Genomic DNA, 57,671 nt, shown 5'->3' with positions numbered 1-57,671 from the left:
GTAATGTAACAGGGTTGGCTGGACCCTTGTTGGCTGAGCTGTCGTCGGTTGGGCTTGGACTGGGTTTTCCGCAGCAAAAGAGGGCGTGCACACTGCAATTGTATCATCACCTTGCACATTGAACTCGAGCACGGTGTGCGCCTGAGGTTCTCTTTCTTGCGAAATCGGTTTAGCTTCGCTGTGTGTTGCTGCGCTAGTTGGTAACCAATACGATGTTTTAGCAAACGGGTAAGTGGGTAAACGCAGTAACTCAGGCAGTTGTTCGCCATACAACAAAGTCCAGTCGATGTTGGCACCCACCACCCAAAGTGCTAAAAGCTTATTCAGCGCGCCTTGCTCAATCCAGCGCGCAAAATCGCTGCTATCAAGCGCACTTAAAATCTCTTTGCCTTGCTTTACTTCACCTTGTTTATAGTTGCCGCGAGCGTCATTTAAAAATTGCCCCAGATGCTTCTGTACATCAGCCACTGAGCTGGCACACAAAGCCAGTCGGTGGTCCATTTCTTCACGGGCGCTTTGCAAGGTATAGGCTAATGCTGCGAGTTGCGTATCAACGAGTTGCTCGTGTTGTATCCAAGCTTGTAACTGCTTGGCTTTGTCTATCAACGCATCTTGGCTTTTTGCGCTGAGTGTGATGACCACGGGTGATGTGATCTGCGATAAATTTTGCGCTGGCTTTGCTTGATATTCTTCCAAAATCACATGGGCGTTTGTGCCGCTGAATCCGAACGAGCTGACTGCCGCACGGCGCTTTTGGTTGGTCTCAGCTTGCCATGGCACAGCGTTTTGATTAACAAAAAAGGGCGAGTCTTGCCAATCGATGTAGCTATTACCCTGTTCAAAATGCAGTGACGCAGGAATGGTTTGATGCTTCATTGCCAGCAGTGCTTTGATCACGCCAGCAACACCTGCGGCGGTGAGGCAATGACCAATGTTAGTTTTCACTGAGCCCAGTGCGCAAAACGAGCTTTTATTCGTATGCTCACGGAAGGTGCGTGTGAGGGCCTGAAATTCAATTGGATCGCCTAATCTGGTGCCTGTGCCGTGCGCTTCAATCATTTGAATTGAATCGGGTTTTATATCAAAACGGGCGTATATATCGCGGTGTAACTGTTCTTGCGATAGTGAGTTGGGGGCGGTGATCCCGCTGGTGGTACCGTCTTGATTGGTCGCAGAGCCTAGTATGACGCCATAGATGTGATCATTATCGCGCTCAGCATCGGCCAATCTTTTCAGTACCAATACACCCGCGCCTTCTCCGGGCACAAAACCATTGGCACGATCATCAAAGGTATAGCAAGTACCATCTGGGCTGAGCATGCCCGCTTTGCCCGCATAAATGGAAAATTTTGGCGTGCATAAGGTGGCTACACCGCCGACCAGCGCACTGGATATTTCATGGTTGTTCAGTGCCTGACAGGCGCTGTGAATGGCAACTAAAGAGGAAGAACAGGCGGTATCAATCGCAAGGGCTGGGCCTTTGAGGTTCAAAAAATAAGATACACGAGCTGGGATCACTGAGCCCGCGTTACCCCAAAACAGTTGTGCTGGTGCGTCACGGTCGGCCATGTCTGCATAATCGCTTTGCGCACAACCTAGATAAACCCCTACATTTTGCCCTGATACCTGAGTGATCATGTTGGCATCTTCGAGCGCCTTGTATGCCTGTTGCAAAAATAGTCGTTGCTGTGGGTCCATATACATGGCTTCTTGCGGTGTAATGGAGAAAAATGGCGCGTCAAATAAGCTGATGTCATTAATGAGACTTGCGTAACGACTCCAGCTTAGTTCTTTGTTATTTAACTTGCTGTTACTCCAACGAGTTTGCTCCTTCACCGAAGTTCTTTTCTCGACCAGCATCGACCAAAACTCATCGACGTTGTCGGCGTCGCCAAATTGGCCGCTCATGCCGACTATCGCTATTTTATCTTGAGTGCTCTGTGAGCTTGATGCTGTTACCTCTTGTTTTGAGGGGGCTGCATGTGCCGTGTGTTTTCGTAAACTGCGCGCATCGTTACTTGTCGATGCTTGAACATGCGCGTGCACTTGTTGAGTTTGAGTTGCCTGCGTTGGCATCAACGCAATCACGTTGTTTTTATGGGCTTGAATGATGTGAGTGGCCAAAGCCTCAATCGATGGATAATCAAACAACAAGGTGGCGGGTAAATTAAGCTCAAACTTAGCGTTAATATCATCCAGCATTTGAATAGCCAAAATGGAGTCTACGCCATAGTCGGCAAATGATTCGTCCGCATCTAATTCTGATGCAGGCATGCCTAGCGCTGTACTGGCAATGTCAAAAAGCGCATTTTGCACAAAGTCATGGATGGTACTTTCATCAACGTGTGTATTGTGAGTGTTTAATGTTTGCGCTTGTTCTGTCGCTTGCTGCTTGTTTGCCATATTTTGTGTGAGTTGTTTTGTGTTAACCGGTTTTGGAGATTTTGCAGCGCATTGCTGGGTAATTTGCCCATCGCTTAATGCGCAAAATATTTGCTGTGGGCATTGGCTATCGGCAGCCGTTTGCGTTGTAAATCCCAATTTGCTGAGCATGTGTTGCCAAGTCGCTATCGACAACATGGGCGAACCAGCTAAACGTAGGTGCTTGTCTTCGCTTAGCCACCACCCTTCGAGTAACCCAAAAGTAAGGTGCGTGAAGAGTGAGGTTTGCACCACTTCATTGATAAGCAATAAGCCCCCGGTTTTTAAACAGGCTTTGACGTTTTGTAGGGTATTTTCAATGTTGGCCGTAGCGTGCAACACATTGGTTGCAATCACCACATCGTAACTACCAATGTCGATGTGTTGAGCCGCTAGGGGCTTACTGATATCTAAATACTTGGTTTCAACAAACGGGTAGTCATTTTGATACTGAGCCTTTGCATGGTTGAAGAATGCTTTAGATAAGTCGGTATAGGCGTATTTTTCCACTTGCCATTGCGCAAGGGCTGGCAAAACCGAGCGGGTTGTACCACCGGTGCCTGCACCTACTTCGAGTACTCTGACAGATTTGAGCTGTTTTTGAGTGAGGTATGCCTGTAACTGGGTAATCAAAACCTGATTGGCATGATCCGCAATGGGGTTATTTTGATAAACAGCTTCAACTAAGGCCAAAGAAGCATTAGGGAAAACCGCATCGGTGGCTTTTATGTCGCCAGACAAAATAGCGGGGAGGTTTGCTAAACAGTTGCTTAGCAGATCAGTAGGCGTATTTTGTGGCTCGCACGCACTGGTATATTTATCGCTGAGTACACCGTTTTGAAGAAGGTGATTGGCCTCTAAATAGTGCTGAGTTTGCGCCCACCATTGTTGAAAATAGGCAGGTAACTTGCGAAGGGCTTGCGCTCGTGCATCGGGCTGTTGCCAGCGGGCTTTATGTAAAGCTGCACAAAGCGCAGCTAAATCAGGCTGGGCGTTGCTGTTTTCTATAGCGGGCAGCGGTAACGATGGTGCGCATGCAAAGTCACTTTGTGCGCCGCTGGCGCTGTAACTTTGCCGGTTAAACTCGCCTTTAAACTGGGCTGGCAGTATTTTAATTATCCCCGCTTGAGATAAGCTTGAGTCCATAAATTGTTGCAGCGCAGTCATGCCTTCGTCGGCTTCAATCGAGCCTATTCCAACTGCGCGCATTTTGTTTTGATAAAACGCATCCTGCACAACACCAACAGAGCCCCAATATCCCCAGTTCACGATTTTGATAGGGCAGCTGTTGCGATACTTGAGTGCAAGGCTGTCTAGATAAGTGCATCCCGCTGCGTAGTTACTTTGCCCAGGGGCAGGCGAGAACGACTGCATGGATGAAAAGAATAAAAAGAAATCGAGCTGAGCTTCACTGAATAGGTCAAGTACGACTTCACCGGTCTGTTGCTTTGCGCTGTAACTTTCAAGAAACTGCGCTTGGTTCATGTTTGCAAGCGTCTGATCTTCTAAATGCAAAATTGAATGCACCACACCGTTAAGCACGCCAACGTTGGCGCTAATGTTTTTTAGCACTTGCGCCATCGCCGTTTTGTCAGCGGCATCACATTGCATGTAAACGGGGGCTTTGCCTAGCTTTGCAAGGCGAGAAATAGCGGTGGTAATTTCGTCATTGGCCGCACGACGCCCAAGCCAGATAATTTGTGCATCATAGTGCTTAATCATCCACTCACTCCACACTTGGCCTAAACCGCCTGCACCTCCGAGCACCAAATAAGTCCCCTGTTGTTTATAGCGGGTGGTTGGTGTGTTGAGATAATGGTGGGTTGCCACACTAAAGTTGTACCACTGAGCATCTCTCAGGGCATAAAACCCAGGTGTTAATTGAGTGACCTCTGATGGAATATCAGCGTGCTGTGTGAGATCTATGATGCGAACCGTCGAGCGAGGATATTCTTGCGCCACACTTTGTAGCAGACCAATCAATCCTGCACCTTGGGCCTGAGCGTGTTCACCAAAAACCGATTGTGTTTGTATGGTAACTAACGTGATAGACAGCGAGTTTAAATCTAGACCTTGCGCAAGTAAGGACTTTAAGTGATTAAACAATGTGAGTGGTTGCGCATAGTCCTCTTGCGCAACCCACAGTAAATGTGTGCTGTTGAGCGGCACGTCAGTTTCGGGCGTTATCCAATCAGGTTGCAAATGCGTGGGGCCAAAGTATTGCCAGTGATTCGCCGTTTTAGTGCTGTGTGTTATTGGGTTGCATGCACTCCAACAAGGCTTCAACGTCAACAAGGTGTCTTGGCTTTGCGCTGTGGCCGTTGCCTCTTGAGTGGGCTGAATTTGGGCGGGTTGCGCCTGAATAGGTTGCGCCTGAATAGGCAGAGCGCGGGTTGAAAACCCTTCAATACGAACCAGTACAGTGCCGTTTGTGTCACACACGTCGAGATCAAACCGTTGTGTATTGTCAGTTGTTTTGCTCGTTTGGGTTACTTTTACCTTCACCTCATCAGGCGCCAATTCAGTCAGTTTTTTTGCGTTAAAATACGTGACGCGCTGCGTAGCAAATGGCAATGCAACTTGCTGATCCGGCGCAAATACAATCAATGACTGCAACGCGGCATCCAGCACAGCGGGCGACAAGGCAAACGATTGACAATAAGATGCCGCCACTTTGGCCTGCGCGATGGCGACATCACCATATTGTGCAGTTTGCTGTAAACCTTGAAAGCTTGGTCCGTAGTTGATGCCTACTTTGCTAAACGCCTCATAAATCGCTAAGTGGGAGAGTGTTTTGTTAGCATCATTATTTAATTCGAAGTTCAGGTCAAACGAGGTGTGAGGTGCACATAACTCATTGATAATCACCTCTCCAGTAACGCAGGTTTGTTGGCCATCAGGAAACTTTTGATAAACTTCAAACGCCAGCGCGTTATCCGTTTCTTTTATTGATAAGTAAAGCGTGGCTTGCTCGATGGAAGCGTTTTTCTTGATACCGATTGGCCGCAGCCACTTCACGTTTTCAATAAAAACGCTATGGCTATCATTTAAATCGTGAGACAGCGCAACCGCCGCACGGACCATTTCTAAGCTACAAACCCCAGGTAAAATTCGCTCATTTTGAACTTGGTGATCGGCTAAAAAGAACTCGTCTCCGGTAAACGTTGAGCTAAACAGCAATCCATCAAAGCACGGCAGGGCTTGATGAAGTAACGGATGTAACATGGCGGTCTTCGTTTGTGTGCTTGCTTGCTCAATCCAATAGCGCTTTGGCGCAAAAGGGTAACCGGGTAGACATAGCCTTTGAGGAAACCCAGCGTCGTAAAGTGATTGCCAGTTCACGTTGTGCCCGGCCAGCCACTGGGCAAGCAGGTCGTTGCTGCTTGTTTGCGATTCTGGTGGCGTGTTGTCTTTATCTACTTTGGTTTGCTGCCAAGTGCCTGTTTGGTTTTCACTAAACAACGAGAGCTGAGCAACGACATCTTGCATTGACTCGGCCATAAATCCCATGCGGTGGGCCATGTTTTCACGACCGACTTGCAAAGTATAAGCAAGGCTTGTTAATGTGCTTTCGCTTAATTTTTGTTCTGTAATAAATGTGTGTAATTGCTTGGCACGCGCAATAAGGCTCGTCGCATTTTTAGCCGATAATACGATGGTTACAGGGGAATTTAATTGTATTTGTTGAGTATTTTGCGTGGGAGGTGATTGCAAAATCACATGGGCATTAACGCCTGCAAAGCCAAACGAAGAGATACCCGCAATGCGAACCTTATCTTTGTTGCTCTGCCAAGGCACACATTCTGTGGCTAATTCAAATACCGATTTGTTCAAGGAGATTTTTGGGTTGAGCGTTTCAAAGTTTTGCAGCGGTGGGATCTGTTGGTACTTAAAACTTAACAGCACCTTGATAATACCCGCTACCCCAGCGGCTGACTCTAAATGACCAATGTTGGTTTTAACGGTGCTTAAGTAACAGGTATTACTTTGGCGTTTGTTCGATTTAGTCGCGCGAAACGCACGTTTAAGGCCTTGGATCTCAATGGGATCTCCCAAACGCGTGCCCGTGCCATGAAGCTCTACATACGACAAATCATCAGAGTGTATACCTGCGTTATCAATGGCTTCTTGAATAACGCGAGACTGAGAAAATGGGTTCGGAGACGTTAAGGTGTTGGTTTGGCCCGAATGACCCACACTGCTGCCTTTGATCACACCATAAATTGTTAAGTTTTCTGCCAGTGCGCGTTCCAGCGGTAAAAGTAATACCATACCCACGCCTTCGCCACGCACATATCCGTCAGCGTCTGCATCAAGCGTTTTACATCGCCCTTGTGGTGACAACACGCCAAGTTTACTAAACGACACATAACGACTTTTGGTGATCAGTAAATTGACGCCACCGACCAATGCTGCGTTTATTTCACCCGTTTTGAAATCATTGACCGCTTTATGAAGCGCTACGAGAGAAGAAGAGCAAGCTGTGTCGACGGTTTCGCTTGGTCCTTGTAAGTTAAAGTAGTGAGAAATACGATTAGCGAACACGCCTGTGGACATACCGGTCAGAAAATGTGGGTCAATGTTACCCGTTGCAAGTTCTTGGTAGTCGGTATTACTACAGCCTAAATACACACCCGTTTTTGTGTTTTTAAACGTACTTGGAGACAACCCCGCATCTTCAAAACATTGCCACGCTAACTCCATACTTAGGCGTTGCTGTGGGTCCATGCTTTGCGCTTCTTTTGGCGAAATGGCAAAAAAGCTGGCATCAAAACCATCCATGTTGTCGATGAATCCGCCCCATTTGCTGATAATTTTTTGCTCGTCTTTTTTAGGGGTAGGGTCGAAGTCATCTTGCCAGCGCCAACGTGACGCCGGAATTTCGCTGATACTGCTGACCTTATTCGTCAAATTATGCCAAAACGTCTCTTTGCTGTTCGCGCCGGGGAAGCGTAGCGATACACCAACGATTGCAATTTCTTTTGCTGTATTGCGTTGTTTTGGGGTCATCGTATCTTGTTTGTCTTTCATGGTTTATCTCAGTAAAACGGGTGTATAAAACAAATATTTTGACCGCCTACCTTGGCGGTCGCCCCAAACCTTAGTGGATTTGAGGCAGTAGGTCGTCCTAGTTTTTCTCATAAATGGTGTTGTTAATAACCAACACATCAATGCCAGACATCAAAAACACCGCCAGCATATCTTCTACTGAGTGCACTATGGGCTTACCCATAATGTTGAAGCTGGTGTTGAGTAACACGGGCACGCCGGTAATTTGTCGAAAGTTTTCAATCAGCTTGTAATAAGGTTCGTTCCACTCTTTTTTAACCGATTGCAAGCGCCCGGTATTATCTACATGCACAACAGCAGGTACTTTGTCTCGAACGGCTTCTTTAAATACCAAAGTGCGTTCCATGTAAGGCGACTCTTGATAGTTTTCAAAATATTCATCGCCGTATTCATGCAAAATGGAAGGGGCAAACGGTCTAAATTCTTCACGGAACTTAACACGGGCGTTGATGGTGTCTTTCATATCAACCAAGCATGGGTTTGCTAAAATTGAGCGGTTGCCTAAAGAGCGAGGACCGAACTCGGCTCTACCTTGCGCCCAGCCAATGATCTTGCCCTGAGCTAAAAATTCAGCGGTTTTCTTGTACACTTCATCGCCATAATCGGTGGCTTTTAGGTGACCGTATTGGGCGAGTTTTTGTAATGATTTTTCTTTCACGGTCGAGCCTGTGTATGGAGACTGTACCGTGTTGCTTGGCTTCCAGTTCGGGTTATCTTGTTGATAACTCAAAAATGCGGCACCAATAGCATTACCATTGTCGGCTGGTGCCGATGGCACAAAAATGTTTTCAAACTTAGAGCGTTCCAGCGCGGTGCCCATAAATGAAGAATTCAGTGCACAGCCACCTGAAATGGTGAGGTTTTTGGATGGCGCATAGTCATACGCGGCGTTGATCAAATCCATGAAAATTTCACCAAAAACCAACTGCCCTGTGTAAGCAAAGTCTTTAAAGCGTTCAACCGACTCGCCGGGCTCACGTGCCATGCCTTTGATCTCTTTCATAATGGCATTGAGGTTTTTAGGCACCGCAAAATTACCGTTTTTAACTTGCAATGAAGAACGCAGCAGTTCGTATACTCTCTCGTCTTTTTTGCCGTAAGGTGCAAGCCCCATGACTTTCCACTCTTCACCTTTGAGAGGATCAAAGCCGAGGTTTTCGCAGATGATGGTATAAAACAAACCTAAACTCTTAAACGAGCGTTTTACCTTGATAGGCGCGGGTTTTATTTGGCCGTTTTTGTAGGTGTAGTAAGCGATACTGCTTTTTTCTCCCATGCCATCTACCACAATACACGCGGCGTCTTCGTATGGGCTGTTAAAGCAAGCATTGGCAGCGTGAGTGAGATGATGGTCGTGGTAGCGGATATCAGTGGGCTTTTTGGTTCTGTAATTACCCACGATAAAGTTTCTGCATCCTGCTTCAAAGAATCGCGACAAGGTTCTGCCAGCGGCCGCTTGTGATGCTCTGGCAAAATAAAACTGATCTTTGATATCGCGAGTATTGACGTCAATATTGAACGAAAATGTTTCTAAAAGACTCAATGCGACGTTTTCAAGCACATTAGCACTTTTCTCGCGTCCTTTACTCCAGGTTTTGGCTATCACCAATTCCGTGCAGTCAGCACAATAGGTTTTGAGTACTTCTTCAATGTAATAAGGGTTATCGGGTAGGCAATATAAACCGCGCTTGTAGCCTAAGAAACGTTCGGCATCTTCAGCGAAGATCAGTTCGCCTTGTTCGTTAACGATTGCAACTGCGGGGTCGTGAAATGAGGTTGCTAAGCCAATATAGTATTTCATCGCTGTGATCCAAAAATATGATTGATATTCGTTTTTCCGGTTATTGGTTTTTCTATACCGGACTAATTTCGTCTAGATGGAAGTATCCGCTAAAATTGTGCAAATAAATTGCAGGGCGGTGACCAAATAACAAGGTGGCATGGGTTCGAGTTTTAAATTGAGACGTCATGCCCTTTACTTTGACTTGTGTGCCTATTGGATAGGCGTTGTTCCAACGTGTTACTTGTTGCTGTGGCGTTGTTGCCTGTGATGTTTGTGGTATTGACGGAGTATCACAAACATGTTGTTTGATATTGCTGACAAGCTTGGTCAGCACTTTTTTGGGGCCCAGCTCAATGAAGGTGGTGCCACCTTGAGCAAGCAACCACTGCACACTTTGAGTCCACTTCACGGGGTGCGTTATCTGTTCAACCAGCAGGTTCGATATATTCTCGTTCTCATAGGGCTTGGCGGTGACATTAGCGATCACTGGTGTGTGCGGGACGGTAAAGTCAAAACCTTTAATAAAGTTGGCAAACTCGCTTTGTGCCTGACTCATGTATCGAGAATGAAAAGCACCACTGGTATTGAGTTTAATAAAGTGTCCACCCAGCTGTTCGACGCCGTGCTGAGCTTGAATGATGTCGTCAGCAAGCCCAGATATAACAATTTGATTTGGTGCATTAAAGTTTGCAATATCAATGCCTTGCAATTGACTTGAGGCAAAATGCTCGACAAGCTTTGACGCTTCGATATTGAGCACCGCAGCCATCGCACCGGGTTGAGCTTGGGCCATTAACTCACCGCGTTTTTTAACCAGTTGTAGGCCAGTTTCAAAGCTCAAGGCCCCAGCCGCAAATAATGCGTTGTATTCACCCAAGCTGTGGCCCGCGAAGTAATCGGCCGAGGTTGTTTCTTGGCGTTGCTGTTGCAGATAAGACAGCGCACTGACCACAAACAAAGCGGGTTGGGTGAATTGAGTTTGATTGAGTTGCTTTTTATGGTCATCCAAACAGAGTGTTTTAATACAGTAGCCAAGCAAGTCGCTAGCTTGCTCTACGAGCTGGGGAAACTCAGACAATACTTGTTTACCCATACCGACGTATTGTGACCCTTGTCCCGGAAATATGTATATTTTCATATTGATTCTGTTTTTTAGCTGGTTGCTTGGTTTACAGCAAGTAATTGCTGAACTTTGCTGCTCAGTAACAAGGCGGTTTCTAACATCAGTTTGTGTGCGATCTGATCAACGTATCGGTTTTGCCAGTGTTCTAACTCGGAGCCTTTGACCCATTGGTTAAATGCACCCAGCGCAGGGCCCGTATGTACCTGAAAATTTGTACGGGTTTGTTCTTTACCTGCAAACGCTAGCTTCATTGAATGGGCAAAATACCAGCGAAAAATACGCGCCATTTTGTATTTTCCATCCGTTTCTGCCCGGGTGATATCTTGCGTGCGATTGGTACTAAGTAAGTGTTGTTTGGTTTGTTGCCAAACAGCCTCAAATGACATGCCGAAATACTTGTCTTGCAGCTGGTTTTTTATGTTCTCGGGGAGTGCATCAAGCGAATCATATTGTTGGTAAAGCTGGAAAAGCTTGTTGGCACGAGGTGCAAAAAGCACGCCTTTTTTTAGTACTTGTACCTTAGCGCCAGTTTCAAACATATCGCCTGCGGGGGCGTAGTCGGTGTCTTGCACATTAATGGTTTGCAGCATGGTTTTGACCAAGTCAGAAGTACCCGCTTCGACCGTGCATTGATTAATGGAACCCGTCAAAATGAAATCAGCACCCATCATAAATGCCGCGACAGCAGAGCTGGGGGTACCAATCCCACCACCGAGCCCAATTCGAGGCGTGGCATTGAAGTTGTATTGCGCTACTTTTTGGTCTCGCAGGTTTTGTATCGCTGGTAATAAAACCGCTGGTAAACCTCTATCTGTATGTCCACCTGAATCGGCCTCAACACAAATATCATCACACATAAATATGGCTTGGCTCATCAGCGCTTGCTCGGGCGTGATCTTCCCCTCGGCCAGAAGCTTTTGAACAATGCGCTCTGGCGCAGGACTCAAAAAATGGTCTGCCACTTCCGGTCGAGACAATTTGGCAATGATTTTATTGTTTGACTTGATAATGCCATTAGAGTCTTGATACAGACCTTTTAAACGATACAACACCAAAGCGGGTGTAATGCGAATGAACGCGGCCGCTTCAATACAGCGTACATTGTGTTGCAGATAGAGTTCAACTGTGGCTTGCTCAAGTTGAGGAGAGTCTAGATTTGCGACCAGATTGATGCCATAGGCTTGCTGTGGTGATAAAGTTTTTTGAATCTGGACAATATCTTGCTCAATATCTTTTAGTTTTCTGCCACCAGTGCCTAAAAAGCCCATGAAGCCAGCCTTGGCTAAAGCAATGACTAGCTCCTTCGATGCAATCCCTCGGTACATGCCTCCGGCTAGGTAGGCGTATGTTATGCCATAGTCTTTTTTAAACGCGGCACAACCTAAGCTTTGTGGACAAATAAGTTGAGCGTGTTTAGTTGTGGGTTTCATGCATGTCCTTTGGATAATTGCGATGTAATTACATTATCATGAAAAATAAAGGTTTTATTCAAAAACGAGCATACAAAGATGGTGTGACAGACACACCATTGGCAGCTATGGGTTAGGGTAATAGCTAATTATGCAAACAAAATGGAGAAGGAATAAAAAAGTCAATTAATCGTACGTTATGGCCAATTCACATCTTAACTCGAAAGCCAAGGGGCTTTTTTTAAGCTCTAGCTTTTAATGTGTGAGCGAATGCCGAGCGAACCACGAGCGAAGGCAATGAGTGTTCGCTCGATCTGCATTGTTGTTTTCGATTAGGGGGTTGAGGCGTTTACCGCTTGTGGCTCAACGTCAATATGATGGCTTAGCCATTTATTCATCACCACGCATGCAGTGAGGTCGCCCGTTACATTCAACACGGTTCGACACATGTCTAAAATGCGATCCACGCCTAAGATCAAGGCTATGCCAGCGGCTGGCACACCGAAACTCGTTAGAATTGAGGCCAAGATAACGATACCGACCCTCGGTGTACTGGGTGAACCAATTGAGGCGCCCACGGTGGTTAAGATCAGCAGCACAATTTGGCTATCGGTGAGTGTGATGCCAAAAACCTGAGTGAGAAAAATAGCGGCAACAACCTGATAAAGCGCGGTGCCATCCATATTAATGGTGGCGCCCAGCGGCACGATAAACTGGACGATGGGTTTTTTAACATTGAGTTCTTGCTCAGCCGTGCGCATGGAAAGTGGCATGACAGCCGCAGAACTTGACGTTGAAAAAGCCAATAACTGAGCACTTTTGATGGCAGATAAAAAATGCAGAGGATTAAGCTTACCAATGAATGTGGCGAGTAGAAGGTAAGCGATAAGTAATAACAACAGCCCAAGGATCACGGTACCAACATATGCCGACACCCCAACTAAGGCGTCAATACCAATTCGAATGGTAATGTCGCATAGCAGACCGAACACCGCGAAGGGGGCTAATAACATGGCCCAATTAACAACGCGTAATGACAGTGACTGTGCCGCTTCGGTTAAATCGAGTAACAAGACTTTTTGCTTAATACTTAGAGTTGTGAGCGCAATACCGATAAACCCAGCGTACATCACGACAGCAAACATATCCTTGTCTAAAGTCGATTGAGTAATATTCTCAGGAATGATAGAAACCATTCTTTCAGGGATACTTTTTGGTGTGATTTGTTGTGTTGTGACTGTGCTTGTTTGTGTATTTAAACTGGCGAGTAGTTCACTATCCACATAGTTGCCGGGCTTGATAGCTGTTGCCACCACAAGGCCGATGCACACAGCGATAAAGGTAGTGACCACAAAATAAGGAAAGATACGCAGTCCCACCTTCTTTAAAAACTCGGTGTCTTTATTACCTGCTACGCCTAAAATGATGGATGACATAACCAAAGGAATCACCACCATTTGAATTAACGCGAGGAACACCTTCCCCGGTAAGGCAACCCATTGCGCTACTTGGTTGGCGCTACTTTCACTGATTAACGCAGCGCCTTTAGGCGATAACAACAGTCCTATCGATACACCCAATATAAGCGCGATAACGATTTGCAGCCAGAGCATGTTTTTTTGCAATAATTGGTGAACGGGGCTTTGAAGGTTCATGATTTTATCCTTACGTGGGTTCGCACTAATTGTATCAATTACAAAATGTTAGTATCTTGACTAATATCAAAACTTCGGTGTCAGCGCCCTAGTCACTATCCTTAAATTTTCTTTTTGTACGTTACTCAAAAGTAATATTTGCGTTTACAGCTTATTAAATTAGAATTGTCTCGCGAAATTGTTCCTTAATTTATTACAAATAGGGAATAAAAAGGATCATGGATGATTTTGTACTTTAAACCTAAGCGTTACATACACTGTCATCCCGCCTTGCGTATACACAATTAAATCTCAAAAACACATATCAATTAACTTAACTTTTAGGAGAATTCTCATGAAGTTTTGGGAAAAGGATTTTTTCCGAACATTTATTATTAGCGTGTTCTTTACCACCTTATTGAGTGCTTGTGGTAGTGATAATAATCACACTGTATCAGTTGACCCTAAGCCTGCTGTGAAAAGCAAAGATGCCATCGTGGTTGGTGCAGGGCTATCTGGACTAACGGCGGCTTATGAGCTTGAACAACAAGGCTTTAAAGTCACCGTGCTTGAAGCACGAGACCGCATCGGTGGGCGTGTTGCAACCTATGAAATGGGCGAGCAAACCGGTGAAATTGGTGGAGAGTTTATTGATGGGCTCACTGTCCATAAAGAAATCCATCGTTATGCGAGTTTGTTTAATGTTGAACTTGCCGACACTGGATACTCAGGGGACATTGAATCGGGTGCATACTACGTCGACGGTCAATTGGTGAGCTACAGTGATTTTGACAACAATTTTAATCGAGAAATTGTGACCGACGTTAATCGATTTTATGATGAAATGAATCTATTGACTGCCGCTGTGCCAGATCCTGAGCACCCTGCCAATTCAGAGTTAGCCAAACAGTATGACCAAATGAACGTAAAAACTTGGTTAGATGGATTACAACTTCACCCTTCAGCTTATCAATTGGCCGAACAGTTTGTGCGTGGTGAGTTTGATGAACCAAGTCAGTTGTCATTACTGCACCTAGCACAGTATGCCAAGGTTTACGAAAATGTTTCGGATGATGATGTGGAGTCATTTCGCTTCTTGAAAGGCGGACGAGCAATGACCAAAGCGTTTGCAGACAACATTGAAGGCGAGATTGTTTTAAACCAAGCAGTTACTGATATTACCCAGCAAGGTGAAAAAATTACCGTTACAACAATCAGCAAGCAGCAATACACGTCTGATGTGATAGTGGTTACTGTACCGCTCAAAGTGCTCAATAAAATCAATTTTTCCCCAGTTTTACCTGAAGCAATGATGGATGCTGCCAATAAGATTAACTACGGCACGCATTCCAAAGTGCTTCTTCGCTACAGCAAACGTTTTTGGTTAGATCAAAATTTAGGCGGGGATACGGTCGTTGCAAGCTTACCTACGGGCTGGACATGGGAAACGACAGAACGTCAAGGTGGAGAGGGTGGCATATTAATCGCTTATACTTCAGGTGATTTCAGCTCGATGCAAAAGCATTGGACCGATCAGCAAATTATTGACACGCGTTTGGCTGAGATTGAGCTTATGTATCCTGGTTCGTCTGCCTACTTTGTCGAGGCAAAAGCGCAAAATTGGCTCAATGAAGAATGGACGAAAGGTGGCTTTTTGGCTTATGGCACAGGCCAAATGACAAAATATTGGGATTTGTTTAAGCAACCGACAGGTCGCATTTATTTTGCAGGTGAACATACTGACACGCTTTATTTAGGCTACATGGAAGGTGCCGTGAGAAGTGGTGTACGAGTTGCTCAGCAGATCAGCGAGCTTGGTCTGTAAACTTAATTTTGGTAGCGCTTTCATTATTTGGGAAGCGCTACCATTTGATAGATACTCAGATAAACTCAAATAAATGAACGAGAAGTAAACTTAATTTATGCGAAAAAGAAACCGCTTGCTTGGTGTGTTGCTCATCATTCTACTAGGGCTTACTGTCGGCCTAGTGCTCTATCACAATTCTCAAAAAGTATGTTGTAATGCCAAGACGCCTTTTAATAACCCTCACATGCATGTCGAGCCAAGTTCTGTGCTTGTAACAAACGAAATAGACCCTATTCCAGTAGCTCATAACGCGAGCGAGGTAAGCTGCCCAGAGCTGAAACACGTTGAGCTCTATCAGCAAAGATTGGAAGCAAGCTTTGTTCAAGCTAAAGCCATAGGGTGGTATTTTGAAGGCATGGATAAGTTTCAAATAGCCAGCACGTTGGCTGCACTATATGGATATAACAAAGCGATTGAATGGGTAGAACAGGTCAATAGCCTATCGCGTTATCACGAGTTGCATCATGAGCTTATCCAGCAATTGAATGCGCTGGAATATGATACCAAAAGGGAACCTGGGAAGATGTATTTACATAATCTTGCCACTTATACAGTCACAACGTACACACCCGACTTTGATGTGAATAGCCAACTTAATTTATACCCAGATATTGAACAGACACTTTGGCTAGGCGAGTTTGAGCAAGCGTTGCACAAAAGTGATGTTCAGCGAGCTATGTTTGCAATTAGCCGATTAAAAGCGCCAATCGACAATCCGATGTTTTTCCAACACCCACTTCGCAATTTGAACAATATGTTGTTAATTGGTGCACAGCCGCCAGCACAATCGGAGCAATTATTGACAGCTTTGTTTGAGTTAGCGCCTTTATATGTTGGGGATGAAATGCCGGTAAGCCCAATCGAGCGGTCTTTGAAAGGGTTGGTAGCGGATAAAAGTGCGCGTGAAGTAACACGAATCAATAAAACACAATTTAAGCCCAATGCGCAAATTCAAGCGCGAATTGACAGCTTAAAAGTCCAATATTTTGAAAAAAGTGACACGCCGCAGTTGAGTGATTATTGTGAAAATACAACGACTGATAATTCGATAGTCATTGAAAAGGTTAAATCATCTGAAGTGGATACCGCGCTCTCTGCACCATGGCTCGCTGTCAGTCGTTATTTATGTCCAGAGCGTGATTATATGTTTGCCCTGAACGCACTCAACAGTGCAATGAGCCGATACGGTGTCGAGTTGAGCGGCTTAGAAACTTATGACTCGATATTGCGCCAAAAAAAGGAGTTAGCACAGTTATTGCCTCACCTTGATGAGTATGAATCAACCATGCTTTATGAGCTGGTTTTTAGTCGCATTAAACCGACTGTTGAACAAATACTCGAGTTAAAAAGTCATGGGCTTATTCCTGAAAATAGTGACTTTTACTCACTCATTTACCACTTACCGTATGAGAAAAAAAAGCAGTTTTTGAGTAAATACTTGTATCAGTTAAAGAACACCAATGCGATGGGTTTTTCATTGATAGCGCAGGTTATGGATAAAAGTTTACGAAGTGATGGTTATGACGATGAAACGATCCCTTTTTTGATCTCACAAGGGCTTACGCTTAAAGGCCGCGATACGGATATTGACCCGCTTTGGTTTGCATTATATGTGATAAGTAATTATCGACAAGGCGATGCAATTCCAATCAACACTTTGAACAGTTTGATAGAGAATACGCAGCTCAGCGATTTGCACCGCAATATGTTATTTAAGATAAAACGTAATGATAAGGCATTGTATGACAAGTTAATCACACAGTTGCCCGCATTGGCGTTACCCGCGCCAAGTCAGCTTATCGAAATAGAATGTTTGCGATAAGCGACTGTTGACGGCTAGGGGCTATTTATACACGTCTTTTTCTTCAACTTTGTCTTTTGGTTGCTGGTCTTCTGCTTCATCTTCGCTTTCATCATTGAAAATATCGGTATTGATGATATGACCATCGACAATCAACATTTGCTCGTGCGCTGTTTTTTCTTCGATACGAGGGTCCAGCGTTGCCGCCAAAGGCGAATTAGTAATATCTGACGGGCTCGCAACGTAGTCACTAGGTTCTGGTTTTTCCGCTTTTTGTCGTGCATTGATATAGGTTAATAGTGAATACATGATGACAGTTAAAACCGCAAAAGAAGCATAAAGCGCGTGGTGGCCAAAAAAGGTCATCACTTGTGCTAAAAGCGCTGAACCGATACTTGCTCCTAAACCAAATGCAACGAGTAACGCCGACGACACGCCCACTCGATGTTCATCGTCAACTCGAGAATTAGCCAAGGCTGAAGACAGGGGATACAAGGTAAACGCGAACAGGCCAAATATAAACGTCAGCACATAACTGAGAGGTGCTTGAGTTGGCAAGAAAAACAACGCCAGCGATGTTAAACCAATGATCACAGCATTTGAGCGCAGTAAAATACTACGGCGAATTTTGTCGGAAATAATTCCCATCGGCCACTGTGCAAGAAGACCGGCAAATATTGTAACAGACATGTACATCGCAATTTCCGTCGCATCAAAGCCAGCTTTGCTAGCAAAGGTAGGCGCAAGACCGTAAAAACTGCCATTGATAATGCCTGCAAAGTGCACTGCAGTGAGAGATTGGGGCACTTTTTTCACAAACTCGAACATACTCACCTGAATTGGCTTAAGAGGTTTGGGGTGAATACGACGCGTTATAGAAATCGGCACAATACCAAAGGAGACAGCGATGCATATTAAGAATAGGGGGGCATAGCCAAGTTCAGGAAAGTGAGAAAGCGTGTATTGGCCTGCAACCATGCCCAGATACGAACTCAGCATATAAAATGAAAACACCCGACCACGCTGTTCAGGCGCCGCTTGCTCGTTTAGCCAGCTTTCAAGCACCATGTAATTACACATCATGCCAAGACCAACGATAAAGCGTAGCGCAAGCCATAAATACAAATTGTCACTGACCCCGTGCGTTGCAACACAGGCCGTTACTATTGCGGTACTTGCGCCGAAAGCGCGAATATGGCCAACCGATTTGATCAGGTAATAACCTAATTTAGAGCCGCATAACAGGCCTAAGTAATAACAAGAAGTGAGTAACCCAATCCAAAAGGTCGATACGCTATGTTGGCCTAAATACAGCGCCAAGTAGGTGGTTAGAAGACCAGTTCCACCGACAAGGAAAAGATTTGTAAAATATAGAGAAGGAAATGACTTCATAATGCTAGCTCATGACTATATTGGCTGATAATAGGTTGCTAAGTTACTAATAATAGTGATTAAAGCTAATAAAACCAAGCTAAATGAAGCGAACGGTTCGCGAATATGTACTATTACGGAAATTAGCCACGATTGAAAACAATTGCTGTGTTCGTTGATACCTCCACAAAGATTAATGTCACTTTACTCCATACAGAGAGTGCGGCTTTGGGGAGCTTAACTAGTCATATCAATTGAGCAAGCTTTTCGCACGGCGTCTAAAAGCTGCTCTTTCACAATTGGCTTACCAACTACATCATCCATTCCCGCATCAAAGCACTTTTGCGCGTCGTTTTTCATGACATTGGCGGTGAGCGCCACAATGGGAGTTTTGTTCCGCTGTTGCAGCACTTCAATCTTGCGAATTTCTCGTGTCGCGGTGTAACCATCCATTTTTGGCATTTGTACATCCATTAAGATAATGTCGTAATGGTTATTCTTAAACATGTCTACGGCTTCCTCGCCATCACGTGCTAAGGCAATGTGTTTCACGAAACCTTCTAACATGGAACGAGCGACGATTTGATTCACTGCGTTGTCTTCCACAAGCAGCAAGGATACGTTCAAGCTGATTATGTCATCTTCAGAAGAAGCAGTAAGTTCCTTTTCTGCTTTACTTTGTTCACTATAAATGTCTTTAAACTCTATGAAGTTACAGCTTTTTTGTCGTAGCAACAGTTCGATAAAATAATCTACTTTAAGGCTTTCGATTGGTTTTAATAAGAAACCACTGACTTTTGCGTCATGTAGTGTTTGCATTTCAACTTTTGCTGAAGAAAGCAAAATGATTGGCACTGCTGGGTTATGTTCTTTGATCTTTTTGCACAAAGATAAGCCATCATAGTCTGGCATCATGTAGTCGAGAATTACGACGTCAAAACTGTGCTTATCAAACTCTGCAAATGCTAAGGTTGGGTCACTCAATGCGGTAACTTGTGCGCCTCTTTTTTGCAGCAACTGGGTATATATTTGCAAGTTAATTTCATTGTCATCAACAAATAAAAGAGATGTGTTTGTTAAGTTAGGTAGCGAGTTTTCCTCGGATTCTTTTTGACTTTGCTCACAGACTTGGCTTTGTATATTAAAGGTAAATGTTGACCCTTCGCCTTTAATACTTTTGACACTAATATCGCCACCGAGCATATTGGCTAATTTTTTAGAAATCGCGAGGCCCAGACCTGTGCCACCAAATTTTCTTGTTATTGAGTTGTCCTCTTGTGAAAACTTGTCAAATATGGTTTCCAAAACGTCGGCTTCAATGCCTAGGCCTGTGTCAGATACCGATATCTCAATATTGACACGGCCTTCTTTCTGACTGATTAAAGACGCTTGAATGGTGATATTGCCTTGTTGGGTAAACTTGTAGGCATTGTTGGTCAGATTGCTAATGATTTGTCTAAGACGAACTGGGTCTGATTTAATGAAAGGGGGAATATCTGGGTCTATGCCCAGTATGACTTCAATCTTTTTATCACTGGCTTTTATGGAGAGAAGTTCGGCGATTTCCTCCAAAAGTGAGTATACATTGAAGCCAATTACCTCTAGTTCAAGTTTGTCAGCCTCAATTTTCGAGAAATCTAAGATGTCATTTAAAATAGTCAACAATGATTCCGAAGAACTTTTAATTATGTCACTGTAACGACTTTGCTCTGTACTTAACCCTGATTCAGACAAAAGTCGATTGACGCCCATGATCCCATTCATCGGGGTTCTTATTTCATGACTCATGTTGGCCAAAAATTCTGATTTCAACGCGTTGGCTTTCTCTGCTTGCGACTTGGCTTGCTCCAATTCGGTCGCATATTTGAGTAGTCTTGCCTCTTCTTCTTTTCTATCGGTAATATCATGAATAGTGCCAACAAATTGTATACCATTGGGGAGCAACATTTCACTGATACTTAGAATGATGGGTACTTCATGCCCATCCGCATGACATGCGGTTACTTCTCTAGACTTACCTACAATTTTGGCCTCGCGGGTTTTTAAGTATTGTTTGATATAACCATCATGCTTTTCTTTGTGTTCAATGCTCGCAAGTACGGAAATATTCTTGCCGATAAGCTCGACGGGGTTATGGCCCAGCACATGCAATACCGCTTCATTGGCGGACTGAATCGTGCCTTTGTCGTTGATCACTATCATAGGATCGATGGCGGCGGAGAAGATGGTTTTTAGCTCAATATCCGCTTTAAGTTGTTGTACTTCATCCTGCTTAATTTGCCGAATTAAAATAAAAGCGTACAGAATGGCGCCAAATATCATGAAGATCGCCAAAGTGGCTACGACAATTTCAAAGGCTTTGAGTCGCTGAGCGGTACTTAACTCAGATTCAAAATCAGCAACTTGTAGTGTTCTTATTTGTTCTGAGAGATTTGAAATATCTTTTGCAACAGCGGCGTAGTGTCTGTCCATTACCGACATATGCATGGCAGACTGTGTGGTATCACTTGAGTCAAACTTGGCAAAAATCTGCTGAACCTGCTCATCAAGTAATTCAAAATCTGCATATGCCGCATTCACAAAGCTTAACTGTTCGCTCGGGGTTTTAAGTAAATCACTCTGGCTAATGTGATGCTTAACTTTTTCTAAATGACTAATGAATTCAGATTTTGCTTTTATGTAGGCAACTTGTTCAGAGTGTACTTGGAATGAATCAAATATATTGTTGCCCGGCGCATTGGTGGCTAAAGCTTTTTCATTTAGCTGCGCAATCAGTGATTTTAGTTCGGCCCAGCGCTTGTTGGTTTTTACAGTGTCATGGTAAATGCTAATAATTTCTTTGTTGAGATATAAGCTGATTGACACAGTGACTATGCTGAACAATGCCAAGGCAAAGTAAGCATAAAACCATTTGGGTTTTGAGGTGTTAAAAAATGCTTTATTAGTCATTAGATTGGCAGCAGCATCCTAGCGAATGAGACAAATTTAAGTCTAATAGATCTTCACTAAAACGCTAGGTGGTGTGTTGATATGCGCTAGCTGAGCGCCAGCGCAGTCGCGTTGTTAGAAGTTAACTTGTCTCAAGTGAGTGTCTTTGACTTTAATATCCATAAACTGAGGTTGCTCGATGGTGAAACTCCCATCTAGAAGCGCCTCAATAATATCTGTGCGACTGAGTTTTGAATTGAATCCAAACTCCATATTCTGATATTCCCACTTATCTTGTGCTTTGAAAAACAACAGTATTTGTGCGTAATCAGCTTCTTCAATGATAAACAAGAATTCGAACACCTCGTCATCGTTTAAATGCACAGGAATTAAATAAACTCCTTTACTGGCCGCAATAGGTGCAGGGTTCGACTCCGAATAATCTTGTAACGCTGAGCGTAAACCTTGCGGTATCTGTTCAACCAATAGGTCACCTTTAATAATGAGCGCATCCAAAATATCGATAGCGGCAGAATCCTCGGTTTGATTTGCAAAGGCTGCTTTGATCCTCATGTCCAATTGTGGATTTGAGTCGCTATAATGCGCGTCAATTTCGTGTAATGCCTCTCGTCCTGCTTTGCCCAAGTCTTTTGCAAAGTAATAAACATCAACGTCGTTTACCTGCGTTGTGCCATTGTGAATTCGGGCTAATTGGTTCTGCGCACTGAGATGTTTAAAGTCCAAAAGAGGCGATTGACTTACTAACAGCGCAGCAATGAGTAACAGGCCTAATCGAGTATTGACAGGCGCGAGTGAGAGATACCAAGTCAACTTGTTCTTTATGATACTGATGCTGTAGCAGGTCACATAGAGCGTTAAAAACACCCACATAAACACCGCCCACAAACGACTTATGCTCAAGCCGTATTGTTCTACTCTAAGCCACAAACCATAGCCGCTGATCCCCATGTAAATGGGCAAAAGAGCAAGACAGACTAGCAGTATTTGGTAGGCAAGCTTTGGCATTTTAGGGGCGCAATCTCCCTGCTGGAATGCCAAGTTTAGGGTAAACAAGACTAAAGCGGTTAATACAAACACAAGATTACTGCCGCCGTTTTCCCACAGTGGTTCAAGTCCTTGTACGGCAAGCGCAACAAGAAAGACAGTACTCAGTAGCACCAGAAGTGGCAATATCGCCAGTGATAATGTTTGGATCAAATGATTTGCTGTATTGACGACTTTGTTCCTACTGCGCACTTTTAAAACACCAATGGCATGGGCGAGTGAAAGCGCAGGATAAATAAACCAGGGTTCGTAAAATATGTCTTTAAAAAGCTCAATATTGATCAAACCAAACAACTCGGCCCAAAGCACAATAACAAGCCAAACAATCAACGAAAATATGCTGGCTAAAAATAAGGTAATGATGAGGCGACAGGTATTTTCAAACAACAATTTGTAACTGACGTGCCATTGCTCAGCTTGGTTGCGCATCGAAGCGGCGAACACGAACACTTTGAAAGTGAGTAGGCTCATGATGGTCGCAAAGCTAAATCCATGCATGGGCAAATCGGGGTGTTCAGGGTAAAGTAGTTGGCTTCCGGTATACATGCCTAGCAAGAATGCCACGAGCGTATAAAGCGCGGTGATTGTATAGAAATGTCGAGGTGTTTCAATGGTGACACCATAAATCAAAATTGAAGGCCCCGTTAACAGTGTGGCATAGCAGGCTAACAGCCAAGCGGGTGAATCCGAAATTGACCAGCCGAAACTATGTGACTGATGCAACAGCAGCAACCCTAAGCCCTGAAGTAATGCGACGAGTAATAGCCATTTTCCTTGGCTTTTATCGAAATCAGATGATGAACTATCCAAAGTTTCTTCCTTTATTATTGAACTAAAAATGTAATTTTATGCTGTTGTAGGTTAACACTCAATGAGCGAAGCTGCGTTGTCTCTAAGGCTTTGCGAGCAATAAATCATTGCTCGCAAACTGGTGAATAAGCCTTCTGGCCATTGAACTTAATCAATGTGGAAACGGCCGACGAGTTGATCCAATCCTTTAGCCAGCTCAACAAGCGCTTTAGCGCCATTCGATAAGCTATCTGATGCTAGACTGACTTGATCGACTGACTCGGTCAGACCGGCAATTTGATCATGAGTTTGGCTAGCCGAGTCGCCTTGTTGTCTTGCATCGTCTGCAATGGTTGCCACTAAGTTTTTGACTTTAGTTACGCTATTTGCGATATCTTCAAACGCTTGGTGCGCTTCTTCTGATTGGGAAATAGCTTCACTTGAAGCGCTGACGCTTTCGGTCATTTTGCTTGATACAGCGCGAGTTTGCTCAATCAACTTAGTGAGCACTTGTTCTATTTCCTGAGTGGCGTCATGTGAACGTTGAGCGAGGGTTCGTACCTCATCCGCTACAACTGCAAACCCGCGACCCTGCTCACCTGCGCGTGCAGCTTCAATGGCCGCATTGAGAGCGAGTAGGTTAGTTTGTTCGGCGATACCACGAATAACCCCAAGGATATTGGTGATGTTGTTACTTTCAGCTTCAAGCTGTGAGATCTCCGCCGCTGATGCATCCAACGAGGTGTTCAACTGTGCCACTTGACTCACGGTATTGCTAATTAGCGTATTGCCAGAATGGGCATATTGATCGGTTTGTTCAATTTCATCCAGCGAACTTTGACAGTTTTGACTTACATTTTGTGCCATATGATGCACTGATTCCGTATTTTGAGCCGCTTGTTGTGCGGTGCCTTGCTGGTTACGGCATTGACTTCGAATATCATTAATTTGTGTTTCAAAGTGTTGTGCTGAGCTGTTTAGTGTGTGTGCATTTTGCTGAATATCTTTCACTAAACTATTGATTGAGTTTAAAAATTGATTAAACCAGCTGGCAAGTTCACTGATCTCATCTTTGCCGATAACCTCTAGGCGCTTGGAAAGGTTGCCTTCACCTTGTGCGATATCGCGTAGCCCTTCTGACACTCGTTCAATAGGGAACACAATTTTGTTGGCAAGCACTACCGCAATCACACCAAAAACAACCAGCATGACTAATGCAATGGCAGTGATACTCCACGACATGCTGTACGCCGATTGCAAAATTTCATCCTCATCAATCACTGCAACAAAGCGCCAGTCTAGCTTTTTGGAATGATAAATTTTTGCATCCAGCGTTTTGTTTTTGGTTTCGATGGTTATGTAGGGTTTGTTACCAACATTGGCTATTTCTTGGTATAAAACTAGGTCTATGTCGTTAATGTTTTTAAAATTATTCTCTGGGCGTTTTGGATCGGCCAAAATCGTGTTTTTACCATCAAGCAAAATTAAATAGCCTGTTTCTCCAAACTTGATGTTGCTGACAATATCAGTCAGGGTGGAGAGCGTAACGTCAAGCGACTGCACACCCACAAACTTTTCACTGCTATCAAAAATACTGGTTGCAACGGATACCATTGCTTGGCCCGTAACGCCTTGATAAGGTTCTGTGATGATCACCTCATTGCCGGAAGATTTTGCTTTTTGATACCAAGGGCGCTTTCTTGGATCGTAGTTACCCAAAGGTTCGGCTGGATATTGCACAAAACCGCCCGTTTCTGAGCCTAAATAAACAAACAAAAGCTCCGGGTGAGTTTGCCCAAATGAGGTATACAACTCAAAGATATTACCTTCGGCAGGGGAGTTCTTTAACGGCGTCATGGCCTTTTCAGCGCCAAAATATTGCGTAATGTTGTTGGGCATATTTGATACAGCTTTATGCTGTGCTAAAAACTGTGCGTTGTTTTTCATTTGGTCAAAAAACAACACAAAGCCATTTTCAATTTGACGTATTTCACTCTTTGAAAAGTCTAAAAAGCTTTTGAGAGATTCTTGTTTGGTTTTAGAAATACTAACCGTTGAAATTGCAAGGATGGGCACGATCACAGTGAGCAAAAAACTGATAATTAGTTTTTGGCGCATTCTCATAGGTTGCTCCTGTAGCTAGGCACTTGGCAGGCAAAAGTCAGTGAGTAGTTGTTATCTTTTTTGCCTGCTAATGGTTGTCATAGAATGTATTCACTTGCTCTGAGAGAGCATCCTTGGCGACTTTGAATGTTTGGTCACTTTTGCACGATGCCAAACATTCAGTGCGGTGGATGATATGTAAACCCACAAACGCATTAGCCAAGTATAGTTACAATAATAATATACGCCTAGTTTCGCTATAGTTTCTAGCAACTTATTTGATGCTTTTTAAGTAGTTTGTAAAAGTCTGAGTAGTTGGCAGCCACGAAATATGAAGCGACACTTAATGTTCACATAAAACTGTGGCTACCAGTGTTGACTGAACCCTAGATACTTTATTGTTCGATAGTCATAGGCTATTTATTGTGTGTTATTCACACGTATGTGGGCCATCACAACTAATCCAGATTCTTTCTATTCGGCATGACTGTTCGTCTTTAACCCTTTTGTTTACGTAGTTATATCCATACTCATTCTCTACTAAATGCAAGGTGCCTGAAAGGCTATGCCCTGGTGTTCTTCCATCGCCACCTTTGCGCACTGAATGTATTATTGAAGTGGAGCACTGAACATGTGAATCAAAATGTTTAGACACTGAAACCCAACCGTCATCATAGTACTGACCACCAGCATATCCGCTAATATTTCCATCCCATGTACATTGAGTAAATGGAACCTTTTCTTGTACAGTTTTATAGTCACATACCCTTTTTTCTTGCCAGTACCCACTACTCGCTAATACTGAGGAGCAAGAAAGAAGAAAAATTGCAGAAGCGGTTATTTTTTTTAACATTTTGTTTCCTTATTTGTTTTTTTGCGGGGACAAATGTACCTTTTATTAAACCGTAAGTAAATGCAGTGTTTTAATAAGGTGTTATTTTGTAAGTATCGTGATTTGAGTCTCTTCCTGTTTTGTTACAATAATATACGCCTAGTTTCGCTATAGTTTCTAGCAACTTATTTGATGCTTTTTAAGTAGTTTGTAAAAGTCTGAACGGTTGCGCTGAGCGAGCTTTGCCGCTTCTGCAACATTGCCTTGGCACAAAGAAAGTACCTTTTGAATGTAGTCATATTCAAACTGCTTTTTCGCTTCATTGAGTCCTTGAAAGCTGTTTTGCTTCAGCTCAGGGATCGCATTTTCAACAATGTCTTGAGTGATGAGCTTGCCTGAGCACAGTGCCACTGAATGCTCTATCACATTGTGCAGTTGTCGAACGTTACCCGGCCAGTCGTAGCCGAGTAAGCACGTCATGGCTTGAGGGCTTATCACCTTTTTATCTTCGCTAATGTGCTCAACAAAGCGATTTGCCAGCAGTGGAATGTCTTCTGGTCTATCTGCAAGGCTTGGCAAGTGTAATGAAACCACGTTTAGTCGATAGTATAAATCTTCTCGAAACTCTTTATTCGCAACAGCCAACTTTAAATCTTTATGGCTGGCTGAAAGTAACCGTATATCAACCGGTTGTTCGGTTTGGCTACCCACAGGGCGTACGCTGCGCTCTTGTAATACGCGAAGTAATTTTACTTGTAAGTCCATTGGCATATCGCCAATTTCGTCCAAAAAGAGCGTTCCGCCATCAGCACTTTGTACTAAGCCCAACTTATCTTGCGTTGCGCCGGTAAAGGCCCCTTTTTTATGACCAAACAACTCCGATTCCAGTAAATGTGCAGGCACAGCACCACAGTTAATTGCCACAAATGGCCCATCACTTTGGTTACTTGCTCGGTGAATGGCCCTTGCTGTGACTTCTTTACCTGTACCGCTGGCACCTTGTATCAAAATATTGGCCTGACTGGGTGCTAAGGCTTGAATATGACGAACCACTTGCGCCATGGCGGCGCTTTGATAAACAAGACCGTGAAAATATTGCTTGCTGATAGAGGCATCTCTTTGCGCATTGTTTTGGATGGTACTTTCAATGGTCTCTAGTAGCGCCTTGCTTTCGATTGGCTTACTCAAAAAGCTGACAAAGCCTTGTTGCACCGCTTCTACCGCATCGGGAATAGACCCATGCGCGGTCATCATGATCACGGGTAGGCCAATATGGTTCTTTTTTATATTTTCGAATAGCTCGAAGCCATCCATGTTGGCCATTCTCAAGTCGGTTATCACGAGATCAACGATGCTTTCTTGCAAAATTTTTAAAGCCTGCGTGCCACGGTGAGCGGTAAGCACGTCATAGCCATTGGCTTCAAGGCGCATACTTAACAGCTCAATGAGTGATTCATCATCATCTACAAGTAAAATGGTACTTTGGTTCATAGCTCGGCTTCCTCTATTTTTGTGCTGGTTGTTTGATTTGGTGGCGCAGAGAGCCTCGCTCTTTCGATGAGTGCCAGCTTATTTTTCATTTCTGTAATGGCTTTTTGTGTATCCTCCAGCATTTTGCTTTGTGCTTGGTATCGTTTGTTAAGCGCTAAGTGCGCCAGTTTTACTTCGCGTAATGCTTTGGTTTGCTGATGTAACATGGAAAAATAGCTTAAGTAAGCCTCTGGCCAATTAGTTTGTTGGTGCAGTGCTGCGAGCATTTTTAGTTGAGTAGTGGTCGATGAGGTATGACAGAATTCACTAAAAAAAGTACTCAGAACGTCATCAAATTTATAACCTAATAGCGGCTGCTTTGTAGAGCCGTCACAGGCATGATGATGGGCTGAAAGCAGTACGCTTAAAGGAGCAAACTGTGTTTGCTTATTGTTACTCGGACCTATGAATGTGGGGCTGTTATGTGCAGCATTAAATGACTGACAGCCACTTAACACTAGAACTATCAAAAGCATCGCTGTGTTACGCATAGTGCTTGGCTCCTTCAATTGGAAACTGAATACAAATATGTGCACCGGGACTATTAAACTGCCATTCAATGGTGCCACTGAGTTGTTTGACGCATTGCGCGACGATGGCCAGACCTAAGCCACTGCCAGTATTCGCTGTACTGTGTTTTCCTCGGTAAAAGGGCTCCATCAATTTATACTGCTCTTGAACATCTATTCCCGGGCCATCGTCAATAACTTCAATTTGTATAGATTGTTCTCGCTTGGTAACAAGAACCTGAACGCTTGCATTGGCATACTGCAAGGCATTGCCAACAAGCTGCGTTAAGATCAACTTCACAGGCAGATAGGGTAGCGGTTGCTTGCCTATCGCATTGTGCCAATCTATATGGATCGCATCTCTTGTTTTGTGGTCGCTAAAATGTTGCTCAATTTGCGTTTTGATCTGGCTGAGGTGTTTATGTTGCTGTTCCAACGGATGACTGGCCGCACTGTATTTCAGTAAGTCATCAATTAAGCTACCTAATCGGCACAGCGCTTTTTCCATTAAGACAACGATGCGATTTTGTGCGTTGGTGAGTGAACCAAATTCGTGACCTTTTAGCAGACTATTACCTTCTGTTAGCGAGGCCAATGGGGTTTTTAACTCATGGCTGACGTGGCGTAAAAAGGTATCTTTTTGTTTATGACTTTTTTGTAGTTGCTCACGCAACCAGTCTAGTTTATTGCCGAGTAAGGACAGTTCCTCACTGCCGCTGAGTTCGATTGGCTTATCAAAATATCCACCACCCAGTTGCTTTATTGCATGTTCTAGCGACAACAATTGTGATGAAACTCGGCGGATCATCAATAAGCTGACCAAAGCTAATAAAGGGATCATGGCCATTAGGCCAATTAAAAAGCGTTGATTAAGCGATGTGAGTTTGTCGGCTTGGCTTTTTAAATTATCAGATAGCTGCGCTTGAAACAGAGGTTCTAGTTCGATTAACAGACTTTGCATGTTGGCGTAATCGAGGGTTTTAAGGCGTGCATTTGGGACCAAATTGAGCAGTTGTTGCCATTTAGCAACGACGGTAGGTGATTGACTCGCTTTTTTTAAAATAAAAATATTCTTTTTTGTTTCAAGCCACTTTTTTTCAATGCTGTTTTGCAATGCAGCATCTTCAAGTAGCTCATTGTTTAGTTGTGCTTTTTCGAGCGCCAACACATCCGTTTTTAACTGGTTGAAATTAAGGATAAGAGATTGATTATATTTGTAAATTTCAAGGCTTTCATGTTGGTGCGAGGTCAGATTTTGGGTATACCACAGAGACAACAAAACAATGGGGAGAGCGGCGACTAACAAGGATAGCCGTGTTTGTTGGCTCAAAGATTGAGAAAAAAAACGAGAACCTGACTGCTTGACCTTAATGAGGCGTGATATATGCCGCCAATTTAACCAATTTATGTTCACGTCATATTGCTCCTAATTGGTCATGTTGCCAAATGGCAACATTTTATACCTATGATTTATAAGTCTTTTTCATTTGTGCCTTGTTTCGTGTTGCTATTTAGCAACACGAACACTTAATCCTTCCTGAACTAAATCAAGGTGAAATTATTAACTATCTGAATCTTAACGTGTTTTTTGTTTTGGCACTAAAGTTGGAATAGTAAGACCACAGCACATCATCGCTTTGAAATTTAAAGTTTTAAAGTGTTGTTTAAAACGAGCCAACGTTGCTAGTGAGTAGGCACTAGTGACGACTAACAAAAGGAATCGCACGATGAAAAATGTATTAATCACAGTGTCAATGCTTACCCTTTCTTCAGCATCAGTAGTCGCTCAGGCTAGCAGCTCATTTTCGATGTTAGATGCCGATGGTGATGGCGTTATCAGTTTAAGCGAGTCAAAGGCACTGCCAAAACTAATGTCTCAATTTAAAGACTTAGATAAAAACGCTGACGGTGTTTTAAGCGTTGAAGAGTTCGCAGAATTTAAGGCTAAGTAAGTTAGTAGCAAATTAAATAACCCAACATAGGTTGGGAGATACAAATATAAATAACTGGAGTACAACATGAAACTAACACACGTATTTACACTAACGTTCGCCTCTCTTATGAGCGCATTTGCTTTGGCATCAAACACGTCATTTGAGTCATTAGACGCAAATAAAGATGGCGTCATAAGCCCGACTGAAGCGCAAGTATCATCAAAGCTTGCTAGCCAGTTTAGAGAGCTTGATGCAAACAAAGACAACGAACTATCACCTGTAGAGTTCGCACATTTTAAACAGTAGGAGAATGAGCCATGAAAACACTCAATGTAACACTGACATCACTTGTATTATTAGCGAGCACTTCAGCAATGGCTGGTCAATTTAGCGACTTTGATAGTAACAAAGACGGTGTGATCAGCCAAAGCGAAGCCGCAGCTTCAGAAAGCCTGATGGCTGTTTTTGATGAGCTTGATGCAAACAAAGACGGTGAGTTGTCGCCAGAAGAGTTTAACAAGTAATCCCTAGAGAGTCATATCTCGTCCAAAGCCCAGCTCGTTCTGGGCTTTTTTGATTGTTATTTTTTATTTGCACACCAAACACCAAGAAAAATGAGCAAAACGCCCCATATTTGGATGGGATGAATCTCGTTAATAAAGGTATCAATTACTAAGCTGGTTGATAGCTGTCCAGAGATCACTAAAAGTGTTGTAGCGGTTGCCCCAAGCTTGGGTATCACATAACTATTGAGCATGACAAAAAGTACACCAAATACGCCGCCGAACCAAAAAGCAGTTGGTGTGTCGAGCAAGCTGCTAACAGGTAATGGCTCTAGCCAAGCAACTAAAACACTCAATAAAATAAAGCCGTTTAAATGATTCCAAAAAGACGCATAGAGTACATTGGAATGCATGCTGAGCTTGCCGTTTAATACGCGACATAAGCTAATACAGCAGCCATTGAGTAATGCGAGTAAAAACATAGGGACCATTTAGCTTGCCCCCAAAGTGATCAATAAACTCCCCGCGCAGATAAGAAGCAAGGTGATTGCATTTTTTATGCGAAACGTTCTTTTTGCAAACCCCAGTAGCCCAAACGCATCACATATGAGTCCAAAAGTAATTTGTCCTACCATGATTAAAGCGATGGACCCCGATAAACCCAGTTGACTATTCACCGTGATTGCAGCCAGCAAAACGGTAAACGCCCCGGGTATGCCGCCCAAGTAGGCCCAAAGAGGGGCGCTCGCGCTTGTTTGTGCTGCAAAATTAGCATTCGACCAGCAAAAAACAATAACGAGGATTAAAGCACAAATAACCGTGCCAACTGCGTGTGCCAGCCATGAAGTTAGTAAAGCTGAGGTGAATAGTGCTACTTGGCTATTCAGCTTAATCATGATTGCGAGTGTGATACCGCCTGTAAATGCCAATGGCAGTGCTGATTTTAAGATTGTCATGTTTGCTCCCTAAATTGTTTGCGTGGAGCATAATAGGTTTCTTGAAAGTTGATAATTAGCTATATTAAGAAAACTTAGTTTCCTTCAAGTAAACATTCATTGGACAGCTTTTCACATATTCCTATTTTTATTAGTGTTGTTGAGTCTGGTAGCTTTTCACGTGCGAGCCAACAGCTTGGTATGACGAAGTCGGCCGTGAGTAAACGCATCAGCAGCTTAGAAGCGCAGCTTGGGGCTAAACTTATTCATCGCACCACGCGTAAGCTTTCGCTCACCGAAGCTGGTGAGCAATATTACAATTACGTGAGCGAGGCTAACGCACTGATAAAAGAGGGGGAAGACGCTTTAACTAGCTTGCAGGGCACCCCACAAGGGCATTTAAAAATCAGCGTCCCCATGGTTTTTGGACGCTTACATATAGCGCCATTATTGAGTGAGTTTTTACGCTCGTATCCGCAAATTAAGCTCAGTGTGTCTATGGATGACCGCGTTGTTGATTTGGTGGAAGAAGGGTTAGATATGGTTGTACGTATTGGTGAATTGCCTGACTCAAACCTCGTCGCGCGTAAACTCTCTGATTGCACAAGTGTGCTATGTGCATCTCCTGAGTACTTAAAGAAGCATTCCGAGCCTCTGGCTTTGAGCGAGCTAAAAAACCACAATTGTTTATACTACTCCTATTTTAGAGCTGGCATTGAGTGGTCCTTCGACGGCCCCGATGGCCTTGAAAGGGTTAAACCAGAGGGTAATATTCAGGTAAACAACAGCGAAGTACTCAAACAACTTATGCTCGATGGTGTGGGCATAGGTCAAATGCCGCTGTTTATTGTTAGCCGCGAGTTACAAGCCGGTTTGCTAGTTCCTATATTGACGCAATATAAATTACCGTTACACGGTATTTATGCTCTCTACCCACAGCGGGTATTTGTTCCAGCCAAGTTGCGCGTGTTTTTAGCATTTTTGACCGAACGATTGGGCCCATTAGGCGCACAGTGGTGAGTAACACCTGTTATTTAATCAAGGCACTGCACAATGGCGCATATTGCGTTTTTCTCAAGCACAGTGGTAAGTAGCGCACTTACAATGGTTTTGTTGATCTTTTTGAACGGTGTTTGTGAGGTTATATCGACGAGTTGTTGCCATTTAGCAACAACTAAAGGAGATTGACTGATTTTTTAAAATAAAAATATGATTTTTTGTTTTAACTCTGTTTTGCTCGCCACTTTTTCACAACCCTATATCCTCCTATCGCTTGTAGTACCATGCGCTTTTTCCAAGCGATACAATATGCGTTTTTAGTTACTTCGAAATAAAATTTAACCAACTGATTTTTAGGTAAAACACCATGTTTTATGTTGGTTTTTGGTCAGGTTTTGGGTATGCCACAGTGACATTATCACGATAGATAAAAATGCCACAACCAACGTCAAGTGAGGTTTTTGTCTCAAAGGGTGAGGAAAAACGCGCACTGGATGGATTAACCGTAATGATGCGTGATATTGGGCGCTAATTTTGACCCGTTGATACATACAGCTTATTCCTGCCAACTTATTGCGTTGCTAAATTGCAACAGGCTATCTATATGATTTATAAGCCACTTTTGATTGTGCTTGGTTTCTTGTTGCTATTTAGCGACAAGGCCACTTAATCCTTCCTGAACTAAAGCGATACATAAATTGTAACTATCTGATTTTTAATATGTTATTAGTCTTGGCATCAAAGTTGGAATAGTAAGACCACAGCACATCATTGCTTTGAAACTTAAAGTGCTGTTTTACAACGAGCCAAAGTCGTTAGTGAGTAGGCACTAGCGGCGATTAACAAAAGGAATCGCACGATGAAAAATGTATTAATTACAGTATCAATGCTAACTATTTCTTCAGCACCAGTAGTAGCACAAGCGTCCAGCTCATTTTCGATGTTAGATGCCGATGGTGACGGCGTGATCAGCTTAAGTGAATCGAAGGCACTACCAAAATTAATGTCACAATTTAAAGACCTAGATACAAACGGCGACGGTGCTTTAAGCGTCGAAGAATTTGCAGAATTTAAGGCTAAGTAATTAGCACATCACCAATAACTCAAATTTGATGGTGACATTGTCACACATAGAGTTCACATATTTTACATAGTTGGAGAATGAGCCATGAAAACATTAAACGTAACACTAACATCACTTGTATTACTTGCTAGCACGTCTGCGATGGCTGGCCAATTTAGTGACTTTGATAGCAACCAAGACGGCATGATCAGCAAAAGTGAAGCAGCAGCCTCTGAAAGCTTGCTAGCCGTATTTGATGAGCTTGATGCAAACAAAGACGGTGAGTTGTCACCAGAAGAGTTTAATAAGTAATCCGTACTGAGTCTTTGGACGCAAATAAAGAGAAAAAACGACCACACTTTAGTGTACACATATTTTAAATAGTTGGAGAATGAGCCATGAAAACACTACACGTAACACTGACATCACTTGTATTACTTGCTAGCACGTCTGCGATGGCTGGCCAATTTAGTGACTTCGATAGCAACCAAGACGGCATGATCAGCAAAAGTGAAGCGACAGCTTCCGAAAGATTGCTAGCCGAATTTGATCAGCTTGATACGAACAAAGACGGTGAGCTATCACCGGAAGAGTTTAACAAGTAACCCCTACCCCACAAGAATGTTATTACAGCCCACAAGCCCAGGTTGCTCTGGGCTTTTTTGTGCTTTCTTTACTCCACAAACAAGTTGTAAATGACGAAATAGGCTCAACTCAAAAACTAAACTAAGAGGCAAATTAGGAAGAGGGCAGTGTCTAATCATCGGTCTTTTTTTTCCTAAGGAAAGTCAGGTTCTCCTAAACGCGTACTGGTTGTTTGATCTTCCCATAAAACATGCAATTGGCGTGAAAATAGTGACTCAAATTGGAATGCTAATTGCTGATCTAATGACTTTTAACACTGCAACCAGTTTAAGGACTAAACATGAATACTCAAGGGATCAGTAATTATAATCAGGTTTATCAAACTAATCAGGGTGTTAGCAAAGCTCACTCTGGAATTAATAATGACAGCGGCAAGGTTCAGGGGCTGGAAATTGCCAAAGCACCAATGCATGCCGCCGGCAGAGAGTTTGATTTTTCGAATATGACGTTGCAAGAACAATCAAATGCCGCTCAGGCTTTGTATGATCAAGGTTATCTTACAATGGGTGAAATGGCCTTTATGACTGGCCGTTATGGTTTAATAAAACATGATGGACAGTTTGGTAGTACGACACTTGCTCAAGCTAACAGTGAACGTTTCGATGTAATTGGAAAAATGACAGAGGGTTTAGCTGATGTGAAGTCTCAAGGTCAAGCAACAGGCGATGTTATTAACAATTACAATACTTTGATCCGCAAGCTTGAAGTTTATCAATATGGCTTTAATGCGAGCGCCTGATTAGGTGCTCGTCTTCTTTATTGTATGGAGTTTAGATATTAGCGTTTTGCTCGTCGACGTTTTGTTAAATCAGTGATTTGGCCATTTACCGCGGTAGTGTTTAGAAATCTGTGTCATTTCAGTATCATTAAGAAAACAGGAATGACACATGACCAAAGACTTCGATTTAGAACAAGCCATTAAAGCCCTTCAGTCAGGGCAAGATCTGACAGGCAAAGATGGCTTCTTAACCCCTCTTATCAAACAGATCACCGAAGCTGCCTTAAAAGCAGAGCTGGAACAGCACCTTGTAGATGACGAGCAGCCTAACCGTAAAAATGGTTCTAGTAAGAAAACCGTTAAGTCTTCAGTGGGCACTTTCGAACTGGATACCCCGCGTGACCGTGCAGGCTCATTTGAGCCAAAGCTAGTTAAGAAAAACCAGACTAAGTTAACTGATGAGATCGACCGCAAGATCTTATCCATGTTTTCGCTTGGCATGAGCTATCGTGATATCCGCGGCCATGTTGAAGATATGTATGGCATTGACGTTTCTGAGGCTACCATCACAGGCGTTACCGACTGTTTGATACCCGAATTGAAAGAATGGCAGCAACGACCATTAGATGCGCTCTATCCGTTCGTCTGGCTTGATGCTATCCACTACAAAATTAAGGAAGATGGCCGCTATGTCAGCAAAGCAGTGTACACGATCTTAGGCTTAAACGTCGAAGGTAAGAAGGAGCTGCTTGGCCTGTACCTATCTGAGTCAGAAGGCGCGAACTACTGGCTATCTGTACTAACGGATCTGCATAACCGTGGCGTTGAAGATATCCTGATCGCCTGCGTGGATGGGCTGACAGGCTTCCCTGAAGCTATTGCAACCATTTACCCAAATACAGAAGTTCAGCAATGCGTTATTCACCAGATCCGCAACTCTATGAAGTACGTCGCTTCCAAGCATCAAAAGGAGTTCATGGCTGATCTAAAACCAGTTTACCGCGCTGTGAGCAAAGAAGCAGCAGAGATAGAACTTGAGCGTTTAGAGTCCAAATGGGGGCAACATTACCCGATAGTGCTCCGTTCTTGGCGAAACAAATGGGCAAACCTGTCCGTTTATTTTAAGTATCCAGAGTACGTTCGCAAGGCCATCTATACCACGAACGCTATCGAGGCTGTACATCGCCAGTTCCGTAAGCTGACCAAGACTAAAGGCGGCTTCCCAAACGAAAACAGCTTGCTTAAGCTACTGTATGCTGGGATATTGAATGCTTCTAAGAAATGGACAATGCCAATTCAGAACTGGAATATGACATTGTCTCAACTGGCGATTCACTTTGATGGGCGCTTGGATGATGTCTTAGATATCTAGCCAAAATTAGCTGACACAGAATTCTGAACGCCCTCTTTACCGCCGTGGGTATCGCAGTTGCTAGAGCTTGATGAACCGCCAAATTGACTTTGCTGCGAGTATAAAAATGCGAACTGCCCAGTACTTTGGTGTTTGTTTGCGTAACTAAGTCGGTAATTTGCCCATTTACTGAAGTTTGCGTTGCCATGGTATCTATCCTTTAAAACTCTGAATTAACAGTGTAGTTCACGTGTTTGGGCTTAGCGCTTACAGGGGATTACAAGAGGTTATTCCTAATTTGCAATCACACTTATTCTCTCAAAATAGATCACTTAGTTAAGCTAATTGGTATTAGAGAAAAGCTGTAATTACTCACCTGACTTAATGCGATAAAAACCAGAAGAATTGTACATTGCTCAACCTCAAAGCTTTTGTGCTTGTATTATTTTGTCAGGTAAGCTTGACATAAGATGTACTCTAAAAGTAAGGTAAACATTACATATTGTAATGACCTTTTGTCATTGCTTGCTTTTTAGTTCAACAAAAATGGGGTTAAGGTATGACGTTACATTCTCAACGGGAAAATAAATTCACTAAATATTTTATGATCAGTATGCTCGCTTTTTTACTATGTATTGGTGTGCAAGTTGCTGCATTTGAGTTCTTTAGGATGGCAACTTGGTTGCAGGTTGTGGTGACACTATTGCCTGTTATTCCCTTGCTTTGGAGTTTTAAAATCTTTCTAACAAGGTACAAAGCGCTTGATGAATATTTAAAATCGCTCACAGGTGAAGCATTTTTGTGGGTGCTAGGCGTATTATGCTTTGCAACTTTCACATATGGAATGCTTGCGATGAAGTTTGAATTGCCCACGTTTAACATTGCGTTGATCTTGCCTGTTGCGTTTGGTGCACATGGCCTTGTACTTGAAATATTACTGCGTAAAGACAATGAAAAATAAAATAAAAGTACTTAGAGCTGAACAGGGGTGGTCGCAGCAAGTTTTGGCTGACAAGCTTGGGGTATCGCGACAAGCTGTAAACGCAATAGAAAGAGAAAAGCATGACCCTTCATTACAGTTAGCGTTTGATATTGCTAATGCGTTTAACTTAAACATTGAGGATGTGTTTTTCCCTGAGGCAAAGTAAAGCAGTATGTTCGTGAACAAACTGCATACCTAGTCAGATGGCGCTTCGCTTATCAAACCTACAAGCAATGCATGACGAAAGCCTGCAGTAGGTTGGAAAAGCCGTAGGCGCCTTCCAACAGAATCGAAATACAGGTTGCTTAGTCACGAAGCGACGAAAAAGGCTTTGCATCAACAAAGCCTTATTGAATGAACCAATTAGAAGCGGTAAGTGATATTTGCGCCTGCTTGAAACTGGCTCAATGAATCGTTGTCGAAATGCCAGCCACAGGTGTCTACCGTTCCAGGGTCATTGTCACAGCTCACCGCTGATTTGTTTTTTACGATGGTTGCCACCCATCTTAACTCAGTGCCAACGCTAAAACCTGCACCCAACTGGTAATCAAGACCTGCGAACAAGCCCGTTGCAAAAAACGTATCTTCATCCACAAAGTTTGTGGTAATGCGGTTAGCACCCAGTTGTGCACCCACATAGGTGTAAAGGTTATCTGTGATGGGGCGGTAAACCGCACTTTGAAATAACAATAGCTCTGAATCTACTTTGTGTTGTGGGCTGTTCTCTAACTCGCTTTCAAAGTAACTGTAGTAAATACCGTACTTCGCGCCATCAATATGCTTATCGATACTCACCGCGAAGTTGATATCATCGGCTAGCTCGTGTTTTTGACCCTTGCTGGTAGTGAGTTTTTGGCTATAAGTTTGCCCTGCATAAGCTGTGATGCCGATATCCGCGAAGCTTGAAGCTGAGAAAAGCGCGGTACCTAATGCAACCACTGAAAATAATTTGTTCATGTGACTTCCTTTTTATGCGACCTCAACAGTAGACCGCTACAAATGATGATTAATTAGCGCAATTCTACAGTAAATACTAGATATATAAACCTTGTTGGTCATAAAAAGGCATATGTGAATGGTTTGTTTATTTACAATAAAATTTAATTGCAAAGTGGGTAAGCCTTAAATTTGAGCCAATATATTTGAAAGTCACAAGAGATGTTTATTTCTAGATGAAATATAATCGAGTCTCTCGTATTAAATCTTGTAAGCTATACGAATAGTTTCCTTTTTGCTTTATGAAAACCAAAGTATGCTTTTAGCTCAGATAATTTTCCAAGTTTAAATACCCACTTTAACTCGAGCCATCTTGTTTGAGCTAGGCTTAGCTGTGTGTTGCTGGTCTGAATTTCGTTCTGACACTTCCATAGATTGTATGTTTCAACAAAATTATTTGGCAATTGCATTGAATGACTGAGGTGATGCATCATATCTTCTGACATAATGAAATTAACGCTTGTTCTGTGTGGCAGTTTTCTTCCCACATCTCTTAAATCGATATCGAAGAATAATGCGTTGGTGCCTAAGAGTGTAGTTAAGGTTTGACCTTTTTCATTTATCAGAGCCAACGGACTCCATTGAATAAACTCGTAAAATAGTTCTAGTTGATTAAGCTTAACATGTGTATAAAATTTATTTTCTACATCTTCTCGTTGTAACATTAGTGTAAAATGGATGAGTTCGGCAGGGAGATCTTCACAAGTGTACAAATCTAAATATTCTAATTGGAGCAGGGCATTGGGTATATTAGCCAATAGCCATTGTTTGATAGTCTTAGGCTGATTACGTATTTTAGGGTGGAATGTGAAACTGACACCAAACCTACTCTGATCCATAGGGGCAATGTTATCCCATTCTAGCCAGATACTGTCTAATTTGTTTCTAAAAGGATGTGCTGGTTGTGTCCAAGAGTCGATAATGTCTATTAGCCAAAAATGGCTGGATTGCAGCCCATTTGAAATTAAAAACTCTTTTAATTTTAAAGCATCTAGACGATCCACTCTTGCCAAAAAGTCTATTTGATCATTGCCAAATATACGGGATTCAAAGTAGAAGGTACTATTGAAAGTTCCCGCGATGTTTTGCACCTTAGAAAATGATGCAGCTACTGAGTTTGCAAAAAGACTACCTAGGTTTTCTAATTGTGTTTTATTAAGCAACCGCATCAATTTTCTACCTTACCAAGTAATCGGGTTATCTAAAAGTTGAACTTCTGCAGCTTTCAACAGTTCAGTAAGTTGTGCTTTATCAAACTCGCCACCAATAGGCATATCTTGCAACATGCTCTGAAGCTCTTCAGGCATGAACGGACAGTAGTCTTCAATATATTTGTTTAGCCCGACCTCAGTCATTTTATCTATGCCACCATTAACATACATTTCATAAAGAGATGCTAAGTACGAGTATTTCTCTTCCATTTCTTGCTTTTTGATTTCTTGGCTGCTCATTATTTGTTTCCTTTTTGCTTGGTTTGTAATTTTGCGTCGTATAACGACCATATAAAATCTGATGCTGGTGTATGTCCAGTCAGAGAGTCTTTAGTAAATTGAGAATCTTGCCCATACCAGCCTCTATCTAAAAATAAAATATCGGGGCAATTATCATCGCCAGAAGATTTTTGTAAACATTGTGATTTTTTATCTGGGCCTAGTTGGTAACTATTAGCGTAAGAACACTTGTTTCTTTTAACTAAATTAAAAATTTCTGCTTGCTGACTGTCTCCGATGCGCTCAATGTTTGCATCAGCAACACTGTCACAATTTTTGTTATTTGATGTACTAATGTTTGCCCAAATTACAGCTTTGGAATGACAACTCATACAGCTACTATCGGCTTGGCGATCCCATTCAATTATTTCATTCGCTAGAATTTTTCCTCTAGGCTTAGCAACGGACTGGCTGAACTTTTTATCTGAGAAGGGAACTACTTCATTAGATTTGTTTGCTGCAAATCCATACGCATTAAGTGGACGTTGAACGCCGACTAATTGATAATATTGGCTAACACTTTTGGCCTTAGCGGCATTATCTTGGCGTTTTTGATTGTATTCAATAATTGGCTTTGCAATGGGAGTGACGCGAGCAAGCTGAGTTTTTCTTTTTCCATCTACTATTTGAGGACACATATTGACTGGGCACTGGTCTGCTGAGCAGTCAGGGTTCGTAAAGGATGGATTTTCACCGTCAAGATTATTGATATGACTAAATGTGGTCCAAACCCAGTAATTGTTGGCAGATGCTAACTTAGCTGCCAAATGAAACGCAACCAGTCCATATTTTTTACTATTTTTAGGATTATTCCAAACAAAGTACTGTTGCTCTTTATCTGATGGTGTTAGCAGTTTCCAAGCTAGCTTAATGGATAAAGGGCCATTTGACTTATCAGTTTGCCAATTTTTTATATAGAGTGTTCTATTACTCTTTGTATAGAGTTCAAATTGATCTGTAGCAGATTTAAGCGCATTCTTGTTCTTGTCGAAAGAATAATTGCTTGTGGCTATGTCGTTAAGGTAAGCAGTTAGTACAACTTGATTTCCAGCTTGATCCCATAAAGGGTTATGTGGCTTGGGAAGCGCTATATTGGCATCAACGCTAGCTTGTTGATGCCAAGTTGGTTCCAAAAAGTCCGAAAAACTATTAGCAGAATAGTTAGTACATTTTTGGGGGACGTATGTTTCTTGTTCTTCCCAATTTGCATTGTCTGGAAAATTGTTTTCTTTGAGTAATGCTTCAAAGGCATCCCATGCGAAAGAGTGATAAAGCTTGTCAATGTCAGTTTGGCGTTCAGGGTAATTAGCATCAATAAAACTACAAAATTTAAAGTTCCTTTGATTTGGCAATGCGTGGGTAATAACATCATCTGTTGGACAAATTACGTCGTAAATCTGAGCTGTGTCTTGAGCGAACGTTAAATTTGATATGAGTGATGCAGTTACAAAAAGCGAAGTCCTTAGCATGATGGCTGATTTTCCCGTAAGAAGGTGTTGATATATTTTACATCACTAGCGTGCAGTGATTCGTTAAATTTTTGATTTATAATATTTAATTTCTTTTCACAACCGATTAGGTTACAGATTCGAAGGCTGGTGTATAGGTAGAACGGCGCATGAATTGGTAGGCCTAACATTGCTTCAAGCCGACTTTCTATAACTTCCACCCCTTGCACAGAAGGGGATTTAAATGCCTCAGCGCACGCTAGATTCAGTAAGTTGAATAATTCGTAAAATTTGAAGCCATAACGAGCCGATAAACTAGCTCCTAGTTCACTGTGTGTAAGACACTGTTCGAGATGCTTTTCGTTACCCGAAGATACAAAGCAAAATAAGCTTAAAAGCCCTAACTGGCCGTGAAAACTCGATATTACATCAGGCGTGGATCGCATTTCAGATTCTTTTAGCACATTATTCATAAAGTCATAAGCTTGTGGAATATTTCCACTAAGGCAGAGCGCGAAACTAGCAAATGAGCGACATACTAAAACAGAGTCATGGCCAAATTTTTGCGTGTCTAAGGCTCCATTTTTGTGCTCTATTTCATCAGCCATTGCTGCAATATTGATTACCGCTTCATATTCTCCTGAGATGAATTTAATTTGTGCTTGACACTCTAAGTAAATGAGCTGATAGATTGGGTCATCGTTGACATTTAACGTATTAATTTGGTTAGAATATTGCCCTGCTAGTTTTAATTCAGCTCTAGCGTAATGGTACATGAAAGCATTTTTAGACATCCTCATCGCTAATTCAAGGTCATCTATTGTATTGACTAAGTGAAGGCACTCATTGAAATATTGAGCCGTTGCAGGGTCATTCCACCCCTTTAATAGTATTTCACATAATCCAATCTGGTTATAAATATTGAATTTATCCCACACCATGTCATTTTTATTATTATCAAGCTTCACGATAGATAGTGCTTTATTATACAAGTTGTGCGCTTGCAGCTTTCCATGTGGCAATTTAAAGCTTAAATTTCCTGCTTGAGAAAATAACTCAACCGCGTTTTTCAGTTTGTCAGCTAATTCAGCAAACTGAGCGAGCCGAATTGTTCGAGTTAAGTCTTCATTTGAATCGTTTAGGGTGATTAGGTGATCATATATCTTTGATGCATAGTCATGTATCTTTTCCGCATCCATACTCTCATACGCTGCATCTCTCACCAGCGCGTGTTTAAAGATGTAACTGTCGTTATCAACGCGTCTTTGGTGGATGATTAGGTCGTTGTCCATCAATTCTTTTAGGTCGTTTTGAACTTGGTTTTCACTTAAAGGTGATGCGGCAACGAGTAGGTCGTATTCAAATTCGCGGCCGATGGTGGCGGCGAGTTGGGCGGTTTCTTTGGCGTATTGTAGGCTGTCGAGTTTTTGTTGCAGTGACTCGCGTAGGCTGGTTGGTACTTGGTCGAGTTTGTCTGGGTTTACAAAGTCGATAATGTTAGCGCTGTCAGCAACAAGCCCTTTTTGTTTTAGCATGCCAACAAGCTCTTCAATAAACAGCGGTATACCGTCTGTGCGGCTAACTAAAACATCAAGTACGTTACGAGAAACGTTGTGGCCATCGAACAGCTTTACTATAAAGTCTTCGGTGGCTTGCTCGGTGAGCTTTTGCAGGTTGATTTCAAGCAGCGTTAAGTCGTGCAGTTGGCTTGGCACCTTTTGACGTGAGGTGCTTAGTAATACGTTTCCTTGTGTGAGTTTGTGCGCAAAATGATGCAAAAACTCAAGTGTTGAGCTATCTGCCCAGTGAATATCTTCCACAATATAGAGTTTGTGATCGCTTAGGCTATGCTGGTCAGTTAACAGTAAGGCACTTAAGCTTTCAAATAACAGCTCTTTTTGTGCATCGGGCGCAAGTGCTGACGGTTGTAGCTTGTCACCTAGCTCTATGTTTAACCAAACAAGCAAAATTGGCAGTGCTTGGTCGATGTTAAGCTGTGCATTTTGCTTTTCTAGTAATTTGCTGAAAAGCGCTGAAGCTGAGTCAACATCTAAACTGGGTGTGTTATACAAATAACGGATCAGCGTTAAAATGGGGTAGAGCGCGTTGTTTTGGTGCTCAGGCAAACATTGTGCCACTAAGTGCTGATATTGCGGTGCATTGGCTCTTATTTCTTGCAGTAGTCGTGATTTACCAATACCGGCTTCACCATGAATATGGGCAATACGGGTTTGCTCATTCTGTTCGTTAATAATGGAAAGTGTTTGCTCAAGCTCGGTATGTCGGCCAATGAGTTCATGATGATTTCGAGTGCCCCGCATAAAGCCAAATGCTTCAACACGGCGCTCACCCAATAAGTTAAAAATAGTAACAGGTTCGAAAATCGGCCCTAACTGCACTTGCCCGTAGGTATTGAATTCTGAATAGGCATCTAAAATTGAGCGAGACTCAAAGGTACATAAAATTTGTTTTTCGCCCGCTTCACGAGATAGGGCAATAGCAATATTGGCATTATGCCCCTCAGGCACTGAATTGGCATAGGTGATAAACACGCCCGTGTGCATGCCTACATGTGCATTAATTGCAACATTGTGCGCTTCTTGCATTAATGCATTGCGTTTGGCTAATTCTCCCACCATTTCAAGCGCTGTACGCGCGCACAAGCGTGTGTCGTTGTCACTGGCGATAGGGTAGCCGAAATAAAATAAACAGGTATCGGCTAAGTTACCCACGTGGTACGCACCATAACGGGTGGCAATATCAATGAGGTGGTTGCGCTGTGACTTATAAACTGCGTCGATAACATCGTAGTCTTTGTCGTTGTTATTGAGTGCTTTTACACTAAACCTAACCGCTAAAACGGTCAGTTGCTTTCGCTCAGTGAGCGCAGTGTATTCAACAATGGCGCGATGGTTTGGATCATCATCACGGATCATGACTGTGGTGTCATCAAAACCATGTTTGGCGCTGGCGTCGGCCAGTACACCCACTAAATTAGAGACGTTGATGTTAGCGAGTTCCGAATAAACTTCTGCACCCGTCACCACGCGCTCGGTGGCATTTTTATGCAGCACTCGGCGTAATAATTCGGCAATTGGGTGGCCAAGTAACGCACTTGGAATTGGAATATGTACGTCACTCAATTGTTTATGATAAATCGAGGCAATACTATTACCCGTTACCGCAGGTAGGCCGGTTAAACACTCTAGATACACCAAACCCCAAACATATAAATCAGATTTCGCAGACGCAGGTTCACCGCGCAATTGCTCCGGCGCACTGTACGATGGCGTACCTAAAGTTTCTTGGGTGAGCGTGAGTGTTTGATAGTCTACCGCGCGGGTATCTTGAGCCAGTGTGCCAATACCAAAGTCTAAAATCTTGGCGTAGGTTTTAGCGCCCATTTTGGTGAGCATGATGTTTGCAGGTTTGATATCGCGGTGAATGATGCCTTTGCTATGGGCATGAATGAGCGCATCAAGCACTTGCAGCATCACATCAGTAGCTGTTACTGAGTCTAGCGCATGTTCCGTAGTGAGATGTTCACGCAGGGTAACACCTTCAACAAATTCAAATACGCCATACAGAATATCGTCGTTAACTTGGCCTCTATCGAGCAAGCGCACAATATGCGGGTGTTGTAACTGGCTGCTAAGTTCAGTTTCACGCTTAAAGCGTTCAATATAGCGTTGTTTTTTTTGTTCTTCGCAATGGGGTTCTAATGCCAAAAACTTAATAGCAACCAATTGGTTAGTGTTTTTGTGCTTTGCTTTAAAAACTTTACCAAACCCACCTTCACCTATTTTGTGAATGAGTTCATAGTGTTCAGAGTTAAAGCTTTTAGTGATAAATTCATCTGAAAACTGAGTGAGCGACATAGCCAGATTGTTCCAATCGTTATTCTTGTAACCAGTTCCTTTTAATAACTTCCTAGTTACATTTCAATTTTATTTTTTATTTTTAAAGACAAGCAATTTCGCTCTTCCGTGCGCTTGCCATTAACATTGATATTAACATCAACGCCAGATTATAGCCTACCTTATCGGGTACACTTTAGGGAACTTAAATTATTTTTTTATTAAATTTGGGGACGGCAAGTTAAAAATACTTGCCGTGGGGGAGAGAAGATTACTTCAGTTTGATATGAATGTTTTCGATTGTGCTGTTGGTTTTTGCGTATGCACGGCTACCCGATGCATAACGACCATCTACGGTGCCGTAGCGTTTACGCTCAAATTCAAACTTAACGGTACAGTTGTAATTGCTATTCAGTTCTTCATTTTTGAACAATCCAATGACTTCAAAGTCGACTGACTTTTGCCCGTCATCTGCAATGTCACTGTACGTGTAGGCACTGGTTATCTCTTTGTCACCCAGTTTACAAGAACTCAATAGTTGAATATTTAGTGATTGATTGCCTGAAATTTTCAGCGCTTTGGCCCAGTTCACTTCAACAATTTCATCCACTGAGAATGTTTGCTCTTTTTGCGGTGCCAACGTCATGATTGGCTCAGGTAATGTAACCGTACTTGTAAGTGTTACGTTGTCTTTTGCGCGGTAGAGCTTGATTTCATACAGGGTGTCAACCTGGTAGTATGGAAAAGTCGCACGGTAGTCGATATCAAAAAAGTCGACGTCCTTCTCCATATCTTTGATCATATTGCTTGAATCGGTGTCAGTCGCCGTGACTGTTAGTTTATCGCCCGATACTAGATTGAGGTTGTTACCGTTACGACCACTTACGTTTAATTCCGCGATAACACGACTGTCATTGCCGTCTGACGTCACATAAATATCTGACCAAATGGCTTCTGTTTTAACCGCATCAGAATTTGTTGTTTCTGATGAACAAGCACTGGCGAGCATACAGCACAGTGTTACTGCTCCTAATTTAAATTGTTGCATGCGACATGCGTCCTTTAGATATATAAAAAAGATGGACGAATTTTACGCGTACCGATCAAGGATTAGTAGGTGATATAACAATTAAAAACAATTTTGCACAGGTGTTAACAAGGTGTTTTTTTAATCAACAGATAGAGTTATTTGGTTGGGTTTTATTAAACAGTTTATTTCGCTTAAATACTTATTCAGCGTATATAGCGCTAGGTTGAGTTGTTCTTGATTTAAACTTTCTTGTGTGCAAAAAAGTTGCACGGTCAACGTTGAAGCCAGTTTTTTGATAGAGGCTTTATGACTGAGGAATTTGAGTTGCGGCAGCTGAGTTTTTAACTCTTCGCAGGCATGTGTAAGCTGCGTGATCAGCTGTTTTTCGATTCGTTTTTCTGTTTTAGTCATTGTTTGCTTGCTGCGTAAATCCAACACGTTTTACCAGAAGCTAAATGGGCTTGAACACGCACATAGTCATCTACTTCGTAGTTATCGGCTTGTGTTAGTTCATCATCAGTCAAGAAAAACACCGTTCCGTCAACACGATCACTGGCAACACCTGTATGCAATAGAATAGGGTGTATATCTTTACCACTACTGGCGATAACTTTTGGATCTGTGATAGTCACTTCGCCCAATATATATCCGACTAGCGTGTCTTTTTCACCTTCTAATTTACGCCCAAAAGTGTCTAACTGCACTTGGGTTTGTTGCAAGGTACCGTACGAAAAAAGCGCTTCCATAATATTGCCAACTAATTAGTGAGTGGGCAAACTACCAAAAAACAGTTATATATTCAAATCATTAAATGTTTTCTGGGCGGCCCACATCGGGTTTGCTGTAATCGCATACTCCGCTTGGGAATATGCGTTTTAAATCATTAATATGCTCTGTTGATATCTTGTCACCATAAAGCCCTCTTTGTACTGCGGTTTCAATGTCCATTAAGGCGCATTTAAATAAGTCGCCAGCCCAAGGTGCCCCAGCTTCTATGCGGCTGGTGCTATACATAGGAAAACGGGATTGGCATGCACCGTCTTTATGGCGATTCCATTGGCCATTGAATACGCTTGGACCCATCGCATAAACGCTGCCATCTTCGTTGAAACAGGTGTCTAATAACTCACTGGGTTTAGCTGCTAAAATGCCCTGAGGTGTATGCTCTTTGATGTTGAGCAGCCATTTATCCATCATGGCAAAGGCCTGTGCTGTTGGGTCGTGATCTTTATGCGCAACCCAAATAATATGATTTTGACTGTGTCCATTGGCTTTTTCTATGCGTAAACGACTATAAAACGACGCCGACATATGGTGCATATCCAGCTCATTTTCGAGGTAGTGACGCGCATCAATGATAGGCAAATTGACTTTACCAATGAATACTTGGCCTGAGCGATACGCCGCTTCCATGGCTTTTAAATCGCCTTGATGTCGAGGTGCTGCCATTTGTTCGGTTTCTGTGATGTTGTCGCTGCCCCACAAAGAGAGCCAAAGAGGGAGCTGAGTGCCGATGGGTGTTACAATATGTTCTTGGTGCATGTCGCTTTGGTCTTTCCATGCGCCAATATGCGAGTTAATGTCTAAAAACTCGTCAAACGAGATCTGGTCGTTTAACAGTGCATGCAAGCCATATTGAACCCCTACGTTGTCCCACGTACTTCTACCAAAGCCCAGCTCATCCTTTCCAAAAATGTGCTGCATGTCTTGCCAATAACTCCAATTGGTTTGTTCAACGACGGACTCGGCAAAAAAGCTACGTAAAAAGCCTTGTCGCGGGTTATTGATAAACGCAGATAAGCCAAAATAACCATTTATACATTCACTATTTCCTTTGGGAAATGAAGGCACAAACCCGGCCATGAGCTGATTAATTGGCTGTAAAAAACCAGCTCGCTGTGGGAAGTCGTTAATGGCATTCATACCCTCTATGAGCCTGCGGCGCTCCCAGTCTCGCCACGCTTTTTTGTTGTCGGCTCTAAACGTGAAGTAATTATTGAGTAAGTCACAATCCAATGCGTACGTGGTTTGGGTGATCATATCTGGATAGCTATAAAGCGGGATCAAGCCATCCAGTATTCCTGTGCTGTTTTGTGCAATTAAATACTGTGCCAAACCGCCACCAGAGCCACCAATACCGACGGTGTAAAGCGGGTCGCCATATAAACTGGTAAACTGCTTTTTGACGCGTCGAGCCGTATCTTCCGCCAAAAGCATGTTATAGGTGTAACTAGTTTTGTTGCCACTTGAACTGATCACCGCGTAGCCATCAAGCAGTTGTTGTGCTTGACGTTTCATCACCTTCCAAGCGGTTTGTCTACCTTGGCGATAACCAATACCTGACCCCCCATTAAATTGATAAATCAGGCGCTTATTCCATTGTGATTGCGCCAGTCGGTCGTCGATTTCTGAAGGGAGAATAGGCATGATCAAGGTGTAGATAAAACGGTTAATGGTGCCTCTTTCTACCCTAAATAATGGGCCCTCGTGGGTTAAAGCCTGTTGCCTTGTGAGTGGTTCTGGGCGATCTAAGTCGGTAATGGTGTAGTACTCGAGCTGCGTTTTTACGCCACAATCTTTTGAGTATCCAATCACGTTACCTTGCTCGTCAGTAACGGGCACACCCAAACCTTGTTGGTTATCTACTTCAGGCTGACCTAGGCCCGAGTCGAGTGTCATGCAAAAAAATGGGTATTGATTTGGGCCTGAATATAAGTTGGTTGCAGGCCCTATTTCTCCCATTGGAACTGGGAAAGGGTAGGTTTCGTCAGGACGTTCAACTTGTGAAATGTGGGGATGAAAGTCGAGTAATGTATTGGGCGTTGCAGGAGCAATCGCTTTAACTTGCCTGTGCTGATATTCATCAGGAAAGAGCAGTGGCCAAGCAATTGATATAGCAAGAGTAAATGCTATAAAACAAGCAACAAACAATACAAGGTACTTTTTCATACATCACCTACCACATTACACCTGTTACTTTAAGTTTAGGGCAGCAAAAATAAGGGCGTTGTTATTACTTTGTGAAATGCCGGTAAGCTAATGAGGTAAGGAAAAATTTAATAGCTGGGCTCACTCAAAACTGCCAGTGAAGAGAAAAGCAAAGCAACATCTGTGATGGTTTGTTTACTTTTGTGGTGAATAAGTTGCCAGTTTTAGTGTCGCAGCTCATCAACCACCACTTGATTACGTCCCGCTCTTTTGGCTTTGTAAAGTGCATTGTCGGCGCGCTGTAACACCTGCTCGTAATGGCGGTCGGCCTTGTTGATTGCCGTTACGCCAACACTCACACCTAACGTTACATCAAGTGATGTGAGGTTCAGCAATGCCAGTGCGGTTTGCGCTTCTGCCCTTAATCGCTCTGCAGTATGTTTGGCTTGTTCAATGGTAATGTGGGGCAAAACCACAATAAACTCGTCGCCACCAAAACGACAGGGGATATCCGTTTGTCGCAACGCGCTTCTGCATAACTGAGCCACAGTGATAATTGCTTGGTCGCCCGTTTGATGGCCTGCACTGTCATTGATCGCTTTGAGGTGGTCAAGATCAAACATAAACAACGACACATCAACGTGATGGCGTTTAAAGGCACTAAATTGATTGTTGAGTTCGCGCTCCAACCTTCTGCGGTTGTACAAGCCTGTAAGCTGATCGGTATCACTTTGCTCCATCAGTTTTAATTCTAATTGATGGCGCTCTGAAATATTACTGGCAACCCAAAGTACCACATCTTCGCCGTCAATTTTAAAATCGAGCGCTTGTACTCGTGCTTCAAACCAGATGGGCTGTGAAGGACCTTCGTCAGGTAAGCTTTTTACGTCTTTATTGCTCAATTCATATTCTTTTATGAGTAGGGCTTTAGTTTCGAGGGCGTGAGAAATGGTACTTAGAAACCAATTGGCTTTTTCGGGTTTTACAACATCTGCGATATTAAGACCTATTAAGCCGCTCCCATCATGATAGTATCGGGTGTCTTTGCCACCGAATATGTCGATGTATTTTCCGCTGCGGGATATAAGAAAAGCGGGATCCGGTAGCGCTGCAAGTACAGCTGATAAATGCTTCGCGTCGATCATTACATTCTTTACTCATACTGCAATCAATGAATATTTTTAAACATATACTAAAACTGAAAAATTACCTGTGAGATGACGCGATTATGTGGTCAAAATGTATATTTTGCATGGAGTAGGTACGATGCTAAGCATCGTACCTTAATACTTATTATTCAGATAATTTCAAAAATAGTTCATCAAAGTAGCTGTCGTTATCTGCACCATGATTGCGCTTACCTGTTAAGGTAAATTCAATAAAAGCGGTGTTCGCAGGCAACGTTAACTGGCTTGATACGGCTTGCCACTGAGCATTTTGATGTGACAAAGTGTCGCTTTGTGAAATTTGCGCACCGTTTTCATCTAGAAGTAACAACTGGATGGAGTGTCGTTACCGCTGTTACGCAGCATACCACCAAACGTTACCACAACATTCCCTTCACTAATTTTACTCATGCTTTGCACATTCACTTTTTGCGATACGCTGGTAAGTGCGGTTTCATCCTGGCACACGCCACCGAACACAATAGTTTTGGTTGGCTTGTAAGCTTTCTAACAGGGTTGTTTACAATGCGAGGAAGCAATGGGAAAATGGGTACATGTTACAGTCCTCTGTATTAGTACTTACAACGATTTATTGGCTGTAAATAACCTCCTGAGTACTTCACTTTGTATTTGCTATCCAAAAATAAGGGAACAATGAAAAATTTTATACTAGCGGTGATCCTATTACCCTTCTCTGTTTTTACACACGCCCAAACCAATATTGTCACTGAACTACTGATGGGCCAATCTCACAATAGACTTAAAATAATTGATAATGACGACTTGGTACAAGATCACAACACTTCATTTAATGCATACTCTTACGGTTTGAGAGTAGGGTGGGAACTGACAGACAATATAAGTATTGAATTGGCTAAGCATCAGTCTAAAGATTCAACATTTGAGCATACTATTTCAGTCTCTAACTGGATTCCTGGTACTCCTTCAGCCCATTTCTCTGATCAGCCTGTTCGGATTTACCATTTCAATTCCAGCGTAGAATTACAATCAATCAGGCTTGGCGTCAAAGGTAAAATGGCATTGTTGCCTAGTCTGTCTGCCACTGGACGCTTTGGTATCGCACAGTGGAAATACAACAGTGCGACTCCTGCGAAAATTACAGATATATCAGAATCAAATCGCGATGATGGAGCCCGTGGCTATGATGGTTATGCAGCTTTGGGGCTCGAGTATAAAGTCACTGACAACTGGCATGTAGGTTTTGAGTACTCACTGCTTTTAATCAAAGAATCAAAAGAATATCAGTATACCGTGGGTTCAACTTACAAACACAACGTACATGATTTGTCTGTAATTGTAGGTTGGGCGTTCTGAGTTTTTAAATTTACAGCCAGTACTTGCTAGTATCAGACCCAGTACAAATACTAAGCATCTATTGGCTATATGTTGATTAAGAGAAAGTTGAAAGTGAAGCGCAGTGTTCAATTCAAAGTGTATTTAGTTTTACTTGTTGTTTGTATTATTGGTTACCAATATCAGGATGTGACAGTTGCTAACTTTTATGCCAATCCATTTTACATCGGATCTATGTTGCTAGGCTTTTGTGCTCTGTTCAAAGCAATTGGTTACACATGCCCCAAGTGTCTAAAAAACCAAGTTATATTGGGCTTTTATAAATATCGCTTTCCTGCTGCAACCTGCTATCGCTGTGGTTACGATATTGATAATCATCGAGCTGGGTAAGCTACTTGCTTGGCTTGAGTCAAATATTTTGAGCATGTTATGTCACCATTATGTCGCGCTTTGAAAGCGCAGTTTATAGGCTTAATTTTCTGCCTAACCAGCATTGTCTGTTTTTCAGCTGGTGCGGTTCAATTTGAGGTTTCTGGGCGCAATAACGCATATATAATAACGGTTACAGGCGAAACGGATAAAGGTGAAGCATTACTTGAACATTGGTATAAAAAGGCAGCGGAACTATGCGGTAATAAAAAAATGCGGGTAGAGCCAAACAATGGCCAACCTATTATTCAAGATACGCATTGTGGAGATGCCGTTAAAATCGAACAAGGCATCCAATCGTGTGAACGGATAAAAGCGAGTGTTTTTGGCAAAGTGATATGCAGCGTAAAATAAGTTTTATTAAGTTAAGAAAATATTTTAAAAGGGGGCTTAAATTTAGGCTGTTTTTATTGATGTTTGCTGTTTTTTTAGGCGGTTACTTATTTTTGCAAGGTAATACAGGACAATACAAGCTAACAAACTTTAAAGGTTTTTTCGGGTTAATCATTATTGTAATCGGAATATTTTTACCTTGGCGTTGGTTTGATGAAGATGATTAGGTACATGTTTAGAAAACAGATAGTTGTACCTCTGCATTTACTGTTTGTTGGCATTTTTTAAATTCAAAAAATACCCTACATCTATCTAACCCACCTGTGCATAGTACAGCTCCTTGTGTGTTAAATATTGTGCCCACACGTTTTCCATTTGCTGTTGGTATTGCGTGGCGGTTTGAGCATTTGTTAAGCCGTTTTGAATCAGTAAGTCGCACAGTTGCATGGCGCTGGCCATGGCGTTAAACATGCCTTGTGACGAGAGTGGGTCGAAGCTCATGGCGGCATCGCCAATGGCGAACCATTGTGGGCCGTAAAAGCGCTCTAACCTTGAGGTATTGGCGGCAATGATACCGTGTAATTGCTCACTGTGTGGGATCAATTGGTCTATCAAAGTCGCAAAGCCGTTGATTTGTTTGGCTTGATTTAAAAACCACTGTGTATCTTGGCTGTCGTGCTTTGGTATGTGTTCAGGGTCGAGTTGCCACGATATAACCCGTGCTTGCCTGCCTTGCTCACTTGGCTTGCTTTTGCAAGGGATGGGCGCGCTGTACCACCAGCCATTATCTTTACTACTTTGCTCTGTGCTACTGCTCGTACTACTAATAATGGCCATGTTTTTTGATAGTTTAAATTGCCCAGTCAGCCAAATAGACATCAGCTTGTCGAGTTGCTTTCTTTTTACTTTTTGCTTGCGGGCAAACACACAATGTCGGCCGCTGGCATCAATAACCATATCGGCACTTAACCGTTTATGTTGCGCGTGTTCCAGTTCTAAGTGCCATTTTTGGTCGTGAAAGTCACATGCTGTGAGCGTCGCGGGCCACAGGCATTGCACACCTTGTGATCGTGCTTGCTCTCGCAGTTGTTGTTCAAAATGCTGTCTGTCTAAATGCCACCCTGATCCGTCAGGGTTGCGTAAGTTATCCATCACAGTAGGTTGTGCACTGCCCCAGTAAGAGAGCATGCCTTGGCTTGAAATGTGTGGTCCTTCATCCAATAGATGTTCAATGTTAAGGAGTTTTAAAATACGCCGAGCGGCAGGGGGTAAGCATTCGCCCACCTTTTCTGGTGGCTTTGCATGAATGTCAATCAAGGTGACATGGTAGTGCTTTGCCAGTGCAAGGGCTGCAATACAGCCCCCAATGCCGGCTCCGATCACAACCACTTGCGTTTGCTCGGCGTGCATGGTTTTAGTCCTCGTAGCGGTTGGCTTTGTCTGTTCTGCTTAGGTCTGTGCGACTTTGCATGTCATCAAGCTGCGTACGTTTTTGCAGTTTGAGTGGCGCATTGTCGGCATTGCTGACTGGTGTCATACCTACTTGCATGGTGGTTGGGAAACCCGTTACTCCCGGCTTAGTTTGTTTCAGCACAACGGCCAGTTGACCAAACCCCGTCACCATGGAATTAATTTGCGCTTCATAGTCGGTTGACGGTCCAATGGGCAAATCGTCTAACCAAAACTCACGTTCATTAAAGGCGGTTTGGCGCTGCTCAGGCGTATTACTTTCGTCAATGACGATGTTGTAGTTAGCTTGATTGAGCATGTTATTTGGCACACGTGCAGGCCAAAATGTGGGTAAATAAGGGTCGTAGGCTGAGTTATAACCATCACGACAACTTGCGGTGTCGGTTTGCCATGGAATCGCCATCCAACGGGTAATGCCACCGGCAACTTGACCACTTAATAAGGGGCCGTCTGGTTGGCGGGTAATTTCGGGCGTCATCACTGGCCCATAATTGATGCCATGGGTTGGCGCGGTATTTTCAGCATGATGTAAGCGATAGGCTTCGCTGTACATACCCGCCGTGCGCATTGGCCATGTCATTTCACAACCCGGATGAAAGGCATCTGCCAAACAAAATTCCATTGCGGCACGGGTGAGCATATCAGGTTGCTCGCTTACTGGCACATCGTCAATGCTGGCTGGGGGTGTGTAAGTTGGGCTGTAGTCGGCAATAAAGTCACCTTCAACCCACTGCGCTAAGGCATTTAGTTGCAGGCGAGTGAGTGATACAAACTGTCGTGGTGAGTGGTTGGCATTTACGCTCATGGCATCACCATAGAGCCAAGGCCATTGTTGAGCCGATAATGCGCTAGGTTGTGGGTTCCAAGCTGTCACATTGTTTGGGTCACCATCAACTGAAAACTCGGTGTCTAAACGTCTAAAGTTGTGATACAGCGTACGGCGTCTTTCTTGCCAAATTGGGGATGGATCAGAAAGCTTGTTAAGCCATTGTTCGCTGGTAAAATCATATGGGCTTTTCCAACCAAACCCTGCTGCAAATCCGGCGTTAACCCATTGCAAGTCGGTCATGCGTTGGAATATTGGCAAAATATCATGAGTAAACGACGGCTTACACGGCTTTGGTAGCATGCCCGCAGTCACCGCCACATCACGCATTAAATCCCACATGGTACGTACCGACTTTTGCTGTGGCGCATAATCAGGTGGCGCGCAGATCACCCAAGCGGGTTTTACAGGCAGTGCTTGATCGTTAAACACCACCTCTGCGTTAATAGGGCCATCGGAAGTATCATCGTACCAACCTTCGTTGTTACCAAAGGTCACCGCAGGCTCACCTTTTAAGTTTTCAGACTTACCGTGCCCGCCTAACATCATTAAGCGCCCTTTATCATCCGTGCGCATTTCACCTAAGTACACGCTTTTGCCTTCAAACTGGCCAACAAACTTAGTGTTGTCGCCATCTAGATTTGTACCGCTTAGCTGGTGCTCACCACCGTCAATCAATAGCGTACTTCTGTCTGGTGTTTTTTTGTTACGCAGATATGAAGGATCCGCTTTTGCCGCTTCAGGAATATCCAGCGCTAGCTGAAACTCGTACCAAGAGGCTTTTTGGTTTGCCAACCTTGCTTGCCAAGTAATGGTGGCGTTGTCGGCCGTTAGCTCTTGCACCACTTGGCCTTGGCTATTTAACCCGTAAACACGAAATCGTGCCGCTTGGCGTTTTAATGCACCAGTGCTATCGCGATAAAAATCTTCGCCTTGCGCTGGTGGGTTATTCACTTCAGGGCCAATAAAATACGCTTGTTCACTATTACCCACACGCATCACACCAATAGGCGGGTATATCGCGGCACTTACAATGGTTGTATCTGAAACTGTTTGAGTCATCACATAGGTTCCTTGACTTAAATTTGCGTTTATCTGCCAACATCAATGCTCGCTGTACATGCATGGCAAAAACACAAAATTGGATGGGGTGAGCAACACTGCTCGACGGATAAGTGTATGCACTATCTTAAAAATCGCCAATTGCGCGGGGTTACATTTTTTTTGGGGGGAATGGGGGAGTTGTTAGCGGGGAGGCTGCTTTTGTTCAAGGTGGGATTGCGAGTAAAAGTGCGTACTTGACCTATATGTCGTGTTAATTTTTTAAAAATTTTATTTTTGGTTATGTTTAGCTATGTTTCTAAAGAGCAATAGCGCGAACTTGCGCTAGCAACCTGTTATGAGTAAATTGAACTCGGGAGAAATGCGACATGTGCGAGGAGAAAATAAAAAGAGACAAAGCATATGATGTAGCTTTAGCCACACGAAATTTTGAAATTGAACTCTTTTGGAAAAGATCGATCTTTTTTTGGGGGTTTATAGCTTCGTCCTTTGTCGGTTATGCGGCTTTAATGAAAGCCCATTCAAGTCTCGCGATTGTTATCGTTGGCTTCGGTTTTGTTTGTTCATGTGCCTGGACTCTCGTGAATCGAGGAAGTAAACGGTGGCAAGAAAATTGGGAACTGTTAGTTGCAGAAAAAGAAGATGAAATTACAGGTAAACTATTTGAAGACAGAAGATATAAAGAAGACGATCATAGTTGGTTATCTGCACAGCAATTTTCAGTAAGTAAAGTTGCAATAGCGCTTAGTGATTTTACAGCTTTAGTATGGTTAATACTGATGTGTTGGCATGTTGTTAAGATATTTTATGTTCCAGAGTACGCAGCGGAAATTGGCGTAATTTCAATATCAGTATTAAGTATATTTTTCGCTATCATAATGATTTGTCAGGGCAAGTCTAGCGATTAAATACATAAAAAGTAGCGTCGATTGACAAAAAATAAATGTCACGAATTTTGGTCCCCATAATGTAGCGCTATATATTTTTGCAACAGTGTTCAGCGTTATGAGTCTTTCGAGTATTAAGAAAATGGACGATATTAAGTTAATAGTTGGTATTTTAGCATTCCTCGGGGTTGTAATTGGTGCTTGTCTTCAATACGCTTTTACTCGGCATATTGAGCGCCAAAAGCATTCTCAGGATCTTCGTTCTAAAGCATACATGGACTATTTAAAATGTGTTTGCGAATTAGCTCAATTTCGGCCTAAGTTCGATAGCCAAGAGCAAAAAGAGTTAGCTTCACGTACAGGTGACGCTAAAGCTCGTATTTGTTTGTATGGTTCTAATTCAGTTATCGCAGCATTCTCAAAATTCGAGCAACTTGGGGCTACAATAAATACTCCAGAACAGCGTGATGCTTTTACTAATATGGTTACTGAAATGCGCGCGGACTCTGGTACAAAACCATGTGACAATATGTCTGATATTAAGCATGTCATGCTAGGCGTAGATTAGGCTTACAATAAGGCGCTGCTGTCAGGAAAAATTTGCGGTTCAATTTTATCGCAGAGCGAGGTGTTCTAACTGGGGCAGCCATATCAATCCAAATAATTCTGAGGTAATTGTGATTGACCAAGCACGGCAACTATCAGGATAAAGCTATCTTCTTTGGTAAAGTAGGCTGTGTGCTTGCCAACTGGGAAGTAGAAGCCGCTTGGGTATAACTCATCACAGCTTTTAGCAATCACGAGAGGTTAATTAGTAATAGATTCACTGAAAATAAAAATAGCAGCCTCGGATATTGGAAACGAGCCTGCTAGACTAGCGGAAAACTGTTACTTCAAAGAGATTAAAAAGCTTTACTCACAAATGGCCGTCCATCGTGACTTTGCACCGCGCAATTTAAGCGTTCACGCGTAGGCGAAACTTCGTTGACTTTAATATAAAAAATAACGCGCTTAAAGAGAGTGTTTTGGTGCACTATGGTTTTATTAAAATGCCAATATTGCTCTACTTC

Annotated in this window: 49 protein-coding genes (2 of these 49 only partly in view); 19 read left to right on the top strand and 30 right to left on the bottom strand. The window is 42.9% G+C overall.

Annotation, left to right across the window (positions count from 1 at the left end):
• From AC5FX4_RS20690 to AC5FX4_RS20670, 5 genes are all read right to left on the bottom strand, one after another.
• Window positions 1-7,452: the start of an amino acid adenylation domain-containing protein gene (locus tag AC5FX4_RS20690; RefSeq protein ID WP_493608308.1), read on the bottom strand. Its footprint begins 12,864 nt before the window's first position; the window shows 7,452 of its 20,316 coding nt (coding positions 1-7,452); it begins with the start codon at window positions 7,450-7,452; the stop codon falls past the left edge of the window.
• Between the two features lie 97 nt (window positions 7,453-7,549).
• Entirely contained in the window at window positions 7,550-9,292 is a 1,743-nt protein-coding gene (locus AC5FX4_RS20685) for a carbamoyltransferase family protein (RefSeq protein ID WP_493608307.1), read from the bottom strand.
• A 52-nt stretch (window positions 9,293-9,344) separates the two neighbouring features.
• Complete coding sequence (fabD, locus tag AC5FX4_RS20680; RefSeq protein ID WP_493608306.1) at window positions 9,345-10,412, bottom strand: ACP S-malonyltransferase; 1,068 nt, start codon at window positions 10,410-10,412, stop codon at window positions 9,345-9,347.
• Window positions 10,413-10,426: 14 nt separating this feature from the next.
• On the bottom strand, window positions 10,427-11,827 hold the full coding sequence (locus AC5FX4_RS20675) for a PfaD family polyunsaturated fatty acid/polyketide biosynthesis protein (protein WP_493608305.1): 1,401 nt from the start codon (window positions 11,825-11,827) through the stop codon (window positions 10,427-10,429).
• A gap of 311 nt (window positions 11,828-12,138) precedes the next feature.
• Window positions 12,139-13,461 (bottom strand): dicarboxylate/amino acid:cation symporter, encoded by a 1,323-nt coding sequence (locus AC5FX4_RS20670; protein ID WP_493608304.1) that lies wholly within the window; start codon window positions 13,459-13,461, stop codon window positions 12,139-12,141.
• Between the two features lie 334 nt (window positions 13,462-13,795).
• Here AC5FX4_RS20670 and AC5FX4_RS20665 point away from each other — a divergent pair, with 334 nt between their 5' ends.
• Together AC5FX4_RS20665 and AC5FX4_RS20660 are read left to right on the top strand one after the other, a co-directional pair.
• A complete protein-coding gene (locus AC5FX4_RS20665) occupies window positions 13,796-15,265 on the top strand; it encodes a flavin monoamine oxidase family protein (protein ID WP_493608303.1) in 1,470 nt (489 codons plus the stop codon).
• 97 nt (window positions 15,266-15,362) lie between these two features.
• On the top strand, window positions 15,363-17,129 hold the full coding sequence (locus tag AC5FX4_RS20660; protein ID WP_493608302.1) for a hypothetical protein: 1,767 nt from the start codon (window positions 15,363-15,365) through the stop codon (window positions 17,127-17,129).
• A gap of 21 nt (window positions 17,130-17,150) precedes the next feature.
• On the opposite strand, the gene AC5FX4_RS20655 is transcribed toward AC5FX4_RS20660, so the two are convergent.
• From AC5FX4_RS20655 to AC5FX4_RS20620, 8 genes are all read right to left on the bottom strand, one after another.
• Window positions 17,151-18,500: an MFS transporter gene (locus AC5FX4_RS20655; RefSeq protein ID WP_493608301.1), complete on the bottom strand. Its 1,350-nt coding sequence runs from the start codon at window positions 18,498-18,500 to the stop codon at window positions 17,151-17,153.
• 216 nt (window positions 18,501-18,716) lie between these two features.
• Complete coding sequence (locus AC5FX4_RS20650) at window positions 18,717-21,428, bottom strand: response regulator (protein ID WP_493608300.1); 2,712 nt, start codon at window positions 21,426-21,428, stop codon at window positions 18,717-18,719.
• Window positions 21,429-21,542: 114 nt separating this feature from the next.
• Window positions 21,543-23,282, bottom strand: coding sequence for a DUF4153 domain-containing protein (locus tag AC5FX4_RS20645; protein ID WP_493608299.1), 1,740 nt, complete (start codon window positions 23,280-23,282; stop codon window positions 21,543-21,545).
• A gap of 147 nt (window positions 23,283-23,429) precedes the next feature.
• Entirely contained in the window at window positions 23,430-25,379 is a 1,950-nt protein-coding gene (locus tag AC5FX4_RS20640) for a methyl-accepting chemotaxis protein (protein ID WP_493608298.1), read from the bottom strand.
• Between the two features lie 415 nt (window positions 25,380-25,794).
• Window positions 25,795-26,217: a hypothetical protein gene (locus tag AC5FX4_RS20635; RefSeq protein ID WP_493608297.1), complete on the bottom strand. Its 423-nt coding sequence runs from the start codon at window positions 26,215-26,217 to the stop codon at window positions 25,795-25,797.
• A gap of 156 nt (window positions 26,218-26,373) precedes the next feature.
• Window positions 26,374-27,687, bottom strand: coding sequence for a sigma-54-dependent transcriptional regulator (locus tag AC5FX4_RS20630; protein ID WP_493608296.1), 1,314 nt, complete (start codon window positions 27,685-27,687; stop codon window positions 26,374-26,376).
• A complete protein-coding gene (locus AC5FX4_RS20625; RefSeq protein ID WP_493608295.1) occupies window positions 27,684-28,217 on the bottom strand; it encodes a hypothetical protein in 534 nt (177 codons plus the stop codon). The genes AC5FX4_RS20630 and AC5FX4_RS20625 overlap by 4 nt, the downstream gene beginning before the upstream one ends.
• Window positions 28,210-29,649: a sensor histidine kinase gene (locus AC5FX4_RS20620; RefSeq protein ID WP_493608294.1), complete on the bottom strand. Its 1,440-nt coding sequence runs from the start codon at window positions 29,647-29,649 to the stop codon at window positions 28,210-28,212. Before AC5FX4_RS20620 ends, AC5FX4_RS20625 begins: the two co-directional genes overlap by 8 nt.
• 313 nt (window positions 29,650-29,962) lie before the next feature.
• Here AC5FX4_RS20620 and AC5FX4_RS20615 point away from each other — a divergent pair, with 313 nt between their 5' ends.
• From AC5FX4_RS20615 to AC5FX4_RS20605, 3 genes are all read left to right on the top strand, one after another.
• Entirely contained in the window at window positions 29,963-30,187 is a 225-nt protein-coding gene (locus AC5FX4_RS20615; RefSeq protein WP_493608293.1) for an EF-hand domain-containing protein, read from the top strand.
• 66 nt (window positions 30,188-30,253) lie between these two features.
• Window positions 30,254-30,475: an EF-hand domain-containing protein gene (locus AC5FX4_RS20610; RefSeq protein ID WP_493608292.1), complete on the top strand. Its 222-nt coding sequence runs from the start codon at window positions 30,254-30,256 to the stop codon at window positions 30,473-30,475.
• Between the two features lie 11 nt (window positions 30,476-30,486).
• Window positions 30,487-30,693, top strand: a complete 207-nt coding sequence (locus AC5FX4_RS20605) for an EF-hand domain-containing protein (RefSeq protein WP_493608291.1) — start codon at window positions 30,487-30,489, stop codon at window positions 30,691-30,693.
• A 56-nt stretch (window positions 30,694-30,749) separates the two neighbouring features.
• Here AC5FX4_RS20605 and AC5FX4_RS20600 read toward each other — a convergent pair whose 3' ends face one another.
• A complete protein-coding gene (locus tag AC5FX4_RS20600; protein WP_493608290.1) occupies window positions 30,750-31,163 on the bottom strand; it encodes a DMT family transporter in 414 nt (137 codons plus the stop codon).
• Window positions 31,164-31,628: a DMT family transporter gene (locus tag AC5FX4_RS20595; RefSeq protein WP_493608289.1), complete on the bottom strand. Its 465-nt coding sequence runs from the start codon at window positions 31,626-31,628 to the stop codon at window positions 31,164-31,166.
• A 99-nt stretch (window positions 31,629-31,727) separates the two neighbouring features.
• Between AC5FX4_RS20595 and AC5FX4_RS20590 the strand changes: the two genes are divergently transcribed.
• The 8 genes from AC5FX4_RS20590 (at window position 31,728) to AC5FX4_RS20555 (ending at window position 37,531) form a co-directional block, all read left to right on the top strand.
• The gene (locus AC5FX4_RS20590; RefSeq protein WP_493608288.1) at window positions 31,728-32,627 is read left to right on the top strand and encodes a LysR family transcriptional regulator; all 900 of its coding nucleotides are present in this window, start codon (window positions 31,728-31,730) and stop codon (window positions 32,625-32,627) included.
• A gap of 838 nt (window positions 32,628-33,465) precedes the next feature.
• Complete coding sequence (locus tag AC5FX4_RS20585) at window positions 33,466-33,690, top strand: EF-hand domain-containing protein (protein WP_493608287.1); 225 nt, start codon at window positions 33,466-33,468, stop codon at window positions 33,688-33,690.
• A gap of 84 nt (window positions 33,691-33,774) precedes the next feature.
• Window positions 33,775-33,981, top strand: a complete 207-nt coding sequence (locus AC5FX4_RS20580) for an EF-hand domain-containing protein (RefSeq protein WP_493608286.1) — start codon at window positions 33,775-33,777, stop codon at window positions 33,979-33,981.
• An 86-nt stretch (window positions 33,982-34,067) separates the two neighbouring features.
• Window positions 34,068-34,274 (top strand): EF-hand domain-containing protein, encoded by a 207-nt coding sequence (locus AC5FX4_RS20575; protein WP_493608285.1) that lies wholly within the window; start codon window positions 34,068-34,070, stop codon window positions 34,272-34,274.
• 320 nt (window positions 34,275-34,594) lie between these two features.
• Entirely contained in the window at window positions 34,595-35,053 is a 459-nt protein-coding gene (locus AC5FX4_RS20570; protein WP_493608284.1) for a hypothetical protein, read from the top strand.
• A gap of 148 nt (window positions 35,054-35,201) precedes the next feature.
• Window positions 35,202-36,404: an IS256 family transposase gene (locus AC5FX4_RS20565; RefSeq protein ID WP_493604693.1), complete on the top strand. Its 1,203-nt coding sequence runs from the start codon at window positions 35,202-35,204 to the stop codon at window positions 36,402-36,404.
• A 538-nt stretch (window positions 36,405-36,942) separates the two neighbouring features.
• Window positions 36,943-37,344: a hypothetical protein gene (locus AC5FX4_RS20560; protein ID WP_493608283.1), complete on the top strand. Its 402-nt coding sequence runs from the start codon at window positions 36,943-36,945 to the stop codon at window positions 37,342-37,344.
• On the top strand, window positions 37,334-37,531 hold the full coding sequence (locus AC5FX4_RS20555) for a helix-turn-helix transcriptional regulator (RefSeq protein WP_493608282.1): 198 nt from the start codon (window positions 37,334-37,336) through the stop codon (window positions 37,529-37,531). Before AC5FX4_RS20560 ends, AC5FX4_RS20555 begins: the two co-directional genes overlap by 11 nt.
• A gap of 197 nt (window positions 37,532-37,728) precedes the next feature.
• Here AC5FX4_RS20555 and AC5FX4_RS20550 read toward each other — a convergent pair whose 3' ends face one another.
• The 11 genes from AC5FX4_RS20550 to AC5FX4_RS20500 form a co-directional block, all read right to left on the bottom strand.
• Window positions 37,729-38,322 (bottom strand): hypothetical protein, encoded by a 594-nt coding sequence (locus AC5FX4_RS20550; protein ID WP_493608281.1) that lies wholly within the window; start codon window positions 38,320-38,322, stop codon window positions 37,729-37,731.
• 254 nt (window positions 38,323-38,576) lie between these two features.
• Entirely contained in the window at window positions 38,577-39,530 is a 954-nt protein-coding gene (locus AC5FX4_RS20545) for a hypothetical protein (protein ID WP_493608280.1), read from the bottom strand.
• 12 nt (window positions 39,531-39,542) lie between these two features.
• The gene (locus AC5FX4_RS20540; protein WP_493608279.1) at window positions 39,543-39,812 is read right to left on the bottom strand and encodes a hypothetical protein; all 270 of its coding nucleotides are present in this window, start codon (window positions 39,810-39,812) and stop codon (window positions 39,543-39,545) included.
• Window positions 39,812-41,320, bottom strand: coding sequence for a hypothetical protein (locus tag AC5FX4_RS20535; protein ID WP_493608278.1), 1,509 nt, complete (start codon window positions 41,318-41,320; stop codon window positions 39,812-39,814). Before AC5FX4_RS20535 ends, AC5FX4_RS20540 begins: the two co-directional genes overlap by 1 nt.
• Entirely contained in the window at window positions 41,314-45,177 is a 3,864-nt protein-coding gene (locus tag AC5FX4_RS20530; protein ID WP_493608277.1) for a TOMM system kinase/cyclase fusion protein, read from the bottom strand. Before AC5FX4_RS20530 ends, AC5FX4_RS20535 begins: the two co-directional genes overlap by 7 nt.
• Before the next feature lie 250 nt (window positions 45,178-45,427).
• Window positions 45,428-46,204, bottom strand: coding sequence for a hypothetical protein (locus tag AC5FX4_RS20525; RefSeq protein ID WP_493608276.1), 777 nt, complete (start codon window positions 46,202-46,204; stop codon window positions 45,428-45,430).
• 120 nt (window positions 46,205-46,324) lie between these two features.
• Window positions 46,325-46,597 carry a hypothetical protein gene (locus AC5FX4_RS20520; RefSeq protein WP_493608275.1) on the bottom strand — a complete coding sequence of 91 codons (273 nt, stop codon included), beginning with the start codon at window positions 46,595-46,597 and terminating at the stop codon, window positions 46,325-46,327.
• Window positions 46,594-46,932, bottom strand: coding sequence for a gamma-glutamylcyclotransferase family protein (locus AC5FX4_RS20515; protein WP_493608274.1), 339 nt, complete (start codon window positions 46,930-46,932; stop codon window positions 46,594-46,596). The genes AC5FX4_RS20520 and AC5FX4_RS20515 overlap by 4 nt, the downstream gene beginning before the upstream one ends.
• 61 nt (window positions 46,933-46,993) lie before the next feature.
• The gene (locus AC5FX4_RS20510) at window positions 46,994-49,135 is read right to left on the bottom strand and encodes a DUF6351 family protein (RefSeq protein WP_493608273.1); all 2,142 of its coding nucleotides are present in this window, start codon (window positions 49,133-49,135) and stop codon (window positions 46,994-46,996) included.
• 203 nt (window positions 49,136-49,338) lie between these two features.
• Window positions 49,339-50,259: a GGDEF domain-containing protein gene (locus AC5FX4_RS20505; protein ID WP_493608272.1), complete on the bottom strand. Its 921-nt coding sequence runs from the start codon at window positions 50,257-50,259 to the stop codon at window positions 49,339-49,341.
• 148 nt (window positions 50,260-50,407) lie between these two features.
• Window positions 50,408-50,563, bottom strand: a complete 156-nt coding sequence (locus AC5FX4_RS20500) for a hypothetical protein (RefSeq protein WP_493608271.1) — start codon at window positions 50,561-50,563, stop codon at window positions 50,408-50,410.
• Between the two features lie 371 nt (window positions 50,564-50,934).
• On the opposite strand from AC5FX4_RS20500, the gene AC5FX4_RS20495 reads away from it, so the two are divergent.
• From AC5FX4_RS20495 to AC5FX4_RS20480, 4 genes are all read left to right on the top strand, one after another.
• A complete protein-coding gene (locus AC5FX4_RS20495; protein ID WP_493608270.1) occupies window positions 50,935-51,615 on the top strand; it encodes an outer membrane beta-barrel protein in 681 nt (226 codons plus the stop codon).
• A gap of 69 nt (window positions 51,616-51,684) precedes the next feature.
• Entirely contained in the window at window positions 51,685-51,984 is a 300-nt protein-coding gene (locus AC5FX4_RS20490) for a hypothetical protein (RefSeq protein WP_493608269.1), read from the top strand.
• A 39-nt stretch (window positions 51,985-52,023) separates the two neighbouring features.
• Window positions 52,024-52,377 carry a hypothetical protein gene (locus AC5FX4_RS20485; protein ID WP_493608268.1) on the top strand — a complete coding sequence of 118 codons (354 nt, stop codon included), beginning with the start codon at window positions 52,024-52,026 and terminating at the stop codon, window positions 52,375-52,377.
• Complete coding sequence (locus AC5FX4_RS20480; RefSeq protein ID WP_493608267.1) at window positions 52,362-52,583, top strand: hypothetical protein; 222 nt, start codon at window positions 52,362-52,364, stop codon at window positions 52,581-52,583. The genes AC5FX4_RS20485 and AC5FX4_RS20480 overlap by 16 nt, the downstream gene beginning before the upstream one ends.
• Window positions 52,584-52,668: 85 nt before the next feature.
• On the opposite strand, the gene AC5FX4_RS20475 is transcribed toward AC5FX4_RS20480, so the two are convergent.
• Both AC5FX4_RS20475 and AC5FX4_RS20470 read right to left on the bottom strand, forming a co-directional pair.
• Entirely contained in the window at window positions 52,669-53,766 is a 1,098-nt protein-coding gene (locus AC5FX4_RS20475; protein ID WP_493608266.1) for an NAD(P)/FAD-dependent oxidoreductase, read from the bottom strand.
• 4 nt (window positions 53,767-53,770) lie between these two features.
• Window positions 53,771-55,714 (bottom strand): LodA/GoxA family CTQ-dependent oxidase, encoded by a 1,944-nt coding sequence (locus AC5FX4_RS20470; protein WP_493608265.1) that lies wholly within the window; start codon window positions 55,712-55,714, stop codon window positions 53,771-53,773.
• Between the two features lie 368 nt (window positions 55,715-56,082).
• Between AC5FX4_RS20470 and AC5FX4_RS20465 the strand changes: the two genes are divergently transcribed.
• Window positions 56,083-56,622: a RipA family octameric membrane protein gene (locus AC5FX4_RS20465; RefSeq protein WP_493608264.1), complete on the top strand. Its 540-nt coding sequence runs from the start codon at window positions 56,083-56,085 to the stop codon at window positions 56,620-56,622.
• Between the two features lie 97 nt (window positions 56,623-56,719).
• A complete protein-coding gene (locus AC5FX4_RS20460; RefSeq protein ID WP_493608263.1) occupies window positions 56,720-57,169 on the top strand; it encodes a hypothetical protein in 450 nt (149 codons plus the stop codon).
• An 83-nt stretch (window positions 57,170-57,252) separates the two neighbouring features.
• Here the strand turns inward: AC5FX4_RS20460 and AC5FX4_RS20455 are convergent, their stop codons facing one another.
• On the bottom strand, window positions 57,253-57,402 hold the full coding sequence (locus AC5FX4_RS20455) for a type II toxin-antitoxin system RelE/ParE family toxin (RefSeq protein ID WP_493608262.1): 150 nt from the start codon (window positions 57,400-57,402) through the stop codon (window positions 57,253-57,255).
• A 101-nt stretch (window positions 57,403-57,503) separates the two neighbouring features.
• Window positions 57,504-57,671, bottom strand: partial view of a hypothetical protein gene (locus tag AC5FX4_RS20450; RefSeq protein ID WP_493608261.1) — the 3' portion only. It continues 510 nt past the right edge of the window; the window shows 168 of its 678 coding nt (coding positions 511-678); its start codon lies off the right edge, out of view — the gene reads right to left on this strand; it ends in the stop codon at window positions 57,504-57,506.

Source organism: Pseudoalteromonas sp. ATL1 (assembly GCF_058933015.1).
Note: the sequence above shows the minus strand (reverse complement) of the source record. Positions and strands in the feature narration are given on the sequence as shown.

What these genes read in the sequence shown, in the direction of transcription:
- AC5FX4_RS20685 (WP_493608307.1), bottom strand. Translation starts at nt 9,292, where the DNA reads ATGAAATACTATATTGGCTTAGCAACCTCATTTCACGACCCCGCAGTT.
- fabD (WP_493608306.1), bottom strand. Translation starts at nt 10,412, where the DNA reads ATGAAAATATACATATTTCCGGGACAAGGGTCACAATACGTCGGTATG.
- AC5FX4_RS20675 (WP_493608305.1), bottom strand. Translation starts at nt 11,827, where the DNA reads ATGAAACCCACAACTAAACACGCTCAACTTATTTGTCCACAAAGCTTA.
- AC5FX4_RS20670 (WP_493608304.1), bottom strand. Translation starts at nt 13,461, where the DNA reads ATGAACCTTCAAAGCCCCGTTCACCAATTATTGCAAAAAAACATGCTC.
- AC5FX4_RS20665 (WP_493608303.1), top strand. Translation starts at nt 13,796, where the DNA reads ATGAAGTTTTGGGAAAAGGATTTTTTCCGAACATTTATTATTAGCGTG.
- AC5FX4_RS20660 (WP_493608302.1), top strand. Translation starts at nt 15,363, where the DNA reads ATGCGAAAAAGAAACCGCTTGCTTGGTGTGTTGCTCATCATTCTACTA.
- AC5FX4_RS20655 (WP_493608301.1), bottom strand. Translation starts at nt 18,500, where the DNA reads ATGAAGTCATTTCCTTCTCTATATTTTACAAATCTTTTCCTTGTCGGT.
- AC5FX4_RS20650 (WP_493608300.1), bottom strand. Translation starts at nt 21,428, where the DNA reads ATGACTAATAAAGCATTTTTTAACACCTCAAAACCCAAATGGTTTTAT.
- AC5FX4_RS20640 (WP_493608298.1), bottom strand. Translation starts at nt 25,379, where the DNA reads ATGCGCCAAAAACTAATTATCAGTTTTTTGCTCACTGTGATCGTGCCC.
- AC5FX4_RS20635 (WP_493608297.1), bottom strand. Translation starts at nt 26,217, where the DNA reads ATGTTAAAAAAAATAACCGCTTCTGCAATTTTTCTTCTTTCTTGCTCC.
- AC5FX4_RS20630 (WP_493608296.1), bottom strand. Translation starts at nt 27,687, where the DNA reads ATGAACCAAAGTACCATTTTACTTGTAGATGATGATGAATCACTCATT.
- AC5FX4_RS20625 (WP_493608295.1), bottom strand. Translation starts at nt 28,217, where the DNA reads ATGCGTAACACAGCGATGCTTTTGATAGTTCTAGTGTTAAGTGGCTGT.
- AC5FX4_RS20615 (WP_493608293.1), top strand. Translation starts at nt 29,963, where the DNA reads ATGAAAAATGTATTAATCACAGTGTCAATGCTTACCCTTTCTTCAGCA.
- AC5FX4_RS20610 (WP_493608292.1), top strand. Translation starts at nt 30,254, where the DNA reads ATGAAACTAACACACGTATTTACACTAACGTTCGCCTCTCTTATGAGC.
- AC5FX4_RS20605 (WP_493608291.1), top strand. Translation starts at nt 30,487, where the DNA reads ATGAAAACACTCAATGTAACACTGACATCACTTGTATTATTAGCGAGC.
- AC5FX4_RS20600 (WP_493608290.1), bottom strand. Translation starts at nt 31,163, where the DNA reads ATGGTCCCTATGTTTTTACTCGCATTACTCAATGGCTGCTGTATTAGC.
- AC5FX4_RS20595 (WP_493608289.1), bottom strand. Translation starts at nt 31,628, where the DNA reads ATGACAATCTTAAAATCAGCACTGCCATTGGCATTTACAGGCGGTATC.
- AC5FX4_RS20585 (WP_493608287.1), top strand. Translation starts at nt 33,466, where the DNA reads ATGAAAAATGTATTAATTACAGTATCAATGCTAACTATTTCTTCAGCA.
- AC5FX4_RS20580 (WP_493608286.1), top strand. Translation starts at nt 33,775, where the DNA reads ATGAAAACATTAAACGTAACACTAACATCACTTGTATTACTTGCTAGC.
- AC5FX4_RS20575 (WP_493608285.1), top strand. Translation starts at nt 34,068, where the DNA reads ATGAAAACACTACACGTAACACTGACATCACTTGTATTACTTGCTAGC.
- AC5FX4_RS20570 (WP_493608284.1), top strand. Translation starts at nt 34,595, where the DNA reads ATGAATACTCAAGGGATCAGTAATTATAATCAGGTTTATCAAACTAAT.
- AC5FX4_RS20565 (WP_493604693.1), top strand. Translation starts at nt 35,202, where the DNA reads ATGACCAAAGACTTCGATTTAGAACAAGCCATTAAAGCCCTTCAGTCA.
- AC5FX4_RS20560 (WP_493608283.1), top strand. Translation starts at nt 36,943, where the DNA reads ATGACGTTACATTCTCAACGGGAAAATAAATTCACTAAATATTTTATG.
- AC5FX4_RS20555 (WP_493608282.1), top strand. Translation starts at nt 37,334, where the DNA reads ATGAAAAATAAAATAAAAGTACTTAGAGCTGAACAGGGGTGGTCGCAG.
- AC5FX4_RS20550 (WP_493608281.1), bottom strand. Translation starts at nt 38,322, where the DNA reads ATGAACAAATTATTTTCAGTGGTTGCATTAGGTACCGCGCTTTTCTCA.
- AC5FX4_RS20545 (WP_493608280.1), bottom strand. Translation starts at nt 39,530, where the DNA reads ATGCGGTTGCTTAATAAAACACAATTAGAAAACCTAGGTAGTCTTTTT.
- AC5FX4_RS20540 (WP_493608279.1), bottom strand. Translation starts at nt 39,812, where the DNA reads ATGAGCAGCCAAGAAATCAAAAAGCAAGAAATGGAAGAGAAATACTCG.
- AC5FX4_RS20535 (WP_493608278.1), bottom strand. Translation starts at nt 41,320, where the DNA reads ATGCTAAGGACTTCGCTTTTTGTAACTGCATCACTCATATCAAATTTA.
- AC5FX4_RS20530 (WP_493608277.1), bottom strand. Translation starts at nt 45,177, where the DNA reads ATGTCGCTCACTCAGTTTTCAGATGAATTTATCACTAAAAGCTTTAAC.
- AC5FX4_RS20525 (WP_493608276.1), bottom strand. Translation starts at nt 46,204, where the DNA reads ATGCAACAATTTAAATTAGGAGCAGTAACACTGTGCTGTATGCTCGCC.
- AC5FX4_RS20520 (WP_493608275.1), bottom strand. Translation starts at nt 46,597, where the DNA reads ATGACTAAAACAGAAAAACGAATCGAAAAACAGCTGATCACGCAGCTT.
- AC5FX4_RS20515 (WP_493608274.1), bottom strand. Translation starts at nt 46,932, where the DNA reads ATGGAAGCGCTTTTTTCGTACGGTACCTTGCAACAAACCCAAGTGCAG.
- AC5FX4_RS20510 (WP_493608273.1), bottom strand. Translation starts at nt 49,135, where the DNA reads ATGAAAAAGTACCTTGTATTGTTTGTTGCTTGTTTTATAGCATTTACT.
- AC5FX4_RS20505 (WP_493608272.1), bottom strand. Translation starts at nt 50,259, where the DNA reads ATGATCGACGCGAAGCATTTATCAGCTGTACTTGCAGCGCTACCGGAT.
- AC5FX4_RS20495 (WP_493608270.1), top strand. Translation starts at nt 50,935, where the DNA reads ATGAAAAATTTTATACTAGCGGTGATCCTATTACCCTTCTCTGTTTTT.
- AC5FX4_RS20490 (WP_493608269.1), top strand. Translation starts at nt 51,685, where the DNA reads ATGTTGATTAAGAGAAAGTTGAAAGTGAAGCGCAGTGTTCAATTCAAA.
- AC5FX4_RS20485 (WP_493608268.1), top strand. Translation starts at nt 52,024, where the DNA reads ATGTCACCATTATGTCGCGCTTTGAAAGCGCAGTTTATAGGCTTAATT.
- AC5FX4_RS20480 (WP_493608267.1), top strand. Translation starts at nt 52,362, where the DNA reads ATGCAGCGTAAAATAAGTTTTATTAAGTTAAGAAAATATTTTAAAAGG.
- AC5FX4_RS20475 (WP_493608266.1), bottom strand. Translation starts at nt 53,766, where the DNA reads ATGCACGCCGAGCAAACGCAAGTGGTTGTGATCGGAGCCGGCATTGGG.
- AC5FX4_RS20470 (WP_493608265.1), bottom strand. Translation starts at nt 55,714, where the DNA reads ATGACTCAAACAGTTTCAGATACAACCATTGTAAGTGCCGCGATATAC.
- AC5FX4_RS20465 (WP_493608264.1), top strand. Translation starts at nt 56,083, where the DNA reads ATGTGCGAGGAGAAAATAAAAAGAGACAAAGCATATGATGTAGCTTTA.
- AC5FX4_RS20460 (WP_493608263.1), top strand. Translation starts at nt 56,720, where the DNA reads ATGAGTCTTTCGAGTATTAAGAAAATGGACGATATTAAGTTAATAGTT.